Raw genomic sequence first — 57,671 nt, 5'->3', positions numbered from 1 at the left:
ACGCTTAATACCGGCGAAGAGTTTATTCGTTTAGAAGGGCTAGTACGCCCTCAAGACGTAAGCGCCGATAATACGGTTGAATCAAATCGTATTGCTAATGCACGTATTCAATACTCAGGTAAAGGGCAAACGCAAGAGGCGCAAAGTCCTGGTTGGCTTACACGTTTCTTTAGCAGTTCGCTGTTTCCATTTTAGAGGGTAACAACATGAATAGCCTTAAAGCTTTATGTTTAGTTGTGTTATTAGGTTGGCAGTTTACTGCCAGTGCTGAGCGCATAAAAGATGTGTCTATGGTTGAAGGCGTACGCTCTAACCAATTAGTCGGTTATGGCTTAGTGGTTGGTTTACCGGGCACTGGCGAGCAAAACTCATACACACAACAAAGTTTTAGAGGCATGTTGAACAGCTTTGGTATTACGCTACCCTCAACTCAAAGCCCTAAAATTAAAAATGTTGCCGCTGTGGCGGTGCATGCAGAACTACCTGCATTTAGAAAGCCTGGGCAAGCAATCGATATTACGGTTTCTTCTATTGGTAGTGCAGGCAGCTTACGTGGCGGTACTTTACTACAAACTTTTTTAAAGGGTGTAGACGGTAACGTGTACGCAATTGCACAAGGTAGTTTAATTGTCGGTGGCTTAGGCGCACAAGGCCTTGATGGTAGTAGAGTTGTAATTAACACCCCTACAGTTGGTCGTATACCAAATGGCGCTACAGTTGAGCGCGCCGTGGAAAGCCCATTTATGCAAGGCGATTACATTACTTTTAATTTAAACCGCCCAGACTTTACAACGGCAAAACGCCTAGAAAAAACAATTAATGACTTAGTTGGCCCAAATAGCGCACAGGCAATTGATTCTGTTTCTATTCGTGTTATAGCTCCACGCGATGCATCCCAGCGTGTATCGTACTTATCAACACTCGAAAACTTAGAATTTAAGCCAGCTGATATGGCCGCTAAAATTATAGTTAACTCGCGCACAGGTACAATTGTAATTGGTAAAAACGTTAAGCTTCAGCCTGCCGCTATAACTCACGGTGGCTTAACAGTAACAATTGCAGAACAACAAAATGTGTCACAACCAAACCCGCTAGCAAACGGTGATACTGTTGTCACGCAGCAGAGCATTATTGATGTAAATCAAGATGACTCGCGCGCCTTTGTATTTAATCCAGGTGTAAGCCTTGACGATTTAGTTCGCGCAATTAACGAAGTAGGCGCAGCGCCTGGCGACTTAATGGCTATTTTAGAAGCACTAAAAGAAGCCGGCGCAATTAACGGACAGCTCGTTGTTATATAAATAACTCAAGCCAATAAATAACGTATTACTTAAGCCCTATATTTTTGAAATTAGGGCTTTTTATTTACAGCAACTTAAGTTTATTATTTTTATCTTCCTTGTTTTATCTGTAGTGGCTCAATTTTTGCATTTTTAACTGTATTATTCATTTTGTGTCAAAAAGCCGATGGAAACTAATCACCTCGATAAACAAAACTTTTTTGATTTAGGCAACTTAGATTCACTTCGTAAAGAAGCCTTAACGAGTGGCGATGCATCAACTGATGCCTCTAAAGCTGCGCTCAAAAAAGCGGCCGCACAATTTGAAGCTATTTTTACGCAAATGTTGCTCAAAGGAATGCGTAAAGCTAACGAAGCATTTGAAGACAAAGACAGCCCATTTAATTCAAGTGGCGTAAAGTTTTTTGAAGAAATGCACGATCAGCAACTTTCAACAGAGCTTTCATCAAATGGCTCGTTAGGCCTTGCCGATCTAATAGTTCAGCAGTTATCGCCTGAGTCTAAAAACTTTATGCCAGGCTCGGTGCTTAGAACAACCAACGATATTTTTAGCGATACGCAAGTCGGTTCCGCTCTTCCTCATGAGCAAAAAAATAAGCAACCCGATCTTATCGTTAAGAGTACTAAAGCCGATATTGCTGAGCCTAAAGTCGATACTGCAGAGTCTAAAACCGATAGCCCAACATTTAAAAATGCAGAAGAGTTTGTAAGTTCAGTGTGGGAACACGCTAAAACGGCAGCGCAAAAAATTGGTTTAAATCCTGCGGTAATGGTTGCACAAGCGGCACTTGAAACCGGTTGGGGTAAACACATTATTAATAAAAGTGACGGTGGCAGCTCAAATAACTTGTTTAATATTAAGTCAGATAAAAGCTGGGAAGGTGATAAAGCAAGCAAAATAACGCTTGAGTTTGAGCAAGGTACACCCGTTAAAAAACAAGCCAGCTTTAGAGCCTACGATTCAATTAAAGACAGCGTGAACGACTTCGTTGATTTTTTAACGCAAAACCCACGCTACAAAGAAGCATTACAAAATACAGCTAAACCAAACGACTTTTTAGATTCATTACAAAAAGCAGGTTATGCAACCGATCCAAATTATGCCAGCAAAATAAAAAAAGTGCTCAATAGCAGTCAGCTAAAAGACATTGCGGCAAACGTGATCCGCCAAGGAGTAGAGTAACATGTCGTTTAATTTATTGAACATTGCCAGTTCTGGGGTTAGAGCAAGCTCGGAGCTACTGCAAACGACAAGTAAAAATATCGCCAATGTAAATACCGAAGGCTATGTGCGTGAGCGTACAGAGTTTACCACTATGGTTGATAACCAAGTGGGGCGAGGCGAAACATACCGATTATTAAACGAGTTTGCTCAGTCACAGCTAAATCGTGACACCTCTAATAAATCGTTTTTCGATCAGTTTATTACTGAGGCTAATCGGGTTGATACTATTTTCTCTGAAGAGTCGAACAACCTTTCGACTGGTATTAACTCTTTATTTAATAACGTGCAAGAGGCGTTAAATCAGCCTTCGTCTACTGTTGCTCGCTCATTAGTAATGACAGATGCGCAAAGTTTAATTGATCAAATGGATAGGCTTTCGGGCATCGTGCTTGATCAAAAAAGTATAGTAAACGAGCAGCTCGAAATATTTTCAGATGAAGCAAACTCACTCATTCAAAGTATTAGTACGCTAAATCAAAATATTGCAGCAGTTAATGGCACTAATAACGCCGCAGATGCCAGCTCTACCTATAACGAACGCGATAAAGCAATACGCGACTTGTCAGAGCTAATAGACATAGAAACGCTTGATGGTCCAAATGGCGAAAAACTCGTTTTTATGGGCACAGGCGAAGCGGTTGTTATGCAAAATGGCGCATTTAACTTATTTTCGATGACAGGGGATCCTGATCCTAACTTTAAAGAATTCACGCTTGACGTTAATGGTGGCAAAGCTGTGCCGCTTGAAGTTGATGTAAGCAAGCTTAAAGGCAAAATTGGCGGTTTACTTGCTTTTAGAGATGACATATTAGTCCCTGCGCAAAACCAAATTGGTCAAATGGGCTTAGCTATTGCTGATGCATTTAACGAACAAAACAAATTGGGTATGGATGCAACAGGTCAGCTAGGGGGTAATATTTTTAATATACCTACCGTTGGCGCATATGCGTATCAAGCTAACACGGGCACTGCTGGTATGACTGCAACGGTAGAGCCAGGTAAGGGCAGTGAACTTCCTGCCAGTGACTTTATTATTACCTATACAGGCAATGCCAACGAAGTAAGTATTCAGCCTATAGATAACAAAGGCGATCCGCTGGGGCAGCCTTCACTTGCTGATATATCGTCAGGTGTTATTGATTCATCGACTATAACCTCAGGCGAATCATTTGGTCTTCAAGTAAATGTATCTGGGGCTGGTGTTGAGGGGGATCAATTTCAAATAAAGCTTAATTCAGATGCTGCTTCAAGTATTACACTTGCAACAGGGCGCGCAGAAGATTTAGCACTAGCATCGCCAATCCGTACTGCTAACGATTTAAATAATATAGGTACCGCTACTATTTCAGCGGGAGAAGTAACAAGTGTTACCTCCGGTGGATTTACTTCAACACCAAGCTTAACAAACGGTGAAATAACGCTTGTTAAAACAGGTAATGCTAACGAATATCAAATTACAGATAATAGCGGAACGAGCACTTTTACTATTACGCCTCCTGCAAAAGGAATGTTATCGCAAGCGGGTGCTCCATTTGATACCTACGGATACGATTTTGATATAGAAGGTACACCAGCAACAGGCGATACCTTTACACTTGAGTTTAACGAAGGCGGCTTTGACGATAACCGTAATGGTTTAAAATTAGCTGATTTACAAAATGGTGAGTTAGTCCGTTTAAATGTAGAAACAACAGCAACGGCCGACAACCATAAAACGTTCAACCAAGCTTATTCAGGATTAGTGAGTGATATAGGTGTTATAACTGGCCAAGCAATCACAAGTGGGGCTGCATTTGATGCTCTAGCACAGCAATCTGAGGCATGGTACGAGTCGTTATCGGGTGTAAACCTTGATGAAGAGGCCGCAAATTTACTGCGTTTTCAACAATCATATTCAGCATCAGCACAAGTTTTAGCAGCAGCTCAAGAAATTTTTGACACCTTATTAAATGCGGCGAGGTAATTATGCGTTTATCAAATAATTTAATGTACCAAAACAACATAAATAAAATACTCGACAACCAACAAGGTGTTGCAAATGCTCAAGAGCGAGTAACAACAGGTGAAAAGTATTTAACCACCTCAGAAGCACCAGCTGCTATTTCGCAAGCTATGCTGTATTCAAATAAAATACAAACTAATGAGCAATACACTAAAAATATCAATCAGCTAAATGGCCGCCTAGAAACAGAAGAAAGCGTATTACAAAGCATAAATAGTAATATTCAACAAGCGCAAGAACTCACTATTCAAGCTGGTAATGGTGCGTACACTAAAGATGATTTAAAGACGTTTGCATCAGAACTTAGTGGCATTCAACAAACGCTAGCTAACTTAATGAACACCCGATCAGAAGACGGAAAATTCATATTTTCAGGATATCAAGACAGCACGCAGCCGTATCAGTTTGATTCTGCAGCGGGTGAGTACACCTATAATGGCGACCAGGGCCAGCACCAGATAACTATAGCTGAAGGGGTATCAATTAAGGCAAGTGATAACGGCTTTGATACGTTTGAAAAAACTAACGCGCGATTAAATGTAGAATCTAACACGGCAAGTGTTTCAGGCTCTATTACAGCGGCAAGTGTATATGTTGACGGCCAAGCTGAGTTTGATAAGTTTCATCAAGCAAATTACAACGCAGACCCAACAGCTCTAGCAACTGCAAATACATATAGTGTATTAGTAAGCCCAGGTGTTACAGCAACAGATCCACAAACCTACGAAATATACCGAGACGGCGCAGCATTAACCCCCGCAGTAACAGGTGAAGTTACTGATGAGCCTATCGATTTTGCAGGTATGAAAATTGAATTTGAAGGCACTGCACCAGGCCAACTCGATTTTAGCCTTGAAAAACCAGGCAAAGAAAACGTACTCAATACACTACAAGCACTTATTACCGGCCTTAACGATGGCACACTTGAAGGTGATGACTTTCAGCAAGTACTTGCTGATGGCTTAGTGCAATTACAAAACGCCAGTGAGCAAGTCGTGTTTACCCAAGCAAGTTTAGGTGGGCGTATGAATGCACTTGAAAGAGTAAGTGATTCAAACTTAGCACTCGATATTCAAAATAAAAGTAATCGCTCTAACTTAGTTGAAGTTGATATGGCAGAAGCTATTAGCGAACTAACCAAACAAGAAACGGCACTGCAAGCATCGCAAGCTACTTTTGGCCGTTTAACTAACCTTTCATTATTCGATTACTTATAAGCAGAAATACCTTGCCGCTTTACCTACTTTAAAGCGGCAATACTTTGCGGCAAAAACTAGCTACAAAATCGCGGCAAAAAAATGTCACTCCCTTCTAAATAACTTCACTAATTATTTACAACCCCCAAGAATTCATTAATTTGCATTTAAAAACAGGTACTTAAAAATAAATTAAAGTTGGCACAGTAAATGCTTTTCTTATTGCAAGAAATTATCGAACAGTGGTTCCTGTTAAATCGTGTTGAACCACACTCTGTTTAAACCTAGGAGATGGTAAAATGGCATTAACAGTAAATACTAATGTGTCGTCACTGAACGCACAACGTAACTTAACTAAATCTGGCGAAGGCTTAGCAACTTCGATGGAGCGTTTATCATCAGGTATGCGTATCAATAGCGCAAAAGATGATGCCGCAGGTCTACAAATTTCAAACAGATTGACGTCACAAATTAATGGCCTAGCCGTTGCTCAGCGAAATGCTAATGATGGTATTTCAATGGCGCAGACAGCTGAAGGTGCGATGCAAGAATCCACAAGTATTTTACAGCGTATGCGTGAGTTAGCGCTTCAATCAGCTAATGGTTCTAACTCAGATACGGATAGAGCTGCGCTTCAGAAAGAAGTTTCAGCACTACAAACTGAGCTCACAAGAATAGCAGAAACAACATCATTCGGTGGCCAACAGTTACTTGATGGTAGTTATGGCACTAAACTTTTTCAGGTTGGTGCTAACGCAAATGAAACAATAAGCATGTCGTTATCAAGTGTCAGGGCTGATGAAATAGGTGCATATCAGACAAATGTTAACAGCGCTGTGGCTGCTGGCCTTGGTCAGGTTCAATCTGCGACTGCGGCGGGTACAGCTCCTGTAGATAATGGTGTAACAGGTGGTGATTATAGTATTACAGGTAAAAGTGGGGTTGCTATAGATGTAACTGTTAACGCTAATGATACAGCTAAGGAAGCTGCAGCAGCAATAAATAAAGTATCTGGAGAGACCGGTGTTACTGCGGATGCAAAGACCCAAGTCAATATATCAGGGACTCTTGCTACAGGTTCTGTTTCTTTTAAAGTAAATGGTCAGGTCATATCATCTAATGCCAATTACGATGACATTGCTAGTGCAGTAAATGAAAAGTCAAATGATCATGGCGTTACTGCAACAACTGCTGATGATGGGAGCCTAATCTTAACAGATCGTAGTGGTGGTGATATTGCTATTGAGGACTTCCTTCACTCAGATGGTGGTACAACCACTGTTGCTGTTGCTGGAATGGATTATGATGGGACTGTAAGTAGCGTTTCAGCTACTTTAGGAGCTGCTGTTGGTACAGACTCAATGACTGTAAGCGGTTCATTGAAGCTTTCTTCTACAGAATCATTCTCCATCAATAATGATAACGCTAGTATTGCCCTTGCAGCTAACACCGCACAATCATCTTCTTTAGAAGATGTAAATAGTATAGACGTCTCAACGCAGGATGATTCACAGCTAGCTATAGATGTAATCGATTCAGCAATCGCTATGATTGACGATCAACGGGCTGATTTAGGTGCTATTCAAAATAGGTTTAGTCATACAATTACTAATCTAGCCAATATAAGTGAGAATGTTTCAGCTTCACGTAGTCGAATCCAAGATACCGACTTTGCAACAGAAACAGCGCAAATGACAAAGAATCAGATATTACAACAAGCTGGTACAACAATTTTGTCTCAAGCAAATCAGATACCACAGGCTGCAATTAGCTTGTTAGGTGGCTAGTAACGAACAGTATTCGTAAATTGCTAATATAAAGCACACCTTTTAGGTGTGCTTTATAGTTTATTGACGAAAAATAGCACGCTGTATGTGAATGAAAATTTTTTTAGGGGGTTATTATTTCGTTTAAAATTAGGTGCTTAAGTTTACTTTGTAAATAACTTTAAAAATAAATCAAAATAACGCTAAAGATAAATTTTCTCCTGCCGTTAACTTAACCAGTACAGAGCTTGAACATGCAATTGTGACAGCTCTTGGTTAAATCTAAACAGTCACATTACGAAAGTAATCAGGAGTTTTATTATGATTTCAGTAAATACAAATGTATCTTCACTAAACGCTCAACGTAACCTATCTCAATCAGGTTCTGATTTAGCTACATCGATGGAACGTTTGTCATCTGGTATGCGCATCAATAGTGCTAAAGATGATGCGGCAGGCCTACAAATTTCAAACCGTTTAACATCACAAGTAAATGGTTTAGCAGTAGCTCAACGTAACGCTAACGACGGTATCTCAATGGCACAAACAGCTGAAGGTGCAATGAGCGAGTCTACAAGTATTTTACAGCGTATGCGTGAACTTGCTCTACAGTCAGCTAACGGTTCTAATTCAGATACTGATAGAGCAGCACTTCAAAAAGAAGTTTCAGCACTTCAAACCGAATTAACACGTATCTCTGATACCACTTCTTTCGGTGGGCAACAATTGTTAGATGGAAGCTTTGGTACAAAGTCGTTCCAGGTTGGCGCTAATGCCAATGAAACGATTGATGTTTCTCTATCTAGCATTGGTGCAAAGGATATTGGTGCTTTCCAAACTGAAATTGGTGGTGCAGCAGCAGCTGGGCTTGGCCAAGTTGATTCTGCTACAGCTGTAGCAGCAGCACCTACAGTTAACGGAGTGGCAGGTGGTGATTATACTATAACCGGTAAAAGTGGTACTGCTGTTGATGTTACAATTGACCCGAATGCAACAGCTGGAGAAGCCGCAGCTGCAATAAATAAAGTAACTGGTGATACAGGTGTAACTGCAGATGCTAAAACTCAAGTTAATGTATCAGGAACTCTTGCTTCAGGCTCTGTTTCGTTTCAATTAAATGGTCAAGTTATATCGTCAAACGCTAGTTATGATGATATTGCTAGTGCAATTAATGAAAAGTCTAATGACCATGGAGTGACAGCAACAACCGCCGATGATGGTAGTTTAGTATTAACAGACCGAAGCGGTGACGATATAGCTATAGCTGATTTCTTGCACTCAGATGGTTCTACAACTGTAGATGTTGCCGGTATGGATTATAGTGGGGATGTGAGTGGCGTATCTGCAACTTTGGGTGCTGCAGCTACAACTGATTCAGTTATTGTAAGTGGCGCACTAAACTTAACTTCAACTGAAGCCTTTTCTGTTAGCGCTGATAATGCTAGCGTAATCGATGATGCCACAGTTACCCAGACTGGCGCTCTTGCCGACGTAAACAGCTTAGACATATCTACTCAAACTGACTCTCAAAACGCTTTAGCAATTATCGATAGTGCAATAGCTCAGATCGATGACCAACGCGCGGATTTAGGTGCGATTCAAAACCGATTTGACCACACGATCAGTAACCTTGCTAACATTTCTGAAAACGTATCAGCATCACGTAGCCGTATTCAAGATACAGATTTTGCAACCGAAACAGCAGAGATGACGAAAAACCAAATCTTGCAACAAGCAGGTACGTCAATCTTATCGCAAGCGAATCAGTTACCACAAACAGCACTTAGCTTATTAGGTTAATAAGTTAGAGTAATAGCTTAATGGTTAGCTAACTAATACAAAAAGTCAGTATTAGTATTTAAAAAAAGGAGGTGGCTTTAGCTACCTCCTTTTGTGGTTTAAGAATGTAAACTAAGCTATTGTTGGTTTAATTAAGTACAAATAGGAATCTGTTATGAATACAATTACTTCAAACGCAGAGGTTACTACATTACCGACTCCCATTGCTGGTGATGATAAGCAAGTAGGACAAGCTGCTCACTCTTTAACTGAGCGAGCGGTTGATGATGTAAAGCAAACGGAAGTGCTCAATCAACAAAAATTACAGCAAAACCAATACAAAAATAACAATCAAGATGAAAAAGATCAGCCGTTAGAGCGCGAACAGCTAGAACAAATGGCGCAACAATTGCAGGACTTTATGGGTGAAATGAATCGCAGCTTACAATTTAAAGTTGATGAAGATTCAGGACGTGATGTCATTAAAGTGCTCGATAAAAACAGCGGCGAAGTAATTAAACAATATCCTTCTGAGGAAGTATTAAGCCTAGTTTCTAAACTGTCTGAATCTGCCGGTATTTTGATCGACCAAACAGTTTAGTAAGTGGTTAATATTGCTATTTTAAGTTAGTTTATTTTTAAGTATTCAAGAGGTGAAGCATGGCTATTTCGTTTACAGGGTTAGGTTCTGGGTTAGCAGTTTCGGATATTGTTGATGCACTCGTTAATGCTGAACAAGCACCTGCTGAATCTCGCTTAAATACTACTGAAAGTAAATTAACTACGGATATTTCAGCTGTTGGGGCATTAAAATCTGCACTTGAAAAAGTACAAACCTCAATGGAAGCATTGGGCGATAGTGATAACTACCAAAAGCGAACTGCATCTGGCAATGATGATTTTATATCTATTAGCTCAGATAAAGATGCTCAGCCAGGCAGCTACAATGTAAAAGTAGACGCATTAGCACAGGCTCATAAGTTATCTTCCCCTGCATTTGCCGCTGACGAGGCAATTGGTGCTGGCGTAATTACAATTGGCTCTGGTGCAAATAGTTTCTCTACTGTTTTATCGGCTACAAATACGTTAGAAGATTTACGAGACCAAATTAATAACGGCCCTTTTACTGGCAGTGATAGTAATGATTCTGTTGTTGCAACTATAATAACCAGTGATACCGGTCAGCATTTAGTACTTACAAGTAAAGAAACTGGCGAAGACAACGCAATAACAATTACCGTACAAGACGATGACGGTAATAATACTGATACAGGCGGGTTATCTCGATTGGCTTATGATGTATCAGACGCAGACCCTGCTAATCATACAACTAACCTGACTGAAGTAAATGCTGCACAAAATGCACAAATAACCATTGATGGCACGTTGACAGTATCAAGCAATACTAATGAATTTAGTAACGTGATTGATGGCGTGGATATTACTGCTAAAAAGTTGCATGCCACTGACGACGACTTAAGTGATATATCGGTTACCGAAAACAACACTAATATTAAAACAGGTTTAAATGGGTTTATTGCTAGTTACAATGAATTGTTAGAGCTGAGCAATAATTTAGGAGCCTCAAGTGAAGCGGGTGCAGGAGTCATGGCTGGAGATTCACTACTTCGAGGCGTTATGTCAAAGCTTCGTAGTGAAATAACTGAATCAGTTGATTTAGGTGACGGTAACTCGTTATCACTTTCGCGGCTAGGTGTAGAAACAGATCGCTACGGTGTTTTAACGCTAAATACAGAAACACTCGATGAGCAAATAGACGCAGATGTAAATTTAGTGCAGCAGTTTTTTGTAGGTAATGACGATGATGGCTTCGCACAGTCTTTTGATGAGCTAATGAGCTTTTATACAGATTCTGACGGCATTATCCAAAACCGAATTGATAGTAAAACAAATCAGCTAGACGATTTAGATGATCAGCGCTTGGACCTTGCCAGTAAAATGGAGTCGCTATCGTCTCGCTTATATGCTCAATATAATGCGATGGATTTATTAGTGGCGAGCCTTAATAACACCAGCAGTTATGTTCAAGCTCAATTAGAGAATATGCCAGGCGTAGTAAGAGATAACTCCTAGTACATAACTATGATATTAAATTAATAACTAAATTAAGAAAGCACAAAAAACCGTTATTTAAAACGGTTTTTTTGTGTTTTCTATTTAAGTAGATTTTAGCGACTTGCTTTATAAGCTTTAATCGCCTTACCTGATTTTTTATGTTTAATAATAGCTTTAGATGACTCGTTTTTTGCACTATTCGCTTTTACTAAAATGGTATTTATACTAAGCTGAATTAATTCTAATTGCTTTGCGCTTGGGCCGTCGCTGCTTTCGCACCATTGCTTTAGTTCAACATTTAAAGTGTCTAAAAGAGGCCGAGCTTCGTCTGCGTTATTATCATTTACTAACACTTCAATATTACTAAGCAACGTTTGTATGAGCTCAGAGTAGTTTGTTAGTTGCTCTGAAGATGTTGGCGAGTCCATAATTGAAATTAAACCGCAGGGCTTCGTTGATCTAGTGGAATGTTATCCCAGCCTTCTTTAATTTCTTTAACAATACTTGATACTTCCACAATTGCTTCAATATCGTTGTTTATGTTCGCTTGCGTTAAACGGCGTTGGCAGTAATCGTAAAGTGCCAATAAATTGTTAGAAATACTAGGGTCTTGCTCTACTTCTAAATTAAGTGCGTCTTGCAGTGCACCAAATAATAAAACACAGGCCGAAATATTTTCACCTTTTTTTTGTATTTCTTTGCGCTCAATAAACCCTTTAGTTGCTGCTAAGCGACCGATGATATTACTGAATATAAGGTTTATTTGTTCGTAAGGGGCCATTTCGGCAATGCTGCTAGCACGAACTTGACCGTATTTTTTTACTGAGACATGAGCCATGGGAAGATCCTAAAATTTAAAACAATAAAATTATGTGAAAGCTAATATAAAAACTTATATAAAAATTCAATAAAGCTTTTATACTTTTATAGAAATAAAGCAATATTAATGCCAAGCATTTTTACTTATTTATGTATCGGCATTTGTAACTTCAACTTAAATTTATTTACTAACAATAGCATTTTTATAGCCGAGTAAATTAATTTTTAGGGCTAAGTTATAGTTAGGTAATAGTTAAGTAATGGCTAAGTTAAAACTATAACCCATACTTAATGATTAACTATTAAGTATGATTGACTTAACTAGCCCGCCTGTTTTTTGGCGTTTATGTCAAAAAACTGCCGCTATCACTTGCATCCATGCTGAACTGGCTTACAATTTAAATAATTATACAAATTAGTGAAAGTACGGCTCGCTAAATATGATCTTGATTTTAGATAATAATAACAACCGCGCAATAGGATTAAATGCTTCACTTGGCTTTATTGGTGAAGCTGTACAACTATTAAGCGAAGACTGCTTTGAACAAGAATGCAAAAAATATCAGCAGCAAGAATGCATGATTATTTTAGGAGCTTTGCAATCACTGGACCACGAAAGCTTAATTAAACGCTATCCAACATTACCGTTTTTATTAATTGGCGAAACGCTAAAACCACTATTAAGTATCGCTAATGTGGTGGGGCTTATTTGCGAGCCATTTAATCACGAAGTGACAACGCAGTTACTTCACGATTGCCAGCAGTATCAGCGCATGTTGCCAAATGAGCATAAGCATTCTAAACCACATAAAACTTTTGACGGACTTGTTGGTGAAACAGAGGCCGTAAAAGATGTTCGCTTTTTAATTGAACAAGTGGCAAAAACCGACGCTAATGTTTTAATTTTAGGCGAATCAGGCACAGGTAAAGAAGTGGTTGCCCGTAATGTTCACTTGCTTTCAAAGCGCATTAATGGACCGTTTGTACCTGTAAACTGTGGTGCTATTCCGGCAGAGCTGCTCGAAAGTGAACTATTTGGCCACGAAAAAGGCGCGTTTACTGGTGCTATATCGGCTCGTAAAGGGCGCTTTGAACTAGCTCAAGGCGGGACGCTATTTTTAGATGAAATAGGCGATATGCCACTGCAAATGCAAGTTAAGTTGCTGCGAGTATTGCAAGAACGCAGCTACGAACGTGTTGGTGGTACAAAGGCAATCCAAGCTGATGTACGCGTTATTGCGGCCACGCATCGTAATCTTGAAACAATGATTGAAGAGGGTAGTTTTAGGGAAGATTTATATTACCGTTTAAATGTATTCCCTATCGAAAACCCATCGCTGAGTGAACGAGCTGATGATATTCCGCTGCTTTTAAAAGAGTTAATGCGCCGTGTTAACGACCAGACTGGTTCTACCGCTAAGTTTACAGAGCGCGCAGTTGAGAGCTTAAAAGAACATGCTTGGCCTGGTAATATTCGTGAGCTTGCTAATTTGGTGGAGCGTATGGTTATTATGTTCCCTGACAAAGTGGTCGATATTCCTGATTTACCTAACAAATATCGTTACATTGAAGTTGAAGCCTACGAGCCAGAATACCCTGAAGAGTTAATGGAAAAAGACGCCTTTAACGACATATTTAGTACAGGCTTTAGTGATTACGAAAGTGAGCCAGACGCTGAGTTTAGCCAAACGGGTAGTGGGCTATTACCTGATGATGGTATTGAACTTAAAGATTATTTAGCAGAGCTTGAAATTAGCTTAATTACCCAAGCGTTAGAGCGCTATGATTACGTTGTAGCTCGCGCTGCAGAGATATTAGGGGTTCGCAGAACAACACTCGTTGAGAAAATGAAAAAGTATAATCTTTCACGAGATTAGAAGTACGAAAATGGTGAAATACTTTTCGTTATTTATTATTCATTTGTGATCAATCACTTTACGGGCTTTGCCCGTCACGCAAGCATGGCGTCTACAAGATAACCCAAACTTAAACCTTGGCGGTAGACGCTGAGTTTGCTCGCGTGAAAAGCGTAGCTTTTAATCATTTAAATAAAACGTTATTTCACAAAGAGAAAAACGAAGGTAAATGAGAAACCATAGTCAATTTACGCTTTACTTCTCTAAAGCGCAGCGTCTCTTAACCTCTTTGTGAACTAATCACTTTTATGGTTATAAATCACTTACTCACTAAAAGTCTTAATAATTTCTTCTTTCCTAAAACAATCATTACTGTGATCGTTAACCATACCGCAGGCCTGCATATGCGCATATACCGTTGTTGGGCCTAAAAACTTAAAACCCCGTTTTTTTAAATCTTTAGCAAATGCAGTTGATGCCTCTGTAATTGCTGGGTAGTCCTCAGCGTTATTTAAATTACTTATAATCGGTTTATTATCGACAAACTGCCATTGGTAGTTACTAAAACTTCCAAATTCTTTTTGTATTTCTATAAAGCACTTTGCGTTGTTAACAGTTGCCGCAATTTTTAAGCGATTGCGCACAATACCCTCATCAAGCATTAATCTCTCAATGTCATCTTGTGTGAGTTGTGCCACTTTATCTACATCAAAATTGGCAAATGCTTTTTTATAACCGCTGCGCTTTTTTAAAATTGTGTACCAGCTTAAGCCGGCTTGCGCTGATTCAAGAGTGATAAATTCAAACAGCTTTGTATCATCATAAAGAGGGACGCCCCATTCTTCATCATGGTAAATAACGTAGTCGGGTTTAGTGGTGTCGAGCCACGGGCAACGGCACTTTTTTTGCTCACTCATTATTATTCCTTTTTGTGTGCGTCATTTTTATGTCGCTCAAATTATTGATGTAACTTAATGATAAGTATGTAAATAAATTTTGGTATAAATCGTGCATTTAGACTTGTATCTACATCAATTCGAGATTTGATTATGGCCCTTGCTAGCGTGCTAAAACCACAGTTTTTTTCTGCAAATCAGTATAACCCATGTTTACTTCAAGAGGAGTACATTGGTGAATTAAGCGATCTGCGCAAGCAAGCAAGTTGGCTTTCGCATTTGGTTGATACCATGCCAGCAGGCGTGGTTGTACTTGATGGCAAAGGGTTGATTGCAAAAGCGAATCAAATAGCGATTGATATGCTTGGCGAGCCACTTGAAGGCGAACGCTGGTTTAATGTTATTCAGCGCTCTTTTAGGCCACATCAAGATGATGGCCATGAAGTGTCTTTAAAAGACGGACGCCTAATAAAACTTGATATTACTGCTTTAGCACCAGAGCCTGGGCAACTTATTTTAATGACGGATTTAACCGAAACTCGCCGCTTACAAAAACGTGTTGCACATATGCAGCGATTAAGCGCGCTGGGCAAAATGGTTGCATCATTAGCGCATCAAGTCCGTACGCCGCTCTCAGCCGCTATGCTTTATGCTGCTAATTTAGGGTCAAAGCGCTTACCCGAAGCATCTCGCGATAATTTTCAAACAAAGTTAATGTCGCGTTTAAAAGATTTAGAAACTCAAGTAAACGACATGCTGTTATTTGCTAAAAGTGGCGATCAGCAAGTTGTTGAGCAAGTTTCAATGCAGCAGCTTTTAACCGAAGTTAAAGCAGGTGCTGATGCGATGGTCGCACTTAATGAAAGTGAGCTAGATGTAAGCTTACCAGAACCCGATATACAAATAGTTGGTAATAAAACGGCATTGGCCAGTGCTATTCAAAATCTAGTGCACAATAGTATTCAAGTTATTGGCGGTGGCGCAAAAGTAAAAATTAGCGCACAAAGAGATTTAAAAGATTTAGATATGGTTCGTATTAGTGTGAGCGACAATGGCCCAGGTGTTGATTTAAGCCAAAGCGATAAAATTTTTGAACCATTTTTTACTACAAAAAGTCAGGGCACAGGTTTAGGGCTTGCTGTAGTGAGTTCGGTGGCTAGTGCGCACCAAGGCCGTGTTGATGTGACTAATAATACGCATGGTGGTGCCTGCTTTAGCTTGTTACTGCCTATTAAGGCAACATCTAAATTAGAGGGGTCATTATGAGTAACACTATTTTAGTTGTCGAAGATGACGCTGGGCTTCGTGAAGCCTTAATAGATACCCTTGAAATGTCGGGTATTGAATGTGTTGCAGCGAGCAGTGCTGAGCAAGCAATGATATTGCTTAAAAAAGATCAATTTTCGCTTGTTGTAAGCGACGTGCAAATGGGCGCAATGAGTGGACTTGATTTACTACGCAGTATTAAATTAAACCACCCTGACTTACCTGTATTGATGATGACGGCGTACGCCACAATTGACGATGCGGTAGAAGCCATGCGTCTAGGTGCAATTGACTACATGGCTAAACCATTTGCACCTGAAGTGCTGTTAAATATGGTGAGCCGTTATTTACCTGAAAAAGCAAAAGAAACCGACGGACCTATTGTTGCTGACCCAACTAGTATTCAATTATTGGAGCTTGCGAGTAAAGTAGCACGCTCTGATGCAAGTGTAATGGTACTTGGCCCAAGTGGTTCAGGTAAGGAAGTACTTGCTCGCTATATTCATGATAAGTCGAGCCGCTGTAATGAGCCATTTGTGGCGATTAACTGCGCGGCTATTCCTGAAAATATGCTCGAAGCCACTTTATTTGGTTACGAAAAAGGGGCTTTTACAGGCGCGATTCAAGCATGTCCGGGTAAGTTTGAGCAAGCACAAGGCGGGACTATTTTACTTGATGAAATTACAGAGATGGACTTAGGGCTACAAGCAAAGCTGTTACGCGTACTGCAAGAGCGTGAAGTAGAGCGTTTAGGGGGTCGTAAAACAATCCAGCTCGATGTACGTATTTTGGCAACCAGTAATCGTGATTTAAAAGAAGCCGTGTCTGAAAACCAATTTAGAGAAGATCTATATTACAGGCTTAATGTTTTTCCATTAATGTGGCGACCATTGTGCCAACGCCCTGGCGATATTATTGTATTGGCTAAGCATTTAATTGAGCGCCATATCAGTAAAAGTAAAGAGCTAATGGCGTATTTAGATAAAGCTGCCGAGCAAAAGTTACTGGCTCACGCGTGGCCTGGAAATGTACGCGAGCTTGATAACGTTATACAGCGTGCGCTTATACTGCGAAGTGGCGATACAATAAACGAGCATGCTATTTTTATTGAAAACTTAGCGCCTAATAACTTTGTTATGGAGCCATCATTGGCACCGGCGCAAACAGTATCGCCAACAGAAGTGGCTCACGTAAATAAAGGCGTTGATATAAGCACGCTAAGCTCTGCATATTATGATGAAAAATTGCATGCCGAGGATGAGCCTAAACAAGGTTTACTAGCAGCAGATACCGGTAGCTATAAAGATGAGCTTAAAGACAAAGAGCATCGCATTATTTTAGAAACCCTTGCACGTTGCCAAGGTAAGCGTAAAGACGTTGCCGAAACGTTGGGCATAAGCCCACGAACTTTACGTTATAAACTAGCGCAAATGCGCGATTTAGGTATTTCACTTCCTGCATAACCTCCTATAAACCCTAAGTTTGCGCTGCGAACTTAGGGTTGTCAAAACTCTGACTCACATAATTTAAAGCTAACCGCATGTATTTCAACAATTAATTTATTGGCATGTTTTGTGCTTTATTACTTGTAAGAGTTCACTGCGTGTCAGAGATAAATTATGAAAATTCAAAACAGTGCTGTATTTCAAGAAATGCAATCAATGGCTTTAGAAGCCGGCCGTAATAATCAAATAAATAAATTGCCGACTCAAGTTCAGCCTACTTCTACTTCCCAGTTTGGCGACATGCTAAGTGATGCACTAAATACAGTGCACGGTTTACAGCAAGATGCAGGTCAAAAAGTAACAGCGGTTGAAATGGGTGATCGAAGTGTATCGCTTGCTGAGGCGATGATTGCTTCTCAAAAATCGTCAGTTGCTTTTGAGGCTACAGTACAGGTTCGTAATAAACTTGTTGAAGCTTATAAAGAAATCATGAACATGCCTGTTTAATTAGGTAGTGGAGAATTATTGTGGCGCAATCTAACCAATCTACAGACCTAGCACTTGCTGGCGGCGGTATCGACCAAAGTGGTGGTGATGATCAACAAGAACAAAAGTCAGGCTACTTAAGTGCTTTAAGTGGTGTTGATGTATTGCGCCAAGTAACACTGGTAATAGCATTAGCGATTTGTTTAGCTATCGCGATTTTCATTATTATTTGGGCTCGTCAGCCAGATATGCGCCCGTTAGGCAAAATGCAAACTGAAGAGCTTATTCAAACATTAGACTTTTTAGATGCACAAAAAATTGAATATCAACTCGATGGCAATGTTGTATCGGTTGATGAAAGTGAATACCAAAACATTAAGCTACTAATGACCCGTGAAGGGTTAGAGCAAGGTCCAGCATCAGGCTCTGACATTATTATGCAAGATATGGGCTTTGGCGTAAGCCAACGCTTGGAGCGTGAGCGCCTAAAACATGGTCGTGAACAGCAATTAGCACGCACAATTGAAGAGCTTAACAACATTACTCGCGCCAAAGTATTGTTAGCCATTCCTAAAGAAAACGTATTTGCCCGCAGAGAGAAAAAACCATCCGCTACTGTTGTATTAACACTTAAGCGTGGCCGCTCACTTGACCGTGAAGAAGTAGACTCTGTTGTTGATATGATTGCTTCTGCAGTACAAGGCTTAGAGCCTGCACGTGTTACAGTCACTGACCAAAATGGTCGATTATTAAATTCAGGTTCGCAAAGCTCATTAGCAGCACGCTCTCGTAAAGAATACGATTTAGAACGTAAGCGCGAACAAGAGTATCTTGAAAAAATAGACAGTATTTTAATACCGGTTGTTGGGCTTGCAAACTATACAGCTCAAGTTGATTTGAGCATGGACTTTAGCTCAGTTGAGGAAACTCAAAAGCGTTATAACCCAGACCTACCAGCGGTTAGAAGCGAAACCACATTTGAAGAAAATAACATTGGTGGTTTAGCTGTTGGTATTCCTGGTGCGCTTACAAATCAACCACCGCTAAACTCAAACATCCCTGAAGTTGCAGGACAAGGCGGCGCAGGCACAGCTACGTCACCAACACGTAGCCACAAAGAAGCAACACGTAATTATGAACTCGATACAACTATTTCTCACAAGCGCCAGCAAAGTGGTGTAATACGCAGAATAAGTGTGTCAGTTGCTGTTGACTATGTCCCTAAAGTGGGAGAAAACGGCGAAACAACTATGGCCCCGCGCTCGGTAGAGGCATTGTCAAATATTCGTCGCTTACTACAAGGTGGTGTAGGTTTTGATATGCAACGTGGTGATGCACTTGAAGTAGTAACAGTGCCGTTTGTACGTGAAGCAACAAATTTATCAATAGAAGTGCCACTGTGGGAACAAGACTGGTTTATGAAAATAGCCCGCCTTGTGCTAGGCGCCTTAGTTATCATTGTATTGATAATGGCAGTAGTAAAACCAATGCTTAAGCGCTTAATTTACCCAGACGATACACTAGAAGAATACGACGAAGATGCATTAAGTTCAGGCGTAGATATTGGCGACAATACACTTGATATGCTAAATAAAGACTTTGATTCTGCTTCGGTTGGTTTCTCAAGTGATGGTACACTGCAGTTACCGGATTTACATGGCGACGAAGATTTACTCAAAGCAATTCGTGCCCTTGTAGCTAACGAACCAGAACTATCATCACAAGTAGTGAAAGCGTGGTTAACAGAAGATGACTGATCAAGAACAAAAACAACTCCCGCCAGCCTTTGATGTTGATAAGCTAGATGGGGTAGATAAAGCCGCTATATTACTTTTGAGTTTATCAGAAGAAGATGCCGCGCAAATCCTTAAACACTTAGAACCTAAACAGGTGCAAAAAGTGGGTATGGCAATGGCTGGGCTACAGGATTTATCTCAAGCTAAAATTAGCGCTGTACACAACTTGTTTATAGAACAAATTCAAAGCTTTAGTACCATTGGTTTTCAGTCAGAAGACTTTATTAAAAAAGCGCTTACAGCAGCACTTGGTGAAGACAAAGCCGCTAGCCTTATTGACCAAATTGTTATGGGCTCAGGTGCTAAAGGCTTGGATTCATTAAAATGGATGGACTCTAAGCAGGTAGCAAACATTATTCGTAATGAGCATCCGCAAATTCAAACCATTGTATTATCGTATTTAGAGCCAGAACAGTCAGCTGAGATTATTGCTCAGTTCCCTGAAAAAGTGCGTTTAGATTTAACAATGCGTATTGCAAACCTTGAAGAAGTTCAGCCAGCAGCACTGCAAGAGCTAAACGAAATTATGGAAAAACAATTTGCCGGCCAAGCAGGTGCACAAGCCGCTAAAATGGGTGGCTTAAAAGCAGCTGCAGATATAATGAACTACCTAGATACCAATGTAGAAGGGCAGTTAATGGACTCTATTCGTGAGCATGACGAAGAGATGTCGCAGCAAATTCAAGACTTAATGTTTGTGTTTGAAAACTTAATGGATGTTGAAGACCGTGGTATTCAAGCAATCCTGCGAGAAGTACAACAAGACGTATTAATGAAAGCAATTAAAGGCACCGACGATGCCCTTAAAGATAAAATACTGGGCAATATGTCTAAGCGTGCAGCCGAAATGCTTGCTGATGATTTAGAAGCTATGGCACCTGTTCGTATAAGTGAAGTAGAAGCGGCGCAAAAAGAGATTTTATCAACAGCGCGTCGTTTATCTGACTCAGGTGAAATTCAGCTGGGCGGCGGCGGTGGCGAGGAGTTCTTGTAAACCATGAGCAAACTCAAAGGGCGCACACTTCGGGCTGATGAAGCAGATGAATTATTAAAAAACTGGGCTATTCCAGATGTAGCACCAGATGAGAGCAGCTTTGGCAATCGCTCTACAGCTTACGGTACACCGCTTAGTGATCTGTATAAAAAAGAATTAGCTGAAGAAATGCCAATTGATGAGCCACAAGAACCAGAATTGCCTGCGCTTACTATGGTTGAGCTTGAACGCATTAGGCAAGATGCCTACGAAGAAGGCCTCAAGCAAGGTCATGAGCAAGGCTACATAGACGGTTTTGAAAAAGGCGTTGGCGAAGGCAAAGAGGCTGGCTACAAAGAAGGCTTAGAGCAAGGTAAAACAAAAGGCCTTGATGACGTAAAACCATTAATTGAAGAGCAGTTAACAAGTTTAAAAACTATTTTAGAGGGACTTACTGCACCGCTAGATAAAGTAGATGAACAAGCTGAAAAGCAATTAGTACAACTTGCTAGTATGTTAGCGGAAGCTGTTATTTATCAAGAAGTAAAAACATCGCCAGATGTGATCTTACATACGTTAAAGCAAAGTATAGATTCTCTTAATGCCGAGCAAGAAAAAGTACGAATTCATTTAAACCCCGAAGATTTAGAGCTCATAAAAGAGAGTTACGGTGAACAAACCATTATTGATAATAACTGGCAATTAATGGCAGAGCCCACTCTTGAGCGCGGTGGCTGTGAAGTTAAAACAGCGCAATCATCACTCGATATGACCCTTAAAACACGTGTCAAAGAAACGTTGGATAGTTTTTTGCATAATAGTGGTATCTAACTATTTTATCGGCGTGTTATGTCAACTCAACGTGCACCTTTAAGCGAACGCTTATCTCAATATCAACAACATATTAAAACCCCAGCGCCTGCTGTGGCAGGTATTTTAACGCGTGTTGTTGGCCTTACCCTTGAGGCTAGAGGTTTACGTGCTCCCGTTGGTAGCCAATGTAAAATAGAAACTATGAACGGCTTTGTAGACGCCGAAATAGTCGGTTTTAACGATCAAACTTTGTATTTAATGCCTAATGATCATATCTCTGGTGTACTTCCAGGTGCGCGTGTAATTCCTCAAGTTAATAACTTAGGTTTACCTGTAGGGATGAGTTTACTAGGGCGCGTGGTTGATGGCTTAGGGCGACCGCTAGATGGCCTAGGTAAAATTAATGCTGAGCATCATTTAAAGTTTGCACAAAATACTATAAACCCGCTTTCAAGAAGACCAATCACTAAGCCTATGGATGTAGGTGTGCGTGCTATTAACTCGGTTATTACAGTAGGACAAGGCCAGCGCATGGGCTTGTTTGCAGGCTCTGGTGTGGGTAAATCAGTACTTCTCGGTATGATGACCCGAGGTAGCGAAGCCGATGTCATTGTTGTTGGCTTAGTGGGGGAGCGTGGTCGCGAAGTAAAAGAATTTATTGAAGAAATACTCGGTGTAGAGGGGCGCAAACGTTCAGTTGTTGTCGCAGCGCCCGCTGATTCATCACCGCTTATGCGTTTAAAAGGCTGTGAGAGCGCCGTAACTATTGCAGAGTATTTTAGAGATCAGGGTTTAAACGTATTATTGTTACTCGATTCGGTAACGCGTTATGCAATGGCGCAACGTGAAATTGCACTTGCTGTAGGCGAGCCGCCTGCTACAAAGGGTTATCCGCCTTCGGTGTTTGCTAAATTACCTGCGCTGGTGGAACGTGCTGGTAATGGCGGTGAAGGGCAAGGTTCAATTACCGCCTTTTTTACGGTGTTGAGTGAAGGCGATGATATGCAAGACCCTATTGCTGATGCAGCGCGAGCTATTTTAGATGGCCACATTGTATTATCGCGTGATTTAGCCGACAGCGGGCACTATCCCGCTATAGATATAGAAAAATCGATTTCGCGTGTTATGCCTCAAGTCGTTTCTGAACCACACATGCAACAAGCCCGTGTACTTAAGCAAGTTTATTCAATGTATCAACAAAACAAAGATATGATTACTTTAGGTGCTTATCAAAAAGGGACCGATCAAATGCTCGACCAAGCCATAAATATGATGCCAAGAGTAAATGCATTTTTACAACAAGGTATGCGAGATGTCATTAGTTACGATGATGGTCTGCAAGGTCTTGCTCAGTTACTAGGACAAGCATAATGGCTAAAAATAAACTCGATTTATTGCTCAAAATTGAAAATGATAAAGAAGAAAATTTGCGCATGAGTTACTTACAAGCCAATCAAAATTTGCAAGCAAATCAACAAAAGCTGCAAGGCTTAAATAACTTTAGACTTGAATATTCTCAACAGTTACACCTAAAAGGTAAGTCGGGTTTATCTAGTGCAGGGTTTGGTCAGTACCATGCTTTTATAGCTAAAATTGAAGAGGCAATTCGCCAACAAGCAAGTACAGTAAATACCGCTAAGCAAGTTGTTACTCAACGTAAAACGCTATGGCTTAAGCAGCAAATTAAAGCTAAAGCAGTTGCCAAATTAATCGAGAATCAAAAACTCAAAGCAAATGCATTAATGGCTAAAAACGAGCAAAAAATGTTAGATGAGTTTTCAGCTAATCAGTTTTTTCAACGTCGGAAAGCTTTGTAATTCAGGCACGTTAATTGCTTTGTTACTTAGTGGTATTTAACTTTTGGCGGTATGCGGTGGCATATTGCCGTAATGGTATTAGGTGATTTATGGCGATGAATAACATTTCGTTTTTAGTTTCTTCTGAAAAAGATTCACTGTTAGCTTTTAAAGACAATAGCTTAGCTAATGGCGAAGGAAATTTAGGCGAGGAATTTTTAAGCCAGCTAAACGAAGCGCATAACTCTATGGGGCCTTTGCTTAAGGGCAATAAAAATCCCGATGCCGAAAACTCGATTGCCATACCTAAGCATAAACAGCCAGAAGAAAATGAAAATCTGAGCGTAAAGCTAGATGAAATAACAACAGACGAAGTTACTTTTTTATCTGTTGAGATGCTTGATCAAATTAATTCAGCACAAGCAATGAGCACCTCGATTAATAAGCCGTTCGATGCAACTAAAAGTATAGAATCAGAAGATGCAGAGTTAGAAACCACCTCAGTAATTTTATCTGCTAATACAAGTGATGAAGTAACGACTGAAGAAGCGAATACAGCGAGTGTAGTGCAAAATCCAATTGCCACTAATGTAGACTCTAAAACGGCTAAATTAATTGATTCAAAAAGCGATAACTTAAGCTCACTACCTTTGAACTCTTTACCATTAAATGAAGGCAAGCATCGGAAAAGTGGTGTTGCTGAAGCTATTGAAGGGCCATTAAATTCTATAAATAAAAAGCCAGATGACAGCCCTGGCTCTACAGTAGAAAAACCTGAATTTGCATTAATGAGTTCTAAAGAGCAGCTAGGACAAAATAAGTCTGCTGATAAAAATAATACAGTTTTGCCAACACCCGCCGACAAAGCGAGCGTTACTCAGTCTCCTTTAGCCACAACTGAAGCTGATAATAATGCAGCAATAGATACGTTAATGACTAAAGATGCGAGCTTAATTAAAGCTAATAGTGTTATTGCTAGTTTAACGCCTGAGCAGCGCTCACAACTTAACGCGCAAGTTAAGGTATTAGAGAACGCTGATTCAACAAATAGCGCAACAAGTAACACTTCAAATATTAAGCAAATGCTTGCACAATTTATTACTGATAACGAAAAAGCACAAAGCACGGTAACAAAACACTCTTTTAGCGCAGAGATAAATTCACTTAATACAACTGAAAAACAAAGTTTATTAACGCAATTAAACGCATATATTAAAACAGAGCAGCCTAAAGGCGAGCAGTTGTCAGTGCTTAAGCAAACAGTTAATGAGTTAAAAGCTTCTATTGAAATTGGGCTTGCTGATACCGCTAAATCAGACTCAAAAACGTTTGTGGCCTCAGAGACTCCTAATACAGTATATGATCCACAAAAGTTAAGCTTAAAGGCATCTACAAACGAAGGCGCGGATATTAATAAAGCCGTAGCAACCTCAGCTAAGCGTGATGATTTATTAAAATCATTTGAAGAGTTACAAAAAGATGGGCTTAGAAAAATAACGGCAGAACAAACTCCTGGACGCGTAGCACAAGTATTTACGCAAATTACAGCCGCTTTAAATACTCAGCAAACGAGCACATTAAGCCAATACGACTCATTAAGTTACGAGCAGAGCTTACTTGATACCCAAATAATTCAAACTCAACAATTACAAAGTACATCACAAGTTAAGCAAGTAAGTATTGATCCAGGTGTAATGCAGGCAATTAATATTGTTAAAAGTGATGCAGCTAAATTACTGCAAGAGCGCGTTAGCTCAATGTTGAGCATTAATAATAAAGAAGCAGAAATTCGCCTCGATCCTCCAGAAATGGGCAGCATGCAAATACGTATTCGTAGCGATGCAGAACAAGCACATATAAACTTTGTTGTACAAAACCAGCAAGCCAAAGAAGCGCTTGAGCAATCAATGCCGCGCTTACGTGAAATGTTAGCGCAACAAGGGCTAGAGCTTGGTGAAAGCACTATTTCTTATGGGCAATCAGGTGGTGAAACAGCTGAGCAAAGTGAGAGTGGAGCCCAAGGTAATTTGGCTAATAATAAGTCAGTTAATGATGAAAATGACGAGCAAGCAAATAACACTGCACAAAGTTCTCGACAACAAACTTCATCATCAATAGATTACTATGCCTAAGTACTGCTATTATAATAGTTAAAACAAGCAAGTACCTTTGCGATTAAAGGAATCATGATGGCTGAAGAAGCAAGTTTAGAAATCGAAGAAACCGGTAAAAGTAAAAAGAAACTAATAATAATCATAGTAGCTGTACTACTTATTGCAGGTGGTGCTGCGGGTTACTTTTTTATGTCAGGTTCGGATGCGCCAGTTGAAACCTTAGATGAAGAGACTGCGATGTCGACTGATGCTGCTCCTGCAGCTTCTGGTTCATCAGCAGAAGTTGGTAGTGCTTTGTATGTTGCTATGCCACGCCCATTTGTATTTAACGTGCCTGGCTCAAGTCGCGATAGAATTGTCCAAATTAAAGTACAATTATTAGTGCGTGGCGAAGTAAATGAAGAAACAGCCAAAAAACATATTCCGCTAATAGAAGGGACGCTATTAAGCGTGTTTTCTACTACAACTGCTGATGAGTTAAGTACGAGCTCTGGTAAAGAAACACTTCGTTTTTCTGCACTTGAAAAGGTACAAAAAGCCTTAATGGATGTTGAAGGCAGTAAAGTAATTGAGCGGGTATTGTTTACCGGCTTTGTGATGCAATAAGGGGTTAGCGTGAGCGATTTATTATCCCAAGACGAAATTGATGCGCTATTACATGGCGTTGATGACGTTGAAGAGGAAGATATACACGAAGGTGAAGATGGCGGGGGAAGTACGCTTCAGTACGATTTTTCTTCGCAAGATCGGATCGTACGTGGTCGTATGCCGACGCTGGAAATTGTTAACGAACGCTTTGCTCGTCATATGCGAATTAGCCTATTTAATATGATGCGTCGCACCGCAGAGGTGTCTATTAACGGCGTGCAAATGATTAAGTTTGGCGAGTATATTCATACTTTATTTGTCCCAACCAGTTTAAATATGGTCCGTTTTAGGCCTTTAAAAGGCACTGGCCTGATTACCATGGAAGCACGACTTGTGTTTATTTTGGTAGATAACTTTTTTGGTGGTGACGGGCGTTATCATGCAAAGATAGAGGGCCGAGAATTTACCCCAACAGAGCGCCGGATTGTACAAATGCTCCTTAAAATAATCTTTGAAGATTATAAAGAAGCATGGGCACCGGTTATGGATGTATCGTTTGAATATCTCGATTCAGAAGTAAACCCAGCTATGGCGAATATTGTAAGTCCAACAGAAGTTGTGGTTATTAGCTCTTTTCATATTGAGCTTGATGGCGGTGGCGGCGATTTTCATATTGCACTTCCGTATTCGATGCTTGAGCCAATCCGAGAGCTTTTAGATGCGGGTGTTCAATCTGATACAGAGGATACCGACTTACGTTGGAGCAAAGCACTTCGCGATGAAATAATGGATGTTGAGGTTGATATGTCGACTCAGTTACTTGAAGTTGATTTGACCTTAAAGCAAATTATGGAATTAAAAGCAGGTGATATTATTCCGGTTGAAATGCCTGAGCATATAACCGTATTTGTTGAGGAACTCCCTACATTTAGAGCCAAGATGGGTCGCTCTCGCGATAATGTTGCGCTTCAAATTAGTGAAAAAATTAAACGACCTGATTCAGTTAAATCTGAGCTGCATGTATTTACCAAAGGCGGCAAGAAAATTGACTCAGATGCAGAATTAGCAGAACTAGAAGATGATTTACACCTCTCTGACGGTGTAGACTTAGACTGGTAATTGATTAAAAGGTTAAAAGTATGAGCGATGATCAAGACACAATGGATGAATGGGCAGCAGCATTAGCAGAAGCCGAAGGTCCAGATGATAGTGGCGAAGCACATGTTGCAGAGCTTGATGAGTTAAGTGATTCAAAACATGAAATGAGTGGTGATGAAAAACGAAAACTCGACACTATTTTAGATATCCCCGTTACTATTTCAATGGAAGTAGGGCGCTCTAAAATCAACATTCGTAACTTACTGCAACTTAATCAAGGCTCTGTTGTTGAGCTTGACCGTGTTGCGGGTGAGCCGCTAGACGTGCTAGTTAATGGTACTTTAATCGCTCATGGCGAAGTAGTTGTAGTAAACGACAAATTTGGTATTCGCTTAACTGACGTGATAAGCCAAGTAGAGCGGATCAAAAAATTACGATGAGCTTATTAGTTGCTTTAACGACTACCGTTTTTTCAAAAGCAGATGTGGCAACACCCACTGGGGATATACTCTCTATGGTGCTGTCGCTTGTAATGGTGCTAGTACTGATTATTGTACTGGCATTTTTTGTTAAAAAGCTTAACCCTAATTTAGCAAATAGTGATGAGTTTAAAGTAGTTAGAAGTCTACCTTTAGGTTCTCGCGAGCGTTTAATGGTTGTTGAGATAGATAATGCTCAGCACTTACTTGGTGTAACTCCCCACAGTATTAATTATTTACACAAGTTAGAAACCCCATTAAGTGAAAAAGAACTGCCTGAACTCGCTAAACGATTTGGTAAACTTTTAAACCCGCAATCAAACCAAAATAAAAAGAATTAAACCTATGACAAAGTGGCTGCTTATTATTTTTGCCATGGTGTTTGTACCAAATGTAAGTGCAGAAGGAATTGATGCCCTTACTATTACAACAAACGCTGATGGCACGCAAGATTACTCAGTAACGTTACAAGTTTTAGCAATTATGACGGCGCTGAGTTTTATACCGGCCGCCATAATTATGATGACCTCTTTTACACGAATTATTGTTGTACTCGCCATTTTGCGCCAAGCAATTGGCTTACAGCAAACACCGTCAAACCAAGTGTTATTAGGTATGTCACTTTTTTTAAGTATTTTTATAATGGCGCCTATTTATCAGCAGGTAAACGAGCGAGCTATAGAGCCTTACTTAAATGAGCAGGTTACATCAGTAGAGGCTTTAGAGCTTGCTAAAGAGCCAATGAAAGCATTTATGCTTTCACAGGTGCGTTTAAAAGATTTAGAAACGTTCGCTAAAATTGCTGGTTACGATCAGCTAAATTCGCCACAAGATACGCCATTAATAGTGTTAATACCGGCCTTTGTAACCAGCGAACTGCAAACGGCATTTATAATTGGGTTTATGTTTTTTATCCCATTTTTAATTGTTGATTTAGTGGTCGCTTCGGTATTAATGGCGATGGGTATGATGATGCTTTCCCCCATGATAGTGTCCTTACCGTTTAAAATTATGCTGTTTGTACTTGTTGATGGTTGGAGCTTAGTGATGGGGACTCTAGCTAAAAGCTTTGGTTTAGGGACTTAGTATGCAAAGCATTAACATGACCCAACAATAGGAGTACAACATGGAACCGGAAATTTTTGTTGATATTCTAAGTGACGCGCTGTTTTTAGTTATTAAATTGGTGTCTGCAATCGTTGTCCCAGGCCTAATTATTGGTTTAGTGGTTGCTGTGTTTCAGGCGGCAACATCAATCAATGAACAAACGTTGAGCTTTTTACCTCGTTTATTAATTACCATTAGTGCGCTAATTGTAGGTGGGCACTGGCTTACTCAAGAACTGATGGATTTTTTTACTCGCCTAGTATTACTTATTCCTGAAATTGCAGGTTAAACGTGGAATACCCCTTTGCTGTCGTTATTCAATGGTTGAGCGATTTTTTGCTGCCCCTGGTACGCATTAGCTCAATGATTATGATTATGGCTGGTTTAGGGGCTAAAAATGTCCCTACGCGTATAAAAATGGGTTTATCAGTTGTCGTAACTTTTCTTGTTGTTCCTGTTCTGCCGCCAGCTACATTCACTAATTTATTTTCGTTTGAGATGATTTTAGTCGTTATTCAACAAATGCTGATTGGTGTTGCTATTGGTTTTGCATCTATACTTTTATTAAATACCTTTGTTTTAGCAGGGCAAATACTTGCGATGCAAACCGGTTTAGGTTTTGCTTCGGTTATTGACCCCTCTAATGGCGCAAGCGTCCCAGCGGTTGGCCAGTTTTTCCTTATTTTGGCCACCTTGTTATTTTTTGCTTTTAACGGTCATTTAATGATGATTCAAATGGTGGTGCATAGCTTTCAAGTGCTACCCATTGATGGCACATGGTGGTCTGTAGATCATTACTGGGACATAGTGACTTGGGGCGGCTGGATGTTTACTACAGCACTGGTACTCTCACTTGCACCGCTTACCGCAATGCTCGTTATTAATATGTCGTTTGGGATTATGACGCGTGCAGCGCCGCAATTAAATATTTTCTCTATTGGTTTTCCGTTTACCTTGGTAGCTGGACTGATTATTATTTGGGCAACACTAGGTAACTTTGTTACTCAGTTTGAGTTTCAATGGTTAAAAATGGTTGAGCTAATGTGTACTTTAGTTGGTTGCTCACCTTAGGAGAAAGTCATGTCTGAAGACTCAGGACAAGAAAAAACAGAAGAACCGACATCCAAAAAGCTTGAAGAATCTAAAAAGAAAGGCCAAATAGCACGCTCAAAAGAGTTAGGTACCATGTTTGTACTTATTTTTTCGGCTATATCGCTTTTGATGTATGGTCCTGAAATTGGTAAAGGTTTATACAATGTAATGGGCCGAACCCTTAGCTTAAACCGCAACGAAGCCTTTGATACCACTAAAATGTTTGCCGTGTGGGGAGAGGTTGCAGACGCGTTGATGTTTCCTATGGCTATGTTTGTGTTAATTATCGTTTTGGCTGCATTTATTGGTAATACGTTACTCGGTGGTTTTAACTTTAGCTGGGAAGCTGCTGCACCTAAAGCAAGTAAAATGTCGCCAATGAAGGGCTTTAAGCGGATGTTTGGCCCACAAGCGGCTATTGAGCTTGTAAAGTCACTTTTAAAATTTGGTTTGGTTGCAAGTTTTGCTGTGTTTTTAATTAATACTTATTTTGATGAAATACTGCATTTAAGTTTAGAAAGTGCGCCGGGTAATATTATTCATGCCTTAGAGATTTTAGGGTGGATGTTTTTAGGCCTTTCGTGCACTTTAATTGTTATTGCCGCCATTGATGCACCATTTCAAAGTTACAACCATAACAAACAACTTAAAATGACAATGCAAGAAATTAAAGATGAGTATAAAAACTCTGAAGGTGACCCACAAATAAAAGCGCGCATTAGGCAAACACAAAGGCAAATGTCGCAAAACCGCATGATGCAAGATGTTCCTGACGCTGATGTTATTGTTACGAACCCAACTCACTACTCTGTAGCATTAAAATACGACACGGAGCGCGCAGGTGCGCCTATAGTGCTTGCTAAAGGCATTGATGAAATGGCGATGCAAATTCGAAAAGTAGCAATAGGGAATGAAGTACCTATATTAGAATCCCCCATGTTGACCCGAGCGCTTTATCATACGGCTGAAGTAGGAGAGCAAATACCCGATCAGCTATTTACCGCAGTAGCGCAAGTTTTAGCGTATGTATTTCAGCTTAAGCGCTTTAATAAAGGGCGCGGTAAACGTCCAACTAAGCTCAATAAAAAGCTGCCAATCCCCGATGCCTACAAGTATTAAACCGTTAACTGAGTAACTTGGAATAGTTATTGCAAATTCTACGTAGTGTCAATTTTTTGAAATTGTAGAATTATGAGTTTTAAAGCGGTATTACAACAACTTAACAGAGACAAAAAAGACTATGCCAAAGGGGTAGGTACACCTTTGCTTGTGCTTGCTGCCTTGGGAATGGTGATTTTACCACTACCGCCATTTTTACTCGATATCCTTTTCTCGTTTAATATTGCTCTCGCGTTAGTGGTTTTACTTGTAACTGTTTACACGATGAAGCCAGTTGAATTTGGTATTTTCCCCTCTGTATTACTAATCGCTACAATTATGCGCTTAGCACTTAACGTTGCCAGTACTCGAGTTGTGTTACTTGAAGGCCATAATGGTGGTGACTCTGCCGGTAAAGTGATTGAAGCGTTTGGCTCAGTTGTTATTGGTGGTAACTACGCTGTTGGTTTGGTTGTGTTTTTAATCCTGATCATTATTAACTTTGTAGTAATTACTAAAGGTGCTGGTCGTATTTCTGAGGTATCTGCGCGTTTCACCCTTGATGCAATGCCGGGTAAACAAATGGCAATTGACGCCGATTTGAACGCAGGCTTTATCAGCGCAGAACAAGCGCGTGACCGCCGCGAGGAAGTAACTCGCGAAGCTGATTTTTACGGCTCAATGGATGGTGCGAGTAAATTTGTAAAAGGTGATGCGATTGCAGGTATTGTTATACTAATCATCAATATTGTTGGTGGTTTATTTGTCGGTATGATCCAGCACAATTTGAGTTTTGGCAATGCAATGGAAGTATATACATTACTTACCATTGGCGATGGCTTAGTTGCTCAACTCCCTTCTTTACTGCTTTCAATTGGTACCGCGATTGTTGTAACACGCCAAAATGAGTCGCTCAATATGGGGGACCAATTTAAGAAACAACTAGGCAACGAAAAGTCACTCTTTATTGCATCTGGTATTTTGATCATCATGGGCTTAGTGCCTGGTATGCCGCATATTGCTTTTTTAAGTTTAGGTGCGTTACTGGGTTACTTAGCTTACTACACACAGCAAAGTAAATTAAAAGCTGCTGCGGCAGAAGCTGAAGAGGCCGCTAATGGCGGAAGCGTTGCAACGGGTGTTGCTAATAAACAAGAACAAAAAGAACTAGGCTGGGATGACGTTCAGCAGGTTGATGTAATTGGCTTAGAAGTCGGTTATAGATTAATTCCGTTAGTGGACCAATCACAAGGTGGTGAGCTACTTAATCGTATTAAGGGGGTGCGTAAAAAGCTTTCTCAAGAGCTTGGTTTTTTAGTGCCGCCGGTACATATACGCGACAACTTAGAGCTTGACCCTAACGCTTACAGAATAACACTAATGGGGGTTTCAACCGGTGAAAGCGAGCTTAAGCATGGCGACGAGCTAGCGATTAACCCAGGACAAGTATTTGGTCCAATTAAAGGGGTTGAAACAAAAGATCCTGCGTTTGGCCTTGATGCCGTATGGATCAAGCCTGATCAAAAAGATGAAGCACAATCACTAGGTTATACCGTTGTAGATTCAGCCACGGTAGTTGCCACTCATATTAGCCAGTTATTAACTAACAGTGCAGCGTTATTACTAGGGCATGAAGAAGTTCAAAACCTACTTGATATGCTTGCTAAAAGCCATCCTCGCTTAGTGGAAGGACTAGTACCTGATGTATTGCCATTAACTGCTATTGTAAAAGTACTACAAAATTTATTAAATGAAGGCGTGGCTATTCGCGATATGCGCTCAATTGTTCAAACCCTTGTTGAGTATGGCCCACGTAGTCAAGACCCTGATGTATTAACGGCTGCAGTGCGTATTTCACTGCGTAGATTAATTGTTCAAGATGCGGTGGGAATGTCATCAGAAATCCCTGTCATAACCTTGGCGCCTGAGTTGGAACAGATGTTGCATCAGTCATTACAAAATGCAGGCGATGAAGGTGCCGGTATTGAGCCAGGACTTGCAGAGCGACTTCAAGTGTCATTGACACAAGCGCATCAAAATCAAGAAATGGCCGGCGAACCTTCTATATTGCTAACGTCAGGAATGTTACGCACTGTGTTATCTCGTTTTGTTAAGTACACCATTCCAGGATTGAGAGTGATGTCTTATCAAGAGGTACCAGACGAAAGACAGATCAAAATTGTAAGCTCGGTAGGCCAACAATAAGATTTTAACAGGGGTTGAATCATGAAAATTAAACGTTTTTTTGCTAAAGATATGCGCACAGCACTTAAAGAAGTTAAAGATGAGTTAGGTGTTGATGCGGTTATTATGTCAAATAAAAAACTGGCTAACGGTGTAGAAATTGTAGCGGCAGTTGATTATGACAAAGCAGCCCCTAAAGTAGCAGCGCAACCCCAACGCCCTGCAGAGCCGCGTACTCAGGCGCCACAACAAAGCATGCATAATTTTGTAAAACCAGAGCCACAGCGTGCCAAGCCTGAGCCTCAAGCAAAAGTTGCTGACAGCCTACAAGCATTATTAGAGCGTCAATCACCGCGTCCTCGTTCTCCTGAGCTTGCATCAATGTTTTCACAATCGGGTATTGATACTACTGATAACTATCAAGAACCTGATATGGGGCAGCGTACTAAAAATATGTTTGCTCCTGAAGTTGCTGCGCCAGTTCGTCCACAAACTCAAGCGGATAGCTTAGGTTTTGATGATTTAGACCGCGACTTTGATGATTTAGATAGCCCAGTAACCACTCGCCAACAAGCACCTAATAATGAAAGCGAAGAAATGACAACAATGCGTGAAGAAATGAACGCAATCCGTCAATTATTAGAACACCAAGTATCAGGCTTGATGCAGCAAGATATGGCGCGTCGCGATCCAACACGCGCTTGTATGGTTGACCGTTTAGTCGGTATGGGTATCGATAAAGAAGTAGCACAGCAAATGGCATGTTTTGTACCTGATGATGTGTCTCGTAAGCAAGGTTGGAAAGCATTGTTAACTATGGTCGAAGATCAAATGCAAACAACCAATAATGAAATACTTCGCCAAGGTGGTGTATATGCGTTAGTGGGTCCAACAGGTGTGGGTAAAACAACGACTGTTGCTAAGCTTGCAGCTCTAGGCGCACAAAAATATGGTGCCGATAAAGTGGCGTTAATAACCACTGATACATACAGAATTGGTGCTTATGAACAACTTGCAACATATGGTCGTATTATTGGTTGTGGTGTTAAGCAAGTTAAAGATGCTAATGAATTAGCTGAAGTTTTATATCATTTACGAAATAAACGTCTAGTATTAATTGACACAGCAGGTATGAGCCAGCGAGATTTACGTTTAACTGAGCAATTAAACACGTTAATGCGTAACCAACGTGTAGATATTCGCAGCTACTTAGTACTTAGCGCGACAGCACAAATTAATGTATTGCAAGAAACTGTACGTCACTTTAAAAAAGTACAGTTAAGTGGCTGTATTTTCACTAAGTTAGACGAATCATTAAGTTTGGGTGAGATTATTAGTATTGCGATTCAAAATCGCCTTCCAATAGGGTATCTTACTAATGGTCAACGAGTACCAGAGGATATTCGTGTTGCAAATGCTGAGAAACTAGTTAAAAAGGCTGAGCAATTATATTTAAAAAGAACAAAAGAACAACATTCAAGGCACCAAGCAGTGGCGCCAAGCACAGTAGGGATGTATGATTAACACAGTATTAGATCAAGCAAGCGGCCTGCGCAAAATGAGTCAAAACAATAACAACGGCGTAAAAGTTATCGCTGTAACCGGTGGTAAAGGTGGAGTAGGGAAAACAAATGTTTCTCTAAATACAGCTATTGCACTTGGGCAGCAAGGTAATCGAGTATTAGTGCTGGATGCTGACTTGGGTTTAGCAAACTGTGATGTGATGCTTGGTTTACGTGTAGAGCGTAACTTGTCACATGTCTTGTCTGGTGAATGTGAGCTTGATGAAATTTTAGTTGAAGGCCCTGCAGGAATTAAAATTGTACCCGCTACATCGGGTTCGCAAAGTATGGTTGAATTATCACCATCTGAGCATGCTGGGCTAATTCGTGCGTTTAGCGAATTGAATACCGAATTTGATATTTTAATTGTAGATACAGCTGCTGGTATTTCAGACATGGTACTGAGCTTCTCGCGTGCAGCGCAAGATGTAATGGTTGTTGTATGCGATGAGCCGACATCAATCACCGACGCTTACGCACTTATTAAAGTATTAAGTCGTGAGCACGGCGTTTATAAATTTAAAATTGTTGCCAATATGGTGCGCAGTATGCGTGAAGGCACTGAATTGTTTGCAAAGCTATCTAAAGTTACCGACCGCTTTTTAGATGTATCAATGGAGCTAGTAGCAACGGTTCCTTATGATGAAAATATGCGCAAAGCAACACGTCGTCAAAAAGTAATAGTAGAGCTCTTTCCAAATTCGCCAGCCGCTCTTGCGTTTAAAACGCTGGCAACAAAAGCAGTTAAATGGCCAATACCCAACCAACCATCTGGGCATTTAGAGTTTTTCATTGAGAAACTAGTAAACGGTTAATTATGACAACACTGGTGAATAGAGCTATGGGATATCAATCAACACAAAATTTAAATGTGATTGTTGAGAAGCATGCATCACTTGTTAAAAAAGTGGCATGTCATCTAATTGCTCGATTACCACCTAGCGTTCAACTTGATGATTTAATTCAATCAGGAATGATAGGCTTAATAGAAGCTTCGAAAAACTTTGATGCAACAAAAGGCGCAAGCTTTGAAACTTTTGCAGGTATTCGTATTCGCGGTGCTATGCTTGATGAAATGCGCCGTGGTGATTGGGCTCCTCGTTCAGTTCACCGTAAAAACAGGCAAGTTGCAGAAGCAATTACTGAGCTCGAAAGTAGTCTGAACCGCGAACCAACGGACATAGAAGTTGCTGAAAAACTTGAAATTTCGCTCAATGAGTACCATCATATTTTAAATGATGCGAATACGAGTAAAATATTAGGCATTGAAGACCTTGGTGTAGATGAGGATGTTATTACTCCTGTAGGCCAAGATTTAGCACAAGATAAACCTTTTAATAATGTTAAAAATGATAGGTTTAATGAGTCTTTGCTAAGTGCAATTAAGTCATTACCAGAGCGTGATGCAATGGTGCTTTCTTTGTACTACAACGATGAAATGAATTTAAAAGAAATAGGACATATACTCGATGTAAGTGAATCGCGTGTAAGTCAGATACATGGTCAGGCGATGATTAAGCTTAAAGCTAAAATCAATGACTGGATAAATTAGTAGTAAGTAAACAAAGGTTAATACCTCACTGGGGGATGTTTTGGATAAAAACATGAAAATTCTTGTAGTTGATGATTTTTCAACAATGAGACGCATTATAAAAAACCTGTTACGTGACTTAGGTTTCACTAACGTTCAAGAAGCTGATGATGGGTCTACAGCTTTGCCTATGTTGCAAAATCAAGTGTTTGATTTTGTAGTTACGGATTGGAATATGCCTGGAATGCAGGGTATTGATCTTTTAAGAGCAATACGTGCAGACGATAAGTTAAAACATATCCCTGTATTAATGGTAACGGCAGAGGCTAAAAAAGAACAAATAATAGCTGCAGCGCAAGCTGGTGTTAATGGTTATATTGTTAAGCCATTTACGGCTGGAACATTAAAAACTAAATTAGAAAAAGTATTTGAACGCTTAGGCTAATGATGGGGGAGAGGCTTATGCCAGCACCAGCTGCGCCTCAAATAACGTTAGAACAAGCTCGTCAGCTCGTTGTTTTTTTAGAAAATGATGAGCAAGACAAAGCAAATCAGTTGATTTTAGAGGCTGCATCTAAAGAGCAGTCTGAATTATTTGCTGAAGTTGGAAAGTTGACTCGTCAACTGCACGAAGCCCTTAAAAGTTTTGAGCTTGATACTCGCTTAACTGATATAGCGACAGATGCGATTCCAGATGCTAAAAAGCGGCTTAATTATGTTATAGAAATGACAGAAAATGCGGCTAATAAAACAATGGATGCAGTGGAGGCCAGTTTACCTATAGCTCAACAGTTAGCGGACGAAATATCTCATATTAAACCGACATGGGATCGTTTAATGAGCCGCGAGATTGAGCTTGGTGAGTTTAAGCAACTTTGCCATAGCATCGATAAGTTTATGAACAACTCTCATCATAAGACTGATGAGCTTCAAAGCTTAATGACAAATGTACTAATGGCTCAAGACTATCAAGACTTAACAGGTCAAGTTATTCGCCGTGTTATCGAACTTGTTAGGGAAGTAGAAGAAAGTTTACTTCATCTTTTAACTGCGTTTGCTGAACAAGACGACACTAACAGCACCGCGAATAAAGTAGAACAACAAAAAATAAAAGAACCAGTTGCCACACAAACTTTAGCAGGTCCTGAAGGCCCTATTATTGATAAAGAATCGCGTAATGATGTTGTATCTGATCAAGATGAAGTTGATGATCTTTTATCAAGTTTGGGCTTCTAAGAGGAGAGTAACTGCATGTTTGAAGTCGATGAAGATATTTTACAAGACTTTCTTGTAGAGGCTGGAGAAATCCTAGAGCTTTTATCTGAACAGTTAGTTGAGCTGGAAAATAATCCAGAAGATACCGAGTTACTAAACGCTATATTTAGAGGTTTTCACACTGTAAAAGGTGGTGCAGGCTTTTTAGCTATGACAGAACTTGTTGATGCTTGTCACGGTGCTGAAAACGTATTTGATTTACTACGTCAAGGCGTGCGAACAGTCAACTCAGAGTTAATGGATGTTATTTTACAAGCACTAGACACCATTAATGAGATGTTTGCGACTATACAAAACAGAGACAAGCCTGAACCTGCAGATCCTGAATTACTTCATACTCTTCATATCTTAGGTCTACCTCCAACAGAAGCCGAAGCCACTGAAGCCTCTTCACAAACAGAGGTTGAACAACCTCATAATGAAGTGGTGGATACACCGGTAGCTGATGATGAAGATCCGTTTGCATTTGATGAACTATTTAGCGGAGCGCCTTCGGTTAGCGATGCTGAAATAGATGAAATCACTGAAGACGAATTTGAAAGCTTACTTGATGAGCTGCACGGTAAAGGACAAGGTCCTGCAGTTGAAAAACCAGTAGCAAGTAGTAGTGATTTTAGTGGTGATATTACTGATGATGAATTTGACAGCTTATTAGACGAGTTACATGGTGTTGGCAGTTTTGGTGAAGTTACGAGCAAACCTGAACAAAATGATGCCAATAAAACACCTGTAGAATCTGCTATACCAGCTGTAAATACAGTTAATTCATCAGATGATGAAATTAGTGATGACGAATTTGAAGCGCTTCTTGATGAACTTCATGGTAAAGGCACTGCTCCTAAATCGATAGAAAGTGCGCCAGCTGCAAAACAACCTGAACCTGTTTCACCGCCAGCTAAACAAGTGAGTGAACCAGTAAAAAAAGCTGAGCCAGCTAAAGCTCCTACTCCAAAACCAGTTGAAAAAGCGCCAGAGAAGCCAGTAGCTAAAGTACCACCAGCAGCAGCTCCAAAAAAATCAGCGCCACCAGCAGCAGAGACCACTGTTCGCGTAGATACAAAACGACTCGATCAAATTATGAATATGGTTGGTGAGTTAGTTCTTGTACGAAATCGTTTGGTTAGTTTAGCGACTAACTCAGACAGTGAAGCGATGGGTAAAGCAATCTCTAACTTAGATGTGGTGACTGCGGATATTCAAGGTGCGGTTATGCAAACGCGAATGCAACCAATTAAGAAAGTATTTGGTCGCTTCCCTCGCGTTGTACGCGACTTAGCACGTAGCTTAAATAAAGATATTGATTTAAAGCTTATTGGTGAAGAAACCGATCTAGATAAAAACTTAGTTGAAGCACTTGCCGACCCGCTTGTGCATTTAGTTAGAAACTCAGTTGACCATGGTATTGAAATGCCCGCTGTTCGTGAAGCAGCTGGTAAGCCTAGAACAGGTAATGTTACTTTATCAGCGTCTCAAGAGGGCGACCATATTTTGCTAACCATCAAAGATGATGGTGCAGGTATGGATGCTGAAAAACTGAAAAAAATTGCAATTAGTAAAGGCGTACTCGATCATGACCAAGCGAGTCGACTTTCTGACACCGAAGCATATAACCTGATTTTTGCACCTGGCTTTTCTACAAAAGAAGAAATATCTGATATTTCAGGCCGTGGTGTAGGAATGGACGTAGTTAAAACTAAGATCACGCAACTTAATGGCTCAGTAAGCATTCAGTCTGAACTTGGTGTTGGTACTATTTTAGAAATAAAAGTACCACTTACCTTGGCTATATTACCGACATTAATGGTCGTTGTTGGCGCACAAACATTTGCGTTACCACTGGCTGGTGTTAGTGAGATATTCAATTTAGATTTAACGAAGACGAATGTAGTTGATGGGCAATTAACAATTATTGTGCGTAAAAAGGCGATACCGTTATTTTACCTTGAGCATTGGTTAGTAAAAGGCTCAGATCGTTCTCAGCGAAAATCTAAAGGTCACGTCGTTATTGTACAAATTGGTACGCAACAAATTGGTTTTGTTGTTGACTCATTAATTGGCCAAGAAGAAGTAGTGATTAAGCCGCTTGATGCGTTACTTCAAGGAACGCCAGGTATGGCAGGCGCTACAATAACTTCAGATGGCGGCATTGCACTGATTTTAGACGTTCCAAACATGTTAAAACATTACGCAGGCTAATAATAAAGTAGGTATATATTTAATATATACCTACGCATAAATTTAATAAGAGAGCTAAATGGCCGTTAAAGTTTTAGTTGTTGATGATTCAAGCTTTTTTCGCCGTAGAGTAAGCGAAATCCTTGAGCAAGATAGCGATATACAAGTTATAGGCTTTGCTGTTAATGGCAGAGAGGCTGTTGAGAAAGCAGCTCAATTGCGTCCTGACATGATCACCATGGATGTCGAAATGCCTGTGCTTGATGGTATTAGCGCAGTTAAAGAGATAATGGCGAGTAACCCAACTCCTATCTTAATGTTTTCATCACTTACACGTGATGGTGCAACAGCAACGTTTGATGCGTTAGATGCTGGCGCAATGGATTTTTTACCGAAAAAATTTGAAGATATTGCACGCAATAATGAAGATGCAATTAAGCTTTTGCAAAGTAAAGTAAAAGATATAGGACGAAGACGTTTACCGCGAACATTTAGAGCGGCAACACCAGCTAAACCAGTCATTTCAACGAAACCAACAAGTTCACTTTCGCAAAGCACAAGCACATCAACAACTCAAATCAAGCAGCCTGATAGAAGCTTTCAAAGAGCTGCGCCTGTTGCATCGACAAGTTCAAATGTTGCCTCAATGCGAGCAAGTGGAAAACAATATCAACTTTTAGCTATTGGTACTTCTACAGGTGGTCCTGTTGCTCTGCAAACTATATTGACTCAATTGCCTGCTAATTTTCCTCACCCTATTTTACTTATTCAGCACATGCCCGCTGCATTTACACCCGCGTTTGCAGCGCGCTTAAACGGTTTGTGCCAAATAAAAGTGAAAGAAGCACAACAGGGCGATCGCTTACAACCAGGAACTGCTTATTTAGCGCCTGGCGGACAGCAGATGATGGTAGAGGGGCGTGGAGCAAATAGAACGCTGCGCGTATTTGAAGATCATAGCGAGAGAATAAGTTATAAACCAAGCGTAGATGTAACGTTTGCTAGTGCAGCTAAAACGTACCAAGGTGATGTACTTGCTATTGTTTTAACAGGTATGGGCGCTGATGGTCGTGATGGTGCAAGAATGTTAAAACAAACGGGGGCAACTATTTGGGCACAGGATGAGAAAAGCTGTGTCGTTTATGGAATGCCCCAAGCAATTGCTAATGCGGGGCTTTCAAGTGAAAGCTTAGCATTGAGCGATGTTGCAGCACGTATAATGAGAGAGGTAGGTTGTGGATAAACTCTCAATATTTGGACTATTGGTAGCACTTGGTGCAATAGGTTTAGGCTATTCTTTAGAAGGCGGTGTTGTTTCAGCTTTATTTAATGGCCCTGCGCTTATTATTGTACTTGGTGGCACGCTTGGCGCTGTTATGTTGCAAACCTCTGCTAGCACATTCAAAAAAATGCTAAATATGAGCTCGTGGGTTTTTGTTGCACCACAATACGATATTGAAGACGCAATAGAGCAAGTTAAACGATGGTCTCATAAAGCACGTCAAGAAGGTTACTTAGCGCTTGAGAATGAAGCTTTAGCTCACCCAGATGCGTATGCAGCAAAAGGTTTAAGCTTACTTGTCGATGGCTGCTCAGAGCAAAAACTACGAGACACGCTTGAAATTGATTTACTGCTAGAACGCGATCGTTTGCTTGAAGCCGCGCGTGTTTATGAAGCAATGGGGGGTTACAGCCCTACCATTGGTATTTTAGGTGCGGTGCTTGGCTTAATACAGGCAATGTCGTTTATTACCGATCCACAAATGCTTGGCGCCGGCGTTGCAACGGCATTTATTGCGACCATTTATGGTGTTGGTTTAGCTAATTTATTGTTTTTACCTATGGCAAATAAGTTAAAACAGCGTGTAGAGCAAAAAATGCTTTACCATGAAATGCTTGCTGAAGGCGTTATTGCAATAAGCATAGGTGAAAGCCCAGTAAATATAGAATTAAAGCTTGAAGCCTATCGTGTAGAGCGCCCTAATTTAGTGGACGAATAACATGTTACGCCGACGACTTCGTCACTCTGCTGCTAAAAGTCAACATACCGAACGTTGGCTTGTATCGTATGCCGATTACATGACTATTATGTTTGCTTTTTTTGTGGTTCTGTATGCGATAGCGATTAATAAAGAAGAACAATTCCAAATATTGTCAGATTCCCTTGAACAGGTTTTTGATAAGTCAGCTCGCCAATACTCCCAGCAAGGTGAAGGTGTCAACGGTAATGGAATATTGACAGATAGAGTGACACCTGAACAAGAAGTTCTTTATGGCGAAAGTATATTAAAAGAAGAGCAAGGTCCTGAGCTACTCGACGGCCAAAGTGATACCAGCAATATCCAGCAAAAGCATTTAGGCAAACCTCTTGATAGTTTATTAATTAAATTACAGTCAGCGCTTATTGATGAAATCCGTGATGGAGAAGCCAGTTTAGAGCTTAACCAAGATTGGCTGATTATAGAGCTAAGCTCAGGTATGTTATTTTCAAGTGGTAGTTCAGTTGCACACTCTCGTGCAAAACAGGTCGTCAAGATTGTTAAAGATATTATTGCACCAGTAGATAACTATGTAAGAGTACGAGGTTATACTGATGATGAAAGTATTCGTAATGAGATATTTCGTTCGAACTGGGAACTGTCGGTAGCTAGAGCCACGTCAATTTTAGTAGAGCTGGAAGCATTAGGCATTAATTCAGCTAGAATGGCGATAGAAGGTTATGGCCAATATTCACCTTTTGCAAGTAACGATACAGAACAAGGGCGCGCAGAAAATCGTAAAGTTGTTATCGCACTTTCTAAGTATGGATTACCGCCAAAACAAGAGGTTAAAAGTGACGGGCAAGCTGATGAGCCTGCAGTGATTGAACCTGAAATTGAACTTCCTTCAGATGACGATACAATAAAAATAATTCGTTTGCCTCATGGTGGTATTCGCATAACAACGCGCAATGAACAGTAATTAGGATGTAATGTGAAGATTTGGACTGTCGCTAATCAAAAAGGAGGGGTTGGTAAAACAACAACCGCAGTGAGCCTTGCCGGTATTTTGGCATTACAAGGTAAACGTGTGTTGCTTATAGATACAGACCCTCATGCGTCACTCACTTATTACTTTGGCATTGACTCAGAGGATTTAGAAGTTAGTGTGTACGATATTTTTGCCCGTGGTACAAGTATGCAAAGTGAAGAGATACTCCAAGCTTTGTGTCCATCAACACTTCAAAACCTGGATATTTTACCTGCGACTATGGCAATAGCTACGCTTGACCGAAGTATGGGTAATAAAACAGGGATGGGGTTAATACTAAAAAAAGCGCTTGCAAAAATTAGCGAACATTATGATTATGCCATTTTAGATTGCCCTCCAGTTTTAGGGGTGTTAATGGTCAATGCGCTTGCAGCAAGTGAGCGAATTTTAGTGCCAGTGCAAACGGAGTTTTTAGCACTCAAAGGGCTTGATAGAATGATGCGTACTATGGATTTGATGCAATCCTCTCAAGCAAAAGATTATCAATATACTATAATTCCTACCATGTACGACAAACGTACTAAAGCATCGTTAGAAGCATACAAAACATTGCAAAGTACATATGGTGATAAAGTTTGGCCAGGTGTGATACCGGTGGATACCAAATTTAGAGATGCAAGCTTTGCACAAAAAGTACCTGTAGAGTATTGTCCTCGCTCGCGCGGTGTATACGCATATAAAGCACTGCTAGAATATTTAATTGAACAAGGTTAATGAATGAGTAAGCAATTGTTTGCTAATGAAAAAGTAATGAAACAATACCTTGGGGCTTTGTTATGTGAAGATGAGCCTGTAGATAACCTTGAGCCAGTTGCAAAATTACTTGAGCAAATCCCAGATGATTCACAACAGCATATTCATTCAAAACCTAAAGAACAATTAAAAGCAGCAGAGAGTACATTTGATAATGACTTGCTCAATGTTGAAATTGAGCCAATAGCTGAGCCAGCGTTTGAAACTGAAAAAGTTAATGAAGTGGTTGACGAGGAAGTAATAGCACCTGCAATTACTACTATAGAAAAGCCAGAGCTGGAGATTGTAACTACTAGCCAATCAGACTATTTTGATGGTGAATTTCAGGCATTGTTTTTTGAAGTTGCTGGCTTGACCTTGGCTGTGCCATTAAAAGCACTTGGTGGAATACATCAATTAGGTGAAGTAAATCATTTGTTTGGTAAGCCGAAATGGTTTAAAGGCGTTATGCTCAACAGAGAAGAAAAGCTTAATGTTGTTGATACTGCGCGTTGGGTTATGCCAGAAAAATATGATGATAAATTAGAGGCATCTTTAGATTATCAATATTTGATTACACTAGGTGATAGCCAGTGGGGTTTATTAGCTGAAAAGTTGATAAATAACATTACATTGAGTAAAGAAGATGTAAAATGGCGTACAAATAAAAGCAAGCGCCCATGGCTTGCTGGCGTTATAAAAGAAAAAATGTGTGCTTTGATAGACGTAGATAATTTAAATATATTATTAGAGAAAGGCTTAGATAGCCGTCAGTAGTAATGACCATTACGGGGTAATAGCATGAATCAAGATAAATTACTGTCAGCAAATAAAAACGCAGATAATAACGATGAAATTTTACAGTGGGTTACGTTTAAGCTAGAGGAAGAAACCTACGGCGTAAATGTAATGCAAGTACAAGAAATACTTCGTTATACAGAGATAGCTCCTGTACCAGGTGCACCTTCATATGTGATTGGTATTATTAACTTACGCGGCAACGTTGTTACCGTTATTGATACTCGCGCACGTTTTGGTTTGCTAGCTGCTGATGCAACTGACAACTCTCGCATCTTAATTATTGAAGCAGAAGAGCAAGTTATTGGTATTTTAGCCGACAGCGTATCGGAAGTGGTTTACTTGCGCAGCTCTGAAATCGACAGTGCGCCAAATGTTGGTACTGAAGAAAGCGCTAAGTTTATTCAAGGTGTTTGTAACCGCGATAATGAATTACTGATTTTGGTTGATTTAAATAAGTTACTCAGTGATGACGAATGGGATGAGTTAAGCGATATATAAGCTTTACCAAATAAATTATGGTGTTACTTAGTATAGCTATATCAGCGTTAGCGGTAGGACTTATATCGCTGGCGTTAATTATTGCATTAAAAAATAAACACGCGAATGAAATTAATGCTGTATCGCAGCAGCTTAAAGATAGCTCTGAGCAGACTCATATTTTGCGCAGTGAAATTTCGGAGATTAGAACCGGGCTCTTAAGTATTGGTAAGCGAGTGCTTGAAGTCGAACAACAAAACCAAGATTTAATGCAACAGCAAGCGGCGCAAAAATACGATGACCCTGATGCTAAAATTTACTCTCGTGCTGTAAAAATGGTTGAGTTAGGTGCAGACCTTGATGAAGTAATACGCGAGTGCGAACTACCACGAGCAGAAGCCGAATTACTATTTTCATTACATAAACAAAAAGGTGCTTAGCGCCTTTTTTTATGTGCGAATAAATTGGCTCAAGCTTTAATATTTAACTTACCTTGAAAATCCTGCCAACCTGGCGGAAATTGACCTCTTAATACATACGAAAACGCAATAAGCTCTGCAATAACATAATAAAGCTCTTTGGGAATTTCTTCTCCTAACTCTAAATGTGACAACGTTTTAGCAAGTGCTGCATCTTCGTGGATCATAATTCCTTTTAGTTTAGCCGCTGCTATTATTTCATCAGCTAATTCACCAAACCCTTTAACACTTACAGTGGGTGTGTTTCCAGCTTCGTACAAAAGCCCAATGGCTGATTTATTAATCGGTGTTTCACTCATAGCTAAACCTTAATATTAATAATTGCGTGAGATTTATAGAATGCCTGATTGTTGGCATCGCCTCTCTTTAAGTTGAGCTCGCCAACTTGTAAGCCATGTTTAGCTAGTTTTGATCTTAAATTATCTAAGTGAGGGTGAGCAATTGCACTTACTTCTTGGCTCGAGGCTAATAGCTGGCAATCGAGTGCTTTATCCATTAACTCAGCAGTAATTTGTAGCTGCCCAAGTTGGGCATAATCAAAGTTTAATCTGACAAACCATACATTTTTATCTTCTAATTTACCGGCGCTTGGCTTTTTATACTGTCCAAGTGTTATTTCTGTTTGGGCTGCTTCTGGAGGTAATCTCATCGGTAATAAAAATTGTGCAAGCGGGTTTGTGTCTGGCTGTTGATTTGGTGTTGAGACACTTACTTGGGTAAGTGTGTTTTTAACGTGTACGATTTCGCTGGCCAAAGCTTGTACTTGAGCTTGTTGAAGCTGTTCAAGTATTTTTGCTCCCGTGTTACCCATTTTAAAAGTAGGTATAAGTACTTGTAAGAGAGCATCTAAGCCAGTTTGATTATTAAAACTGATAGGCGTTACTGATTGGCTAATGAGAGGCGCAGCTAAAATACTCACAGCCACCTGTTCAAGCCCTTTAGTGAAACTACTTTGCAGCATATCACCCGCTAGTTGAGTGGGCTGTAAAGTAGCAAGTATCTCACGCTGTATGGTTGCAGGGTTTATGTTATTACTTGAAACCATACGGTTAAATGCCTGATTAATTAAGCGAGTTAAATCAGGGGTGTCTTTTGTTGCCTTATCTGTAATATCAGTAATTTGACTGCTTAAAAGTTGTTTATTGTAAGCCAGCCTATCTGTAGGGGTTGTGGCATCAGGAAGCTTTAATAATGTACTTAATAGTTTTGCTTCTATTGGTTGTAGCATTTGACTTCGAGAGGGCGCATTAGATAACGGCTCAGTTAACAAGGTAATGCTTTTAGTGTTCACTGTGCTTGTGTTGTTTTGATTATTATCGTTTATTGCAAGCTGTGCTGAGGAGGTGGTAAGTCCCTTAGTGGCTACTTCATTGGTAGGGTTAACCAAGGTGTTCGATTTACTGTTTTCACTAGTAATAAGGGTTTTTAATTGGCTTGCTTTTAAATCACTTAGCTTAGCGCTCGCCACTTCACCTGAGGTAGTATTATTTGTTATTGGCGTGTAGGTTGTTGCTGTGTTTGCAGGTGTTTGCCAAACACTAACACTTCCTTTTACTAGTTGCGTTAATTGTACAATCGGCGGGAGCCTTGAAAAGTGCTCTGGCAAAATATTGGTCGTATTGTTATTTAACGCATTACTTACACTTTGAGTAATGTTAACTCTATTTAGCGGTGATTCACTCAGTTGTATAGCTAAAGACGTTTTTTGTTGCGTGGGCGAAGTTGATAGCTGCGTTAACTCAGATTTACTTATTGCAGCAAAAGGCTTATTTTCAAAATATTTAACCGCATCATTAATTCGCGTTTTTAAATCACTAAAACTATTTTGTAACCACGATTTTATTGGACTATCTGGGTTCAATAATGGATTTACTTTAATATTACTCGCAGAAACGGCTACTTCAGGTGCATTGCTTTTTTGCGCTAAAAGTAACTCGTTAAATGGTTTAGAGAATGAGTTGTTAAGCGTTACTTTTATATTGTTTGTATCGGTTTTAATAAATAATTTATCTGCCTGGTTGACTAAATTCACTTTAATAGGTGTATTAGGTAGTTCGGCAAGTTGTTGATTAGTAATAGGTGTTGTAAATGAACCTGACTTTTGAGGATGAGTTAAAATAGCCAGTTTTGGTGTTACTTGAAGCTGCGCACTGGGTAATAAGGCCGCGAGTAAATTAGTAAGTTTAGTTTGGCTAAGTGGTTGCGAGTGAACCGTATCAGCAAAGCGGTTAATAATATTAATCTGTGCGCCTTTATTAGTCGTACTAACAACTACTTTTAAAGGCTGTTCAGTTGTAAGTAACTGGGCTACGTCTTTATTTATGGCAATACTTGCGTTGAGTTTATCAATAACTAACTTGGGAGAAGGTGATACAGCAACTTGTACATCCATTGGTTGGCTTTGTACCTCAGTGCCCGTGCTTACATAATTTAACAAGCGCTGCAATTGTACTGGCTGATTTAAAGTAAGGGTTGTACTGTTTGGCGAGATGTTGAGCTGCTTACCATCAGGGCTGATCTGTATGTTAGCACTGACTATTTTTTGCAGGTTTTGTGGTGCGCTTGTAGTGCCAAGCCTTAATGTTTGCCAATGCTTATCAATAAATACATCAAGCGTAATCGAGTCTTTCGAAAATTGGATGTTTTTAGCCGCAAGTACCTCACTAGGTAACTGTGGTAACTCATTGGTCTGGCTGTGAGCAGATTGATTGATAACCAATGAGTTAGATAATGTTATTTGCGTTGGTGTATTCATTATTTTAAATCAAGTTTTTGTTAATCGATTATAAAGCAATATTCGTATTACCCTATCATTATGGTAGACTAACGCCTAATTTTTGGCAGAGAGAATCGTCATCTTGTTACACATTAAGTCCGTCACCTGCATCAAGCAAGATCGTTGTTTGTTTGCGGATCTTAATTTTAGCCTTAATAGCGGTCAAATCATGCAATTAGCGGGTCCTAATGGGGCTGGTAAAACATCGCTACTGCGTATTATTGCTGGCTTTTCTGTGCCTGATGAAGGGTCTGTTCTGTTCCAAGATCAACCTATATCTAAGTACTATGAAGAGTATGCCAGAGAGCTGCTTTTTATAGGGCATAAAACAGGTGTAAGTACTCAGCTTAGTGCAGTTGAAAATGTTCGCCACTGGTTACAAATTAATGGCTACATAAATGAGCCTGATTTATATCCTATTTTAGCGCAACTTGGCCTTGTTGGACTTGAAGATGTACCCGTTAGAATGCTATCTGCTGGACAACAACGACGTGTAGCGCTTGTTAGGCTTTGGTTAAGTGATGCTAAATTATGGGTACTTGATGAGCCATTTACCGCGCTTGATAAAAGCGGTGTCGCCTTTTTACAGCAGCGATTTACTGAACACTTACAAAGCGGTGGTGCCATTTTATTAACGACCCACCAAGACTTAACGACCCACTTTAGTAACTTACAAACGGTTACACTGGAGTATCGCCACTAATGACTCGTCAACACTCTTATTGGTTGCTATTTAGTGCGGTATTTACCAAAGATGTAAAACTTGCGTTTCGCCAGCGCGCCGAAATTGTAAATCCTATTTTATTCTTCTTAATTGTAATTTCATTATTTCCGTTAGCAATAGGGCCTGAGCCCAGTCTACTTGCGAGAATGGCGCCAGGTATTATTTGGGTTGCCGCATTACTCTCTACCATGTTGGGTTTAGATAAGTTGTTTAGGGATGATTTTAACGATGGCTCGTTGGAGCAGTTAATTGCATCCTCTTATCCATTATCGCTAACCGTACTTGCTAAAGTGGCTGCTCATTGGGTGGTAACAGGTTTACCGCTTGTATTAATGACCCCGCTATTTGCATTGTTGTTAAACCTAGAAAGTACGGCGTTAACAGCAACTGTTTTAACATTATTATTAGGCACTCCACTATTGAGCTTTATTGGCGCAATAGGCGCAGGGCTTACTGTAGGATTACAAAAAGGGGGTATTTTGATGAGTTTACTCGTACTGCCTTTGTATATTCCTGTTTTGATTTTTGCAACGTCGGCTATCGATACCAGTACAATGTCACTGGATTATAGTGGGCAGCTTGCCATCCTTGGTGCAATGTTACTTATTGCTATTATTAGCGCACCAATTGCCATATCGTCAGCTTTAAAAGTGAGTGTAAGTTAATGTGGAAGTGGTTACATCCCTATGCTAAAGCAGAGCGTGCATACCAGTTATGCAATACGTTACTGCCATATTTTGCCGTAGTTACCGTAGTTAGTATGATTGTTGGATGGGTATGGGGGCTTGGTTTTGCACCTGCCGATTACCAACAAAAAGACAGCTACCGTATCATCTTTATTCATGTGCCTTCTGCCATTTTATCTATGGGGGCTTACTCATCAATGGCGATTGCCGCTATCGTTGCACTTGTATGGCAGCTACGAAATGCCGAGCTTGCTGTTATTGCTATTGCGCCTGTTGGTGCATGTATTACTGCTATAGCGCTTATTACTGGCGCTGCATGGGGTAAACCTATGTGGGGTGCTTGGTGGGTATGGGATGCGCGTTTAACGTCTGAACTTATTTTATTATTTTTATATCTTGGCGTGCTTTCGCTTTACCATGCATTTGAAGATAAGAAGTCAGCAGGGCGTGCGGCTTCTATTTTAGCAATTGTTGGCGTAATTAATTTACCTATTATTCATTACTCTGTTGAGTGGTGGAATACGTTACACCAAGGTGCAAGCATTACAAAGCTAGATACAAAAGCAATAGATCCAAGTATGTTTTGGCCTCTTATGGTTAATATTTTAGCCTTTGCTGCTTTTGTTGGAACAGTGACTTTAATTCGTCTTAAAAATGAAATTTTGCAACGAGAAAAGCACCGACCGTGGGTTCGCTCGTTGTTAAATAAGGGGTAATTATGCAGTTTGACTCTTTTTCTGATTTTATTGCAATGGGAGGTTATGGATTTTATGTCTGGCTTTCTTTTGGTACATGCGCACTTATTTTACTCGGTATTTTAGTGAACTCTTTGAGAGACACCAAACGTATTATGGCTTCAGTGGAGCAACAAATAATACGTGAAGCGCGAATTAAAAAAGCTAAGCAGGAACAAATCTCATGAATCCAAGACGTAAAAAGCGCCTATTGGTAATCATTGCCGTACTGTTTGGTATTGGTGGGTCAATTGGTTTAGTGCTTTATGCACTGCAAGAAAATATTAATCTTTTTTATACGCCAAGCGAATTAATTGATGGCAAAGGCCCTAACAAAGAAAAACCACATATAGGTCAAAAGTTACGTATTGGCGGCATGGTTGTGCCAGGCACGGTTGAGCGTAATGAACAAAGCTTACAAGTAAGCTTTAAGCTAATAGATACAGGCCCATTAGTGACTGTGCGTTATCAAGGCATATTGCCAGACTTGTTTCGTGAGGGGCAAGGCATTGTAGCGCAGGGCGTATTAGTCGAGCCTAATGTTATTGAAGCATTTGAAGTGCTTGCAAAGCATGACGAAGAATATATGCCAGCAGAAGTTGCAGAGGCAGTTAAAGGTATTAAGCACGAAAAACCAAAATACAACTTAGATAGTGGTAATTAGCTATGATCCCAGAAATTGGTTATTTTTCTTTAACGCTTGCCATGGTGCTAAGCGTTTTACTGTGTATTTTTCCTCTTTGGGGCGCGCATACTGGTAATCTTCGATTAATGCGTGCGGCTCCATCTTTAGCAATAGGCCAGTTTGCTTTTGTACTAATTTCTTTTGCTGCACTTATTTATGCAAGTTTAACAGACGACTTTACCGTATCTTACGTAGCGTATCATTCAAGTAGTACGCTGCCTTGGTACTATAAAATCACCTCTACGTGGGGCGGTCATGAAGGTGCTATTTTATTATGGTTAGTAATGCAAGCGGGTTGGACTGCAGCTGTAGCAGCGCGTTCTAAATCATTACCTTGGGTATTACGTGCTCGCGTACTGGGTGTACTTGGTTTTTTAGGTGTAGGTTTTATGATGTACACCTTACTGCTTTCAAGCCCGTTTGAGCGCCTACTTCCTTATTTTCCGGTAGAAGGGCGTGATTTGAATCCGCTGCTTCAAGATCCAGGTATGATTATTCATCCACCATTACTGTACATGGGTTATGTGGGGCTGTCGGTTGCTTTCTCTTTTGCTATAGCTGCATTGTTAACTGGTAAACTTGATAACACATGGGCTAAATGGTCACGCCCGTGGACGATGACTGCATGGGGGTTCTTAGGTTTAGGTCTTACTATTGGTAGCTGGTGGGCGTATTCAGAACTAGGCTGGGGTGGCTGGTGGTTTTGGGATCCAGTAGAAAACGCAGCGCTTATGCCTTGGCTTGTTGCAACCGCATTACTGCATTCATTAAGTGTGACAGAAAAGCGCGGTATATTTAAATCATGGACAGTATTACTCGCAATTGCAGCATTTTCTTTAAGTTTGCTAGGTACGTTTATTGTACGCTCGGGTATTATTGTATCGGTACATGCGTTTGCTACAGACCCCGATAGAGGCTTATTTATACTCGCCTTTTTAGGCATCGTTGTCGGTGGTGGCTTGGCGTTATATGCAATGCGTGTGTCACAAGTTCACAGTGAAGGACGATACAAGCTGGTATCGCGCGAAGTGGCGTTATGGCTCAATAATATATTTTTAGTTGTTGCTACATTAATTGTTATGTTAGGTACATTGTTGCCAATGGTTCATAAAGAAATGGGCTTAGGTAGTATTTCTATTGGCGAACCGTTTTTTAATAAGATGTTTGCAATAATTTTAGTACCGTTTGCTATTTTGATGGGTATCGGACCACTTTTACGTTGGAAGCAAAACAAGTGGGCTTTTTTGCAAAACAAAATATTAATGGGCGTATTAGCAAGTGTTGTGATTACCTGCGCTTGGTTATTCTCAAGTTACGATTTAGTAAAACCACTTACGTTATTAGCGACAACGCTTGCAGTGTGGATTGCAATATCAACAGGGATTGATATTTACACCAAAGCCGCAGTGCACGGCACATTAAAAGAAGGTTTAAAACGCTTTACTGTAAGTTACTGGGCTATGGTACTTGGGCATATTGGTATTGCATTTATTATTGCGGGCGTAACACTTACCTCGGCTTATTCAGTAGAGCGTGATGTATCGATGAAACCGGGTGAAATAGCACAGCTTAATGAGTATGAATATCGCTTTGATGGCGTTAAAACTATTCGTGGGCCAAACTACAGCGGTCATGCGGGCGTTGTATCTGTGCTTAAAAATAATGAGCTAGTAACACGTTTACACGCCGAAAAACGTAAATATGACATTGGTATGCAGTTTATGACTGAGGCAGCAATAGATGCCGGTTTTAAACGTGATTTATATTTAGCATTAGGTGAGCAGTTAAGTGGTGATGCATGGTCACTTCGCATTTATCATAAACCATTTGTACGCTGGATATGGATTGGTGGTGTGCTTATGTCATTTGCAGGTTTCATGATTTTGTTTGATAAACGCTACCGTACATCAGCTAAAACAGCCCGTAAAGATGCACCGGAGAGTGTTTTATGAACCGTAAAATTTTAGCACTCGCGCCGCTTTTAGTATTTGCATTTGTTTGTGTGTTTTTATACCAAGGACTTTTTGCTAACCCTCGTGAAATTCAAACGGGGCGGTTAGGCCAAGAAATGCCCGCATTTAATTTACCAGATTTGATGCAAGACAATAAGCAGTGGACTAACGAATCGTTAAAAGGCGAAGTTTACTTATTAAATGTGTGGGGTACTTGGTGCCCGACATGTTTAGTTGAACTTGGCTATTTAACTAAATTACGTGAGCAAGGCGTTAAAATTATTGGGCTTTATTACGTACAAGGTTACGACGCTGACTTTGATGGCCCGTTTGATATGCAATCACTTCGCAGCGAAGTCACTGATATGCTGCAACGTGCAGGTGACCCTTACCAATTTAATATTTTAGATTTACACCGTACTTTGTCGTTGGATTTAGGCGTGTCGGGTGCGCCAGAAACTTTTTTAGTCGATAAAAACGGCACTATTTTGTTACATCACACCGGTGATATAAATCCGCGAGTATGGCGAGCTAAATTTGCGCCAATTATGCAGGAGCTTAAATAATGAAGTGGTTACTACTTACGCTTAGCCTTTTTGTAAGCATGGGTGCGTTTGCACAGCAAGATCGCTATCAATTTGATAACAACAAACAAGCAATATTGTTTGAAGAGTTAACCAAAGAGCTACGTTGCCCTAAGTGTCAAAATCAAAACATTGCGGACTCCGACGCTGTTGTTGCTAAAGACTTGCGCGATAAAGTGCTCGTATTGGTTAAAGAAGGTAAAAGCAAAGACGAAGTGATTGATTATATGATTGACCGCTTTGGCTATTTTGTTCATTACGACCCACCTGTTACACCAGCGACTTTAGTGCTGTGGGTACTACCGGTATTAATTGTAATTGTTGGCTTTGGCTTTATTGTTATTCGCCAACGAAAAGCATCAGTAAAACAAACATGGAGCAGCGACGATGAAATGCTGCTAGCGAAGCTAATTGAACAAAATAAACGTCAGGAGCAAAGCTAAATGATTTTAATGTGGGCGTGTTTTGCCTTACTCACACTGGTTGCTCTTAGCTTTGTTATGATACCTTTTTTAAAAAAAGAGCGTGTTCAAACGATTACTCATAACGCCAATGCTGAATTAATTAGTATTTATGAGCAGCGTTTAGTCGATTTGCAAACTGATTTAGATAATCAACGCATTGATAGCGTAAACCACGCAGAATCAATTGTTGAATTAAAACGTCGCTTATTGAACGAGCTATCACCAGAGAAATCACTTAACAGCAAAGGTAATAACCGTATTTTTGCTTTAACAGGCGGTGCATTTGTTCTTGCACTTACAGGGATTTTTTATAGTTTTACAGGCAGTCAGCAGCAAATTTCGGCTTGGCATGACGCAATGGATAATTTAGCTGAATATGGCGAGCGTGCTGTAATGCAAAAAGGTGAGCCGCTTAGTCAAAATGAGCTGCAGGCTTTTGCATTGGCGCTTCGTACTAAACTTAGCCGCTCTGGCGATGATGAAGTTGCTTGGATGCTACTTGGTCGAGTGGCTATGTCGCTTAATGAATTTGACATGGCGCAGCAGTCATTTGATAAAGCACTACGTATGAACCCTGATAATATGCAGGTTCTTATTAGTTACAGTCAGGTTTTATTACTTGAAGGTAGCGAAGCTAATATGACTCGCGCGGCAGGTATGCTTTCAAAAGTGCTAAACGTTGAGCCTACTAATTTAGATGCTATTTCGTTACTAGCGCTGATAGCGTATGAGCGTAAAGATTGGCCGCAAGCTAAAACTGCATTTGAAGTTTTATTGGCGAGCATGGAAAAAAATGATTCACGTTATAACATGATCTCAGAACGTATTGCTGATATTGAGCAACAAATGCAAAGTGAAGGCTCAGTTATGCCAGTTACTACTACAACGGGTGCTATTGCAGTTACAGTCGACATTGCAAAAGAGCTTATTGATAAACAGCCAAAAGACGGTATTTTGTTTATATTTGCAAAAGCTGCAACTGGCTCACCTATGCCATTGGCTGCTGTTAAGCTTACTAAATATTCATTTCCAATTACAGTTGAGTTGAGTGATAGTAGTGCAATGGTTGCAGGGCTTAACCTATCTAGTGCAGAAAATATTATTATTTCGGCGCGTATTTCTATCGATGACTCTGTTATGCCAAGCTCTGGTGAGCTAGAAGGTCATTCACAGGCGTTAAAGCGTGAAAGTGTAAGTGACTACCAACTTCAAATTGATACATTAATACCTTAAGGACGTTAGATGTTAAAACACAGTTTTACTTTTTTATGTTTATTGATACTAGCCGGCTGTGCTCAAGTCCCTCAAAGCAAAGTAGATGAAAGAGATCCGCTGCAAAGTATTAATCGTCCATTATATGACTTTAATATGGATGTACTGGATGCTTATTTGTTGCGCCCAGTTGCTGTAGGTTATGTTGAAGTAACGCCTGTACCGGTAAGAAACGGTATTGTTAATTTTACAGGTAATATCACCGCACCTGTAGATATGATCAATGCGGGTTTGCAAGGTAAACCGGGTAATGCAAGCGTGAGCTTAGCACGCTTTTTAGTTAACTCTACTGTCGGTCTTTTTGGTATCTTTGATGTTGCAAGCTCACTAGGTCTTGAAATAGTCGATGAAGACTTTGGGCAAACGTTGGGTGTATGGGGCGTAGGTGATGGCGCCTATTTAATGCTACCAGGTATGGGGCCAACAACAGCACGTAACCTGACCGGTGATGTAGTCGACAACTTTGTATTACCTGAAGTTGCGCTAACGACTCCACAAACTATTTTAGTATTTGTTTTAAAAGCAGTTGAGGCGCGTGCATCTTTAATACCACAAGAAGGGCTATTAAATGATTCACTTGATCCGTACTTATTTGTAAAAGATATTTACTTCCAGCGTCAAATTTATGAGCTGTACGATGGCAACCCACCTATAAAAGAAGAGCCAGCTGATTTTGATGAAGACTTTTTAGAAAGTTTATAATTGAAGCCACTAATAAAAACGCCAGCTAAATGCTGGCGTTTTTATTGACTGTTTATATAATCTGAACTTTGGCTAGAGAAAAATAAACTTAGATATCATTATAATTCAATATATTAGTAAATGTTTTAACCAGAGTTCGGGTTACTTATTTTTCGTTAACTATTAACTGCATTTGCTCATTAACCCAAGTCAGTGCTTCATGATAGGCATCAGGAACTTTTTCACCTAGGTTTAGCTCTTTCGTTAATTCGTTTGCGGCTGACCAGTTAGCTTGTTCATAATACTTAACTAAGTTTAAATATTTTGCCAGCAAGCCTTCATCGTTTAATAACGCTGCTTTTATGTCATTCGAAAGTGGAAGCTTTTTCATAACGCTTTCCATACTCTCATCTAAAATAGCATCCATAAGAGACATCATACCGGTTAAAAATGCCATGCCGGTATCTTTAAATTGTCCATGGGATATAGCGAGTAACTCACCAAAACGAGCGCGCGTAAGCGATAGCCTAATTAGCTCTACAGGTTTATCTGCTGATACTTGTGCTGCAAATAATAATGATAATAGTTTTTTAATTTCGTTAGCGCCAAGCACTATAAGGGCTTGCTTAATGGTACTTATTTCAGCACGCCTTGCAAAGGCAGCAGAATTTGAATACCTAAGTAATTTGTAAGATAGGTTTACATCACGCTCAAACACATCAGTGATTTTTTTAAGATCCATATCAACGCTTGATGTTTCGTAAAGTAATTCAGCTAATGCCATTTCTGAAGGCGGTAGAGCCTTACTTTGTACCATTTCAGGTTTTGAGAAGAAAAATCCTTGGAAATAATCAAAACCAAGCCCTAGAGCTTGTTGGTAAATTTCATAGGTTTCTACTTTTTCGGCAAGTAACTTAATATGCGAGTGCAGTTTTAAATCATTAAGAACCGTTTTTATTGTATCTATATCAGATGCTAAAAAGTCTATTTTAATAATATCAATAAATGGATAAAAGTGGCGCCAAACAGGCTGATGAATATAGTCATCAAGAGCAATAGTGTAACCTTTATCTTTTAGATCTTTCACTATGGCTAATAATCGCTTCCCAGGTTGCACAGTTTCAAGGATTTCTATAACTACAGTATCTTTGCCCAATAGTGTTGGGTAGCCCTTTGATAGCGTTTCCAGGGTGAAATTTATATAGGCGGGTTTATTGTCGGTTAAATCTTCTAAGCCGAAATTAAACTGACTACCTTCAATTAGTCGTGTAGTTGCCTCGTCACCGTCTATATCGGGAAATACGTTATCAACGCCATCGCGAAATAAAAGTTCATATCCGATGAGCTTTTTATCTCTGTCTAAAATAGGTTGGCGTGCAGCGTAAAAATACATAAACAGTTCCGTAAGAGTAATCTAATTAGTTATTGTAATAATATATGGCAAAAGACTCAAAATAGCATTACGTATATTTGCTAGATTAATAAATTATCATTAAAAATTAAGGTCTTTCTAGTATTTAATTTATTATATTTCACCAATTCGCTTTAAAATTATTCAACATGAGTATTTTTGTATCAGGTGAGGGCAACAAGTTGGAGATTTTATTATCAAGCATGATATAGTCAGCGAGAATGGTTTTTACCCCAATAGTGTCTTAACTATAAAATTTTAAGAGTCATTATTTGGATTAAAGCCTATTATTAATAATTATGCGGAGGCTAATTTGGAAACAGGAATGATTATTTCACTAGCATTATATTTTATTGTAATGTTAGGTATCGGACTATATGCATATAAGC

Annotated in this window: 58 protein-coding genes and 1 pseudogene (2 of these 59 running past the window's edge); 53 read left to right on the top strand and 6 right to left on the bottom strand. The window is 40.0% G+C overall.

Annotated elements, in window-relative coordinates; all coding sequences use genetic code 11:
• From flgH to fliD, 10 genes and pseudogenes are all read left to right on the top strand, one after another.
• Nucleotides 1–195, top strand: the 3' portion of a protein-coding gene (flgH, locus tag H5116_RS09480; protein WP_002959418.1) for a flagellar basal body L-ring protein FlgH. 489 nt of this gene lie to the left of the window's left edge; only the last 195 of its 684 coding nucleotides appear in the window; the start codon falls outside the window, past its left edge; it ends in the stop codon at nucleotides 193–195.
• A gap of 11 nt (nucleotides 196–206) precedes the next feature.
• Entirely contained in the window at nucleotides 207–1,301 is a 1,095-nt protein-coding gene (locus H5116_RS09475; RefSeq protein WP_182693935.1) for a flagellar basal body P-ring protein FlgI, read from the top strand.
• 166 nt (nucleotides 1,302–1,467) lie between these two features.
• Nucleotides 1,468–2,484, top strand: a complete 1,017-nt coding sequence (gene flgJ / locus H5116_RS09470; protein WP_182712644.1) for a flagellar assembly peptidoglycan hydrolase FlgJ — start codon at nucleotides 1,468–1,470, stop codon at nucleotides 2,482–2,484.
• Between the two features lies 1 nt (nucleotide 2,485).
• Nucleotides 2,486–4,489, top strand: coding sequence for a flagellar hook-associated protein FlgK (gene flgK / locus H5116_RS09465; protein ID WP_182716017.1), 2,004 nt, complete (start codon nucleotides 2,486–2,488; stop codon nucleotides 4,487–4,489).
• A gap of 2 nt (nucleotides 4,490–4,491) precedes the next feature.
• Nucleotides 4,492–5,745: a flagellar hook-associated protein FlgL gene (flgL, locus tag H5116_RS09460; RefSeq protein ID WP_182716016.1), complete on the top strand. Its 1,254-nt coding sequence runs from the start codon at nucleotides 4,492–4,494 to the stop codon at nucleotides 5,743–5,745.
• Nucleotides 5,746–6,023: 278 nt separating this feature from the next.
• Nucleotides 6,024–7,511: a flagellin gene (locus H5116_RS09455; protein ID WP_182716015.1), complete on the top strand. Its 1,488-nt coding sequence runs from the start codon at nucleotides 6,024–6,026 to the stop codon at nucleotides 7,509–7,511.
• A gap of 300 nt (nucleotides 7,512–7,811) precedes the next feature.
• Nucleotides 7,812–8,714, top strand: a pseudogene (locus H5116_RS20530) (flagellin hook IN motif-containing protein); the annotation flags it as partial.
• A gap of 87 nt (nucleotides 8,715–8,801) precedes the next feature.
• A complete protein-coding gene (locus H5116_RS20525; protein WP_409074701.1) occupies nucleotides 8,802–9,290 on the top strand; it encodes a flagellin in 489 nt (162 codons plus the stop codon).
• Nucleotides 9,291–9,444: 154 nt separating this feature from the next.
• Entirely contained in the window at nucleotides 9,445–9,870 is a 426-nt protein-coding gene (locus H5116_RS09445) for a flagellar protein FlaG (RefSeq protein WP_182716014.1), read from the top strand.
• 59 nt (nucleotides 9,871–9,929) lie between these two features.
• Entirely contained in the window at nucleotides 9,930–11,363 is a 1,434-nt protein-coding gene (gene fliD / locus H5116_RS09440; protein ID WP_182716013.1) for a flagellar filament capping protein FliD, read from the top strand.
• Between the two features lie 95 nt (nucleotides 11,364–11,458).
• Here fliD and H5116_RS09435 read toward each other — a convergent pair whose 3' ends face one another.
• Both H5116_RS09435 and fliS read right to left on the bottom strand, forming a co-directional pair.
• Nucleotides 11,459–11,773, bottom strand: coding sequence for a hypothetical protein (locus tag H5116_RS09435; protein WP_182716012.1), 315 nt, complete (start codon nucleotides 11,771–11,773; stop codon nucleotides 11,459–11,461).
• 8 nt (nucleotides 11,774–11,781) lie between these two features.
• A complete protein-coding gene (gene fliS, locus H5116_RS09430; protein WP_024592736.1) occupies nucleotides 11,782–12,183 on the bottom strand; it encodes a flagellar export chaperone FliS in 402 nt (133 codons plus the stop codon).
• Nucleotides 12,184–12,604: 421 nt separating this feature from the next.
• Between fliS and H5116_RS09425 the strand changes: the two genes are divergently transcribed.
• On the top strand, nucleotides 12,605–14,041 hold the full coding sequence (locus tag H5116_RS09425) for a sigma-54-dependent Fis family transcriptional regulator (protein WP_182682706.1): 1,437 nt from the start codon (nucleotides 12,605–12,607) through the stop codon (nucleotides 14,039–14,041).
• A gap of 302 nt (nucleotides 14,042–14,343) precedes the next feature.
• Here the strand turns inward: H5116_RS09425 and H5116_RS09420 are convergent, their stop codons facing one another.
• Complete coding sequence (locus H5116_RS09420) at nucleotides 14,344–14,937, bottom strand: DNA-3-methyladenine glycosylase I (RefSeq protein ID WP_182695479.1); 594 nt, start codon at nucleotides 14,935–14,937, stop codon at nucleotides 14,344–14,346.
• A 132-nt stretch (nucleotides 14,938–15,069) separates the two neighbouring features.
• On the opposite strand from H5116_RS09420, the gene H5116_RS09415 reads away from it, so the two are divergent.
• The 31 genes from H5116_RS09415 (at nucleotide 15,070) to H5116_RS09265 (ending at nucleotide 45,274) form a co-directional block, all read left to right on the top strand.
• Nucleotides 15,070–16,182 (top strand): PAS domain-containing sensor histidine kinase, encoded by a 1,113-nt coding sequence (locus H5116_RS09415; protein ID WP_008168789.1) that lies wholly within the window; start codon nucleotides 15,070–15,072, stop codon nucleotides 16,180–16,182.
• Nucleotides 16,179–17,645: a sigma-54 dependent transcriptional regulator gene (locus H5116_RS09410; protein WP_182716011.1), complete on the top strand. Its 1,467-nt coding sequence runs from the start codon at nucleotides 16,179–16,181 to the stop codon at nucleotides 17,643–17,645. The genes H5116_RS09415 and H5116_RS09410 overlap by 4 nt, the downstream gene beginning before the upstream one ends.
• A 156-nt stretch (nucleotides 17,646–17,801) precedes the next feature.
• Nucleotides 17,802–18,134 carry a flagellar hook-basal body complex protein FliE gene (gene fliE, locus H5116_RS09405; protein ID WP_182716010.1) on the top strand — a complete coding sequence of 111 codons (333 nt, stop codon included), beginning with the start codon at nucleotides 17,802–17,804 and terminating at the stop codon, nucleotides 18,132–18,134.
• A gap of 20 nt (nucleotides 18,135–18,154) precedes the next feature.
• Entirely contained in the window at nucleotides 18,155–19,870 is a 1,716-nt protein-coding gene (gene fliF / locus H5116_RS09400; protein WP_182716009.1) for a flagellar basal-body MS-ring/collar protein FliF, read from the top strand.
• Entirely contained in the window at nucleotides 19,863–20,903 is a 1,041-nt protein-coding gene (gene fliG / locus H5116_RS09395) for a flagellar motor switch protein FliG (RefSeq protein WP_007581881.1), read from the top strand. The genes fliF and fliG overlap by 8 nt, the downstream gene beginning before the upstream one ends.
• A gap of 3 nt (nucleotides 20,904–20,906) precedes the next feature.
• Nucleotides 20,907–21,713 (top strand): flagellar assembly protein FliH, encoded by an 807-nt coding sequence (gene fliH / locus H5116_RS09390; protein ID WP_002959339.1) that lies wholly within the window; start codon nucleotides 20,907–20,909, stop codon nucleotides 21,711–21,713.
• 18 nt (nucleotides 21,714–21,731) lie between these two features.
• Nucleotides 21,732–23,066, top strand: a complete 1,335-nt coding sequence (gene fliI, locus H5116_RS09385; protein WP_002959338.1) for a flagellar protein export ATPase FliI — start codon at nucleotides 21,732–21,734, stop codon at nucleotides 23,064–23,066.
• Entirely contained in the window at nucleotides 23,066–23,512 is a 447-nt protein-coding gene (gene fliJ / locus H5116_RS09380) for a flagellar export protein FliJ (RefSeq protein WP_002959337.1), read from the top strand. The genes fliI and fliJ overlap by 1 nt, the downstream gene beginning before the upstream one ends.
• Before the next feature lie 89 nt (nucleotides 23,513–23,601).
• On the top strand, nucleotides 23,602–25,623 hold the full coding sequence (locus tag H5116_RS09375) for a flagellar hook-length control protein FliK (protein WP_182716008.1): 2,022 nt from the start codon (nucleotides 23,602–23,604) through the stop codon (nucleotides 25,621–25,623).
• A gap of 57 nt (nucleotides 25,624–25,680) precedes the next feature.
• Nucleotides 25,681–26,211: a flagellar basal body-associated protein FliL gene (gene fliL, locus H5116_RS09370; protein ID WP_002959335.1), complete on the top strand. Its 531-nt coding sequence runs from the start codon at nucleotides 25,681–25,683 to the stop codon at nucleotides 26,209–26,211.
• A 9-nt stretch (nucleotides 26,212–26,220) separates the two neighbouring features.
• Nucleotides 26,221–27,312, top strand: coding sequence for a flagellar motor switch protein FliM (gene fliM, locus H5116_RS09365; protein ID WP_002959334.1), 1,092 nt, complete (start codon nucleotides 26,221–26,223; stop codon nucleotides 27,310–27,312).
• A 20-nt stretch (nucleotides 27,313–27,332) separates the two neighbouring features.
• On the top strand, nucleotides 27,333–27,731 hold the full coding sequence (fliN, locus tag H5116_RS09360; RefSeq protein WP_002959332.1) for a flagellar motor switch protein FliN: 399 nt from the start codon (nucleotides 27,333–27,335) through the stop codon (nucleotides 27,729–27,731).
• On the top strand, nucleotides 27,728–28,111 hold the full coding sequence (fliO, locus tag H5116_RS09355) for a flagellar biosynthetic protein FliO (protein ID WP_002959331.1): 384 nt from the start codon (nucleotides 27,728–27,730) through the stop codon (nucleotides 28,109–28,111). Before fliN ends, fliO begins: the two co-directional genes overlap by 4 nt.
• A 4-nt stretch (nucleotides 28,112–28,115) precedes the next feature.
• The gene (gene fliP, locus H5116_RS09350; protein ID WP_002959327.1) at nucleotides 28,116–28,856 is read left to right on the top strand and encodes a flagellar type III secretion system pore protein FliP; all 741 of its coding nucleotides are present in this window, start codon (nucleotides 28,116–28,118) and stop codon (nucleotides 28,854–28,856) included.
• Nucleotides 28,857–28,896: 40 nt separating this feature from the next.
• Nucleotides 28,897–29,166 carry a flagellar biosynthesis protein FliQ gene (fliQ, locus tag H5116_RS09345; RefSeq protein WP_002959325.1) on the top strand — a complete coding sequence of 90 codons (270 nt, stop codon included), beginning with the start codon at nucleotides 28,897–28,899 and terminating at the stop codon, nucleotides 29,164–29,166.
• Between the two features lie 2 nt (nucleotides 29,167–29,168).
• On the top strand, nucleotides 29,169–29,948 hold the full coding sequence (gene fliR, locus H5116_RS09340) for a flagellar biosynthetic protein FliR (protein ID WP_024596364.1): 780 nt from the start codon (nucleotides 29,169–29,171) through the stop codon (nucleotides 29,946–29,948).
• Between the two features lie 9 nt (nucleotides 29,949–29,957).
• On the top strand, nucleotides 29,958–31,088 hold the full coding sequence (gene flhB, locus H5116_RS09335; protein ID WP_024596365.1) for a flagellar biosynthesis protein FlhB: 1,131 nt from the start codon (nucleotides 29,958–29,960) through the stop codon (nucleotides 31,086–31,088).
• Between the two features lie 72 nt (nucleotides 31,089–31,160).
• Nucleotides 31,161–33,272 carry a flagellar biosynthesis protein FlhA gene (gene flhA / locus H5116_RS09330; RefSeq protein WP_039484610.1) on the top strand — a complete coding sequence of 704 codons (2,112 nt, stop codon included), beginning with the start codon at nucleotides 31,161–31,163 and terminating at the stop codon, nucleotides 33,270–33,272.
• Between the two features lie 21 nt (nucleotides 33,273–33,293).
• Complete coding sequence (gene flhF, locus H5116_RS09325; RefSeq protein ID WP_154903545.1) at nucleotides 33,294–34,775, top strand: flagellar biosynthesis protein FlhF; 1,482 nt, start codon at nucleotides 33,294–33,296, stop codon at nucleotides 34,773–34,775.
• Nucleotides 34,768–35,628 carry a MinD/ParA family protein gene (locus H5116_RS09320; protein WP_002959312.1) on the top strand — a complete coding sequence of 287 codons (861 nt, stop codon included), beginning with the start codon at nucleotides 34,768–34,770 and terminating at the stop codon, nucleotides 35,626–35,628. Before flhF ends, H5116_RS09320 begins: the two co-directional genes overlap by 8 nt.
• A gap of 26 nt (nucleotides 35,629–35,654) precedes the next feature.
• A complete protein-coding gene (locus H5116_RS09315; protein ID WP_002959310.1) occupies nucleotides 35,655–36,365 on the top strand; it encodes an RNA polymerase sigma factor FliA in 711 nt (236 codons plus the stop codon).
• 40 nt (nucleotides 36,366–36,405) lie between these two features.
• Nucleotides 36,406–36,789 (top strand): chemotaxis response regulator CheY, encoded by a 384-nt coding sequence (gene cheY, locus H5116_RS09310; RefSeq protein ID WP_008132609.1) that lies wholly within the window; start codon nucleotides 36,406–36,408, stop codon nucleotides 36,787–36,789.
• 17 nt (nucleotides 36,790–36,806) lie between these two features.
• Nucleotides 36,807–37,580: a protein phosphatase CheZ gene (locus tag H5116_RS09305; protein WP_182716007.1), complete on the top strand. Its 774-nt coding sequence runs from the start codon at nucleotides 36,807–36,809 to the stop codon at nucleotides 37,578–37,580.
• Nucleotides 37,581–37,595: 15 nt separating this feature from the next.
• Nucleotides 37,596–39,815, top strand: coding sequence for a chemotaxis protein CheA (locus H5116_RS09300; protein ID WP_182716006.1), 2,220 nt, complete (start codon nucleotides 37,596–37,598; stop codon nucleotides 39,813–39,815).
• A 58-nt stretch (nucleotides 39,816–39,873) separates the two neighbouring features.
• Entirely contained in the window at nucleotides 39,874–41,037 is a 1,164-nt protein-coding gene (locus H5116_RS09295) for a chemotaxis response regulator protein-glutamate methylesterase (protein WP_182716005.1), read from the top strand.
• On the top strand, nucleotides 41,030–41,794 hold the full coding sequence (locus tag H5116_RS09290) for a flagellar motor protein (RefSeq protein WP_024595391.1): 765 nt from the start codon (nucleotides 41,030–41,032) through the stop codon (nucleotides 41,792–41,794). Before H5116_RS09295 ends, H5116_RS09290 begins: the two co-directional genes overlap by 8 nt.
• A 1-nt stretch (nucleotide 41,795) precedes the next feature.
• Nucleotides 41,796–42,755 (top strand): flagellar motor protein MotB, encoded by a 960-nt coding sequence (locus H5116_RS09285; RefSeq protein ID WP_182716004.1) that lies wholly within the window; start codon nucleotides 41,796–41,798, stop codon nucleotides 42,753–42,755.
• A 12-nt stretch (nucleotides 42,756–42,767) separates the two neighbouring features.
• Nucleotides 42,768–43,538 (top strand): ParA family protein, encoded by a 771-nt coding sequence (locus tag H5116_RS09280; protein WP_002959298.1) that lies wholly within the window; start codon nucleotides 42,768–42,770, stop codon nucleotides 43,536–43,538.
• Between the two features lie 3 nt (nucleotides 43,539–43,541).
• On the top strand, nucleotides 43,542–44,333 hold the full coding sequence (locus H5116_RS09275; protein WP_024595393.1) for a chemotaxis protein CheW: 792 nt from the start codon (nucleotides 43,542–43,544) through the stop codon (nucleotides 44,331–44,333).
• 24 nt (nucleotides 44,334–44,357) lie between these two features.
• The gene (locus H5116_RS09270; RefSeq protein ID WP_002959294.1) at nucleotides 44,358–44,855 is read left to right on the top strand and encodes a chemotaxis protein CheW; all 498 of its coding nucleotides are present in this window, start codon (nucleotides 44,358–44,360) and stop codon (nucleotides 44,853–44,855) included.
• Between the two features lie 17 nt (nucleotides 44,856–44,872).
• Nucleotides 44,873–45,274 (top strand): DUF2802 domain-containing protein, encoded by a 402-nt coding sequence (locus H5116_RS09265; RefSeq protein ID WP_024595394.1) that lies wholly within the window; start codon nucleotides 44,873–44,875, stop codon nucleotides 45,272–45,274.
• 29 nt (nucleotides 45,275–45,303) lie between these two features.
• Here the strand turns inward: H5116_RS09265 and H5116_RS09260 are convergent, their stop codons facing one another.
• Together H5116_RS09260 and H5116_RS09255 are read right to left on the bottom strand one after the other, a co-directional pair.
• Nucleotides 45,304–45,612, bottom strand: a complete 309-nt coding sequence (locus H5116_RS09260) for an EscU/YscU/HrcU family type III secretion system export apparatus switch protein (protein ID WP_138488715.1) — start codon at nucleotides 45,610–45,612, stop codon at nucleotides 45,304–45,306.
• Nucleotides 45,613–45,614: 2 nt separating this feature from the next.
• Complete coding sequence (locus tag H5116_RS09255; RefSeq protein ID WP_182716003.1) at nucleotides 45,615–48,068, bottom strand: flagellar hook-length control protein FliK; 2,454 nt, start codon at nucleotides 48,066–48,068, stop codon at nucleotides 45,615–45,617.
• Nucleotides 48,069–48,171: 103 nt separating this feature from the next.
• Between H5116_RS09255 and ccmA the strand changes: the two genes are divergently transcribed.
• From ccmA to H5116_RS09205, 10 genes are read left to right on the top strand one after another with little or no spacing between them, the layout of a single operon-like run.
• Nucleotides 48,172–48,792, top strand: a complete 621-nt coding sequence (gene ccmA, locus H5116_RS09250) for a cytochrome c biogenesis heme-transporting ATPase CcmA (RefSeq protein ID WP_152609331.1) — start codon at nucleotides 48,172–48,174, stop codon at nucleotides 48,790–48,792.
• Nucleotides 48,792–49,478, top strand: coding sequence for a heme exporter protein CcmB (gene ccmB / locus H5116_RS09245; RefSeq protein WP_165723519.1), 687 nt, complete (start codon nucleotides 48,792–48,794; stop codon nucleotides 49,476–49,478). Before ccmA ends, ccmB begins: the two co-directional genes overlap by 1 nt.
• On the top strand, nucleotides 49,478–50,215 hold the full coding sequence (locus H5116_RS09240; RefSeq protein ID WP_002959285.1) for a heme ABC transporter permease: 738 nt from the start codon (nucleotides 49,478–49,480) through the stop codon (nucleotides 50,213–50,215). The genes ccmB and H5116_RS09240 overlap by 1 nt, the downstream gene beginning before the upstream one ends.
• A gap of 2 nt (nucleotides 50,216–50,217) precedes the next feature.
• A complete protein-coding gene (ccmD, locus tag H5116_RS09235) occupies nucleotides 50,218–50,421 on the top strand; it encodes a heme exporter protein CcmD (RefSeq protein ID WP_002959284.1) in 204 nt (67 codons plus the stop codon).
• A complete protein-coding gene (gene ccmE, locus H5116_RS09230; protein WP_002959283.1) occupies nucleotides 50,418–50,897 on the top strand; it encodes a cytochrome c maturation protein CcmE in 480 nt (159 codons plus the stop codon). Before ccmD ends, ccmE begins: the two co-directional genes overlap by 4 nt.
• 2 nt (nucleotides 50,898–50,899) lie before the next feature.
• Complete coding sequence (locus H5116_RS09225; RefSeq protein WP_182716002.1) at nucleotides 50,900–52,870, top strand: heme lyase CcmF/NrfE family subunit; 1,971 nt, start codon at nucleotides 50,900–50,902, stop codon at nucleotides 52,868–52,870.
• On the top strand, nucleotides 52,867–53,436 hold the full coding sequence (locus tag H5116_RS09220) for a redoxin family protein (protein WP_182682690.1): 570 nt from the start codon (nucleotides 52,867–52,869) through the stop codon (nucleotides 53,434–53,436). Before H5116_RS09225 ends, H5116_RS09220 begins: the two co-directional genes overlap by 4 nt.
• Nucleotides 53,436–53,897 (top strand): cytochrome c-type biogenesis protein, encoded by a 462-nt coding sequence (locus H5116_RS09215; protein ID WP_002959280.1) that lies wholly within the window; start codon nucleotides 53,436–53,438, stop codon nucleotides 53,895–53,897. Before H5116_RS09220 ends, H5116_RS09215 begins: the two co-directional genes overlap by 1 nt.
• Nucleotides 53,898–55,151, top strand: coding sequence for a c-type cytochrome biogenesis protein CcmI (gene ccmI, locus H5116_RS09210; RefSeq protein ID WP_182716001.1), 1,254 nt, complete (start codon nucleotides 53,898–53,900; stop codon nucleotides 55,149–55,151).
• Between the two features lie 9 nt (nucleotides 55,152–55,160).
• Nucleotides 55,161–55,892, top strand: a complete 732-nt coding sequence (locus tag H5116_RS09205; RefSeq protein WP_182716000.1) for a VacJ family lipoprotein — start codon at nucleotides 55,161–55,163, stop codon at nucleotides 55,890–55,892.
• A 145-nt stretch (nucleotides 55,893–56,037) separates the two neighbouring features.
• Here the strand turns inward: H5116_RS09205 and H5116_RS09200 are convergent, their stop codons facing one another.
• The gene (locus H5116_RS09200) at nucleotides 56,038–57,264 is read right to left on the bottom strand and encodes an EAL and HDOD domain-containing protein (RefSeq protein WP_182715999.1); all 1,227 of its coding nucleotides are present in this window, start codon (nucleotides 57,262–57,264) and stop codon (nucleotides 56,038–56,040) included.
• 331 nt (nucleotides 57,265–57,595) lie between these two features.
• Here H5116_RS09200 and putP point away from each other — a divergent pair, with 331 nt between their 5' ends.
• Nucleotides 57,596–57,671, top strand: partial view of a sodium/proline symporter PutP gene (gene putP, locus H5116_RS09195; protein WP_149602304.1) — the beginning only. It continues 1,403 nt past the right edge of the window; only the first 76 of its 1,479 coding nucleotides appear in the window; the start codon lies at nucleotides 57,596–57,598; the stop codon falls past the right edge of the window.

Source organism: Pseudoalteromonas sp. SG45-2, assembly GCF_014164115.1.
Taxonomy (GTDB): domain Bacteria; phylum Pseudomonadota; class Gammaproteobacteria; order Enterobacterales; family Alteromonadaceae; genus Pseudoalteromonas; species Pseudoalteromonas distincta.
Note: the sequence above shows the minus strand (reverse complement) of the source record. Positions and strands in the feature narration are given on the sequence as shown.

What these genes read in the sequence shown, in the direction of transcription:
- H5116_RS09475 (WP_182693935.1), top strand. Translation starts at nt 207, where the DNA reads ATGAATAGCCTTAAAGCTTTATGTTTAGTTGTGTTATTAGGTTGGCAG.
- flgJ (WP_182712644.1), top strand. Translation starts at nt 1,468, where the DNA reads ATGGAAACTAATCACCTCGATAAACAAAACTTTTTTGATTTAGGCAAC.
- flgK (WP_182716017.1), top strand. Translation starts at nt 2,486, where the DNA reads ATGTCGTTTAATTTATTGAACATTGCCAGTTCTGGGGTTAGAGCAAGC.
- flgL (WP_182716016.1), top strand. Translation starts at nt 4,492, where the DNA reads ATGCGTTTATCAAATAATTTAATGTACCAAAACAACATAAATAAAATA.
- H5116_RS09455 (WP_182716015.1), top strand. Translation starts at nt 6,024, where the DNA reads ATGGCATTAACAGTAAATACTAATGTGTCGTCACTGAACGCACAACGT.
- H5116_RS20525 (WP_409074701.1), top strand. Translation starts at nt 8,802, where the DNA reads ATGGATTATAGTGGGGATGTGAGTGGCGTATCTGCAACTTTGGGTGCT.
- H5116_RS09445 (WP_182716014.1), top strand. Translation starts at nt 9,445, where the DNA reads ATGAATACAATTACTTCAAACGCAGAGGTTACTACATTACCGACTCCC.
- fliD (WP_182716013.1), top strand. Translation starts at nt 9,930, where the DNA reads ATGGCTATTTCGTTTACAGGGTTAGGTTCTGGGTTAGCAGTTTCGGAT.
- H5116_RS09435 (WP_182716012.1), bottom strand. Translation starts at nt 11,773, where the DNA reads ATGGACTCGCCAACATCTTCAGAGCAACTAACAAACTACTCTGAGCTC.
- fliS (WP_024592736.1), bottom strand. Translation starts at nt 12,183, where the DNA reads ATGGCTCATGTCTCAGTAAAAAAATACGGTCAAGTTCGTGCTAGCAGC.
- H5116_RS09425 (WP_182682706.1), top strand. Translation starts at nt 12,605, where the DNA reads ATGATCTTGATTTTAGATAATAATAACAACCGCGCAATAGGATTAAAT.
- H5116_RS09420 (WP_182695479.1), bottom strand. Translation starts at nt 14,937, where the DNA reads ATGAGTGAGCAAAAAAAGTGCCGTTGCCCGTGGCTCGACACCACTAAA.
- H5116_RS09415 (WP_008168789.1), top strand. Translation starts at nt 15,070, where the DNA reads ATGGCCCTTGCTAGCGTGCTAAAACCACAGTTTTTTTCTGCAAATCAG.
- H5116_RS09410 (WP_182716011.1), top strand. Translation starts at nt 16,179, where the DNA reads ATGAGTAACACTATTTTAGTTGTCGAAGATGACGCTGGGCTTCGTGAA.
- fliE (WP_182716010.1), top strand. Translation starts at nt 17,802, where the DNA reads ATGAAAATTCAAAACAGTGCTGTATTTCAAGAAATGCAATCAATGGCT.
- fliG (WP_007581881.1), top strand. Translation starts at nt 19,863, where the DNA reads ATGACTGATCAAGAACAAAAACAACTCCCGCCAGCCTTTGATGTTGAT.
- fliH (WP_002959339.1), top strand. Translation starts at nt 20,907, where the DNA reads ATGAGCAAACTCAAAGGGCGCACACTTCGGGCTGATGAAGCAGATGAA.
- fliI (WP_002959338.1), top strand. Translation starts at nt 21,732, where the DNA reads ATGTCAACTCAACGTGCACCTTTAAGCGAACGCTTATCTCAATATCAA.
- fliJ (WP_002959337.1), top strand. Translation starts at nt 23,066, where the DNA reads ATGGCTAAAAATAAACTCGATTTATTGCTCAAAATTGAAAATGATAAA.
- H5116_RS09375 (WP_182716008.1), top strand. Translation starts at nt 23,602, where the DNA reads ATGGCGATGAATAACATTTCGTTTTTAGTTTCTTCTGAAAAAGATTCA.
- fliL (WP_002959335.1), top strand. Translation starts at nt 25,681, where the DNA reads ATGGCTGAAGAAGCAAGTTTAGAAATCGAAGAAACCGGTAAAAGTAAA.
- fliN (WP_002959332.1), top strand. Translation starts at nt 27,333, where the DNA reads ATGAGCGATGATCAAGACACAATGGATGAATGGGCAGCAGCATTAGCA.
- fliO (WP_002959331.1), top strand. Translation starts at nt 27,728, where the DNA reads ATGAGCTTATTAGTTGCTTTAACGACTACCGTTTTTTCAAAAGCAGAT.
- fliP (WP_002959327.1), top strand. Translation starts at nt 28,116, where the DNA reads ATGACAAAGTGGCTGCTTATTATTTTTGCCATGGTGTTTGTACCAAAT.
- fliQ (WP_002959325.1), top strand. Translation starts at nt 28,897, where the DNA reads ATGGAACCGGAAATTTTTGTTGATATTCTAAGTGACGCGCTGTTTTTA.
- flhB (WP_024596365.1), top strand. Translation starts at nt 29,958, where the DNA reads ATGTCTGAAGACTCAGGACAAGAAAAAACAGAAGAACCGACATCCAAA.
- flhA (WP_039484610.1), top strand. Translation starts at nt 31,161, where the DNA reads ATGAGTTTTAAAGCGGTATTACAACAACTTAACAGAGACAAAAAAGAC.
- flhF (WP_154903545.1), top strand. Translation starts at nt 33,294, where the DNA reads ATGAAAATTAAACGTTTTTTTGCTAAAGATATGCGCACAGCACTTAAA.
- H5116_RS09320 (WP_002959312.1), top strand. Translation starts at nt 34,768, where the DNA reads ATGATTAACACAGTATTAGATCAAGCAAGCGGCCTGCGCAAAATGAGT.
- H5116_RS09315 (WP_002959310.1), top strand. Translation starts at nt 35,655, where the DNA reads ATGGGATATCAATCAACACAAAATTTAAATGTGATTGTTGAGAAGCAT.
- H5116_RS09305 (WP_182716007.1), top strand. Translation starts at nt 36,807, where the DNA reads ATGCCAGCACCAGCTGCGCCTCAAATAACGTTAGAACAAGCTCGTCAG.
- H5116_RS09300 (WP_182716006.1), top strand. Translation starts at nt 37,596, where the DNA reads ATGTTTGAAGTCGATGAAGATATTTTACAAGACTTTCTTGTAGAGGCT.
- H5116_RS09295 (WP_182716005.1), top strand. Translation starts at nt 39,874, where the DNA reads ATGGCCGTTAAAGTTTTAGTTGTTGATGATTCAAGCTTTTTTCGCCGT.
- H5116_RS09285 (WP_182716004.1), top strand. Translation starts at nt 41,796, where the DNA reads ATGTTACGCCGACGACTTCGTCACTCTGCTGCTAAAAGTCAACATACC.
- H5116_RS09275 (WP_024595393.1), top strand. Translation starts at nt 43,542, where the DNA reads ATGAGTAAGCAATTGTTTGCTAATGAAAAAGTAATGAAACAATACCTT.
- H5116_RS09270 (WP_002959294.1), top strand. Translation starts at nt 44,358, where the DNA reads ATGAATCAAGATAAATTACTGTCAGCAAATAAAAACGCAGATAATAAC.
- H5116_RS09265 (WP_024595394.1), top strand. Translation starts at nt 44,873, where the DNA reads ATGGTGTTACTTAGTATAGCTATATCAGCGTTAGCGGTAGGACTTATA.
- H5116_RS09260 (WP_138488715.1), bottom strand. Translation starts at nt 45,612, where the DNA reads ATGAGTGAAACACCGATTAATAAATCAGCCATTGGGCTTTTGTACGAA.
- H5116_RS09255 (WP_182716003.1), bottom strand. Translation starts at nt 48,068, where the DNA reads ATGAATACACCAACGCAAATAACATTATCTAACTCATTGGTTATCAAT.
- ccmB (WP_165723519.1), top strand. Translation starts at nt 48,792, where the DNA reads ATGACTCGTCAACACTCTTATTGGTTGCTATTTAGTGCGGTATTTACC.
- H5116_RS09240 (WP_002959285.1), top strand. Translation starts at nt 49,478, where the DNA reads ATGTGGAAGTGGTTACATCCCTATGCTAAAGCAGAGCGTGCATACCAG.
- ccmD (WP_002959284.1), top strand. Translation starts at nt 50,218, where the DNA reads ATGCAGTTTGACTCTTTTTCTGATTTTATTGCAATGGGAGGTTATGGA.
- ccmE (WP_002959283.1), top strand. Translation starts at nt 50,418, where the DNA reads ATGAATCCAAGACGTAAAAAGCGCCTATTGGTAATCATTGCCGTACTG.
- H5116_RS09225 (WP_182716002.1), top strand. Translation starts at nt 50,900, where the DNA reads ATGATCCCAGAAATTGGTTATTTTTCTTTAACGCTTGCCATGGTGCTA.
- H5116_RS09220 (WP_182682690.1), top strand. Translation starts at nt 52,867, where the DNA reads ATGAACCGTAAAATTTTAGCACTCGCGCCGCTTTTAGTATTTGCATTT.
- H5116_RS09215 (WP_002959280.1), top strand. Translation starts at nt 53,436, where the DNA reads ATGAAGTGGTTACTACTTACGCTTAGCCTTTTTGTAAGCATGGGTGCG.
- ccmI (WP_182716001.1), top strand. Translation starts at nt 53,898, where the DNA reads ATGATTTTAATGTGGGCGTGTTTTGCCTTACTCACACTGGTTGCTCTT.
- H5116_RS09205 (WP_182716000.1), top strand. Translation starts at nt 55,161, where the DNA reads ATGTTAAAACACAGTTTTACTTTTTTATGTTTATTGATACTAGCCGGC.
- H5116_RS09200 (WP_182715999.1), bottom strand. Translation starts at nt 57,264, where the DNA reads ATGTATTTTTACGCTGCACGCCAACCTATTTTAGACAGAGATAAAAAG.